Below are 57,671 nucleotides of genomic sequence, written 5' to 3'. Positions count from 1 at the left end.
CGGGCCAAGGACCGGAAAAAGGTCCACCATGGCCGGCACACCCCCAAGGCCGTCCGCGAGGCAACTGCCAGCCTGGAACCGGCCAGCACCACCGAGCCCCTGTACGTGGAGGCAAGCAACCACCAGGAGTCCCAGGCCGCACCGGCCCAAAAGTCGCCGTACGACGTTGACAACGATATCCCCGCAGGCGACTCGCCGGTCCTGATCCGCCGGAAGGTGTTCCCGGCGGCTTCCCTCACGCTCGACGACGCCGTCGACAACATGGAACTGGTGGGGCACGACTTCTACCTGTTCGTGGATAAGGAAACCAAAGCGCCGTCCGTGGTGTACCGCCGCGACGGATGGACGTACGGAGTCATCAGCCTGGACCAGACCTGCGAACCGGGCGAAGCGTCAGTGGAAGTGGAAGAGAAGATCCTGGCCTACCGCTCGGAGGATGAACCTGCACGCGCCTGAGCGGCGCGTTCGCCTAAGCTGGTGCTGACCAGCCAAGGGAAGGACTGACATGAGCGCATCGCTGAGCCTCAACCAGGCACGGCGGATCGCTTTGGCAGCCCAGGGATTGGACAAAGGACGGCCCGCCGGACCCGTGACTGCACGGGCGGTGGGCCGCACCTTTGACCGGCTGCACCTCGTCCAGATTGATTCAGTCAACGTCCTGGCCCGCAGCCACTACCTGCCCTTCTTTTCCCGGCTCGGCAATTACGACCGTGGCATCCTGCACAGGATGGCCAACTCGCATCCTCGCCGGATGACGGAGTACTGGGCCCACGAAGCAAGCTTCATCCGGCCGGACCACTTCCCTGACCTGCTGCTGTGGCAGAACCGGAAATGGGTCGGGGCTTCGGGGATGGATCCGGAACTGCGCACGGGTGTGGCCGCCAAAGTCCTTGAGGAACTGGCCAGGGGCAAGCCCCTGACCGCCGGTGAACTCACCGTGCGAATCGGGCACGTGGAGGACCGGCGCACAGACAACTGGGGCTGGAACTGGAACGCGGTCAAGCGCGTCCTGGAGCACCTTTTCGAGGAAGGGCTCGTAACCGCTTCCTCGCGGACCGAACAGTTCGAACGCCGCTACACGCTTACCGCGAAGGTCTACTCCGCGTTCGACGGCGCGGCAGGCCCCGGCGCTGACCCCGCTGCGGCAATGGTCCGGCTCATCGACGCCGCTGCACGGGCCCACGGCATCGGCACCGTGCGCTGCTTCGCCGACTACTTCCGCACGCCCATGCGGGCCGCCGCCGTCGCCGCGCAGCATCTCGTGGACGCCGGCACCCTTCAGCCCGTCTCAGTCCGTGGCTGGGACCGCCAGGTCTACCGGCACGCCGACTCCAGGCTTCCCCGCGCCGCCACGGGTCGGGCACTTTTGAGCCCCTTTGATTCCCTGGTATTTGAGCGCCGGCGGTTGGAGGAGCTCTTCGGCTTCCACTACAGGATTGAGATCTATACGCCTGAAGCCAAGAGGCGCTTTGGGTACTACGTCCTTCCGTTCCTGCTGCGCGACGGCATTGTCGCGCGCGTCGACCTCAAGGCAGACAGGCCGGCGGGTGTGCTGCTGGCACGGGCAGCACACGCTGAGCCCGGCGCGCCGGCGGACACCGCCGTCGAACTCGCTGCCGAACTCCGCCTGATGGCCCAATGGCTGGAGCTCGACGAAGTGCTGGTTTCCCCGGCGGGGGACCTCGCTGCCGCGCTCGCCGAGGCCGTCTCCGACGGGGGAGCGGGTGTATCCGCTCTCAGGGAACAGGCGTAACGTGCCGTGCCTGTCTCCCGTAGACTGAACACGCCAGAATTCGGCAGCTTGAGACTGGGAGCAACTTCACGTGGCATCACTTATCGAAAAACTTCTCCGTACGGGTGACAAAAAAACCCTAAGGCAATTGAGGAACTATGCCGATTCCATCAATGCCCTGGAGAGCTCCCTCAAGACCTTCACGGACGCCGAACTGCGTGAAGAAACCGACCGGCTCCGGGAACGGCACCAGGACGGCGAGAAACTGGAAGACCTTCTGCCGGAGGCTTTCGCCGCCGTCCGGGAAGCATCTTCCCGGACTCTGGGAATGCGCCACTTCGACGTCCAGCTGATGGGTGGCGCCGCGCTTCACCTGGGCAACATTGCCGAAATGAAGACCGGTGAAGGCAAGACCCTGGTGGCCACTGCTCCGGCCTACCTCAATGCCCTCGCCGGCAAGGGCGTCCATGTCGTCACCGTGAACGACTACCTCGCCGAATACCAGTCGGACCTGATGGGCCGCGTCTATCGTTTCCTCGGCCTAAGCAGCGGCTGCATCCTGTCCAACCAGGACCCCGCCGTGCGCCGCGAGCAGTACGCCGCGGACATCACCTACGGCACCAACAACGAATTCGGCTTCGACTACCTGCGCGACAACATGGCCTGGGACCAATCGGAACTTGTCCAGCGCGGCCACCACTTCGCGATTGTTGACGAAGTGGACTCCATCCTCATTGACGAGGCCCGTACCCCGCTCATCATTTCCGGTCCGGCCCAGGGCGACACCAACCGCTGGTACAGCGAGTTCGCGAAAGTGGTCCTGCGCCTTCAGCCCGACACCGACTACGAGGTGGACGAGAAAAAGCGCACCGTCGGCGTGCTCGAAGCTGGCATCGAGAAGGTCGAGGACTACCTCGGCATCCACAATCTCTACGAATCCGCCAACACGCCGCTGATCGGCTTCCTCAACAACGCCATCAAGGCCAAGGAGCTCTTCAAGCGGGACAAGGACTACGTCATCCTCGACGGCGAAGTGCTGATCGTTGATGAACACACGGGCCGCATCCTGGCGGGCCGGCGCTACAACGAGGGGATGCACCAGGCAATCGAGGCCAAGGAAGGCGTCGAGATCAAGGCGGAGAACCAGACCCTGGCCACCGTCACGCTGCAGAACTACTTCCGCATGTACAACAAGCTTTCCGGCATGACCGGCACCGCCGAGACCGAAGCTGCCGAGTTCATGAGCACCTACAAGCTCGGCGTGGTGGCCATCCCCACCAACCGGGACATGCAGCGCACCGACCAGTCGGACCTTGTTTACAAGAACGAGACGGTCAAGTTCGACGCCGTCGTCAAGGACATCGCCGAGCGGCACGAAAAAGGCCAGCCGGTGCTGGTGGGCACCACCAGCGTGGAAAAAAGCGAATACCTCTCCCGGTTGCTGGCGAAGGAAGGCATCCGGCACGAGGTCCTGAACGCCAAGAACCACGCCCGTGAAGCCGCCATCGTGGCCCAGGCCGGCCGGAAGGGCGCCGTGACCGTCGCCACGAACATGGCCGGCCGCGGCACGGACATCATGTTGGGCGGTAACGCCGAATTCACTGCGGTCGCGGAACTGGCTGCAAAAGGTCTCGATCCGGAAGAAAACTCGGAAGAATACGAGGCCGCGTGGCCTGGGGCGCTCGAAGCAGCCAAGCAGGCCGTCAAGGACGAGCATGAGGAAGTGCTGGACCTGGGCGGACTCTACGTTCTCGGAACCGAACGCCACGAGTCCCGCCGCATCGACAACCAGCTGCGCGGACGCTCCGGACGCCAGGGCGACCCGGGAGAATCGCGCTTCTACCTTTCCCTGACCGATGACCTCATGCGCTTGTTCAATTCGGGCGCGGCCGAGCGGCTCATGAACAGCTCCGTGCCGGACGACGTCGCACTTGAATCGAAGCTGGTGTCGCGCGCCATTGCCTCCGCCCAGGGCCAGGTGGAAGGCCGCAACGCGGAACAGCGCAAGAACGTCCTCAAGTATGACGACGTCCTCAACCGCCAGCGTGAAGCCATCTACGGTGACCGCCGCCGCATCCTTGAGGGTGACGACCTGCACGAGAAAGTGCAGTTCTTCCTCGAAGACACCATCACGGCCCTGATCGACGAGGCCACGGCAGAAGGCACGGGCGACGACTGGGACTTCAACCAGCTCTGGACGAACCTCAAGACGCTCTACCCGGTCAGCATCACCTCGCACGACATCATCGACGAAGCGGGCGGCAAGTCCCGTATCACCGTGGACTTCCTGAAGGAAGAGATTCTTTCCGACGCCCGTCTCGTCTACCAGGCCCGGGAAGAAGCCATCGGCTCCGAGAGCATGCGCGAGCTTGAACGCCGCGTGGTGCTGTCCGTGATCGGCCGGAAGTGGCAGGAACATCTCTACGAGATGGACTACCTGAAGGAAGGCATCGGCCTCCGGGCGATGGCACAGCGCGATCCGCTGGTTGAATACCAGCGCGAAGGCTTCATCATGTTCCAGGCCATGATGGAGGCCATTAGGGAAGAAAGCGTCGGTTTCCTCTTCAACCTTGAGGTCGAGGTGACTCCCGCAGAGGACGTCCTGGTTGCCGACAGCACCGGGGAGCACACGGAGCACCATGAGCCGCAGGTCCGTGCGGCCGGGCTCGAAGCTCCGGAGAAACCCGCCCAGCTGCAGTACACGGCGCCGGGCGAAGACGGGGCCAGCCAGACGCGCGTGGAGGGAAGGTCTTCCGGGCGTTCGGGAAATCCGGCGAAGGCTGCCGCCCAGGACGGCGCCCGTAAGTCCAGCCCCAAAAAGAAGAAGCGCTAGGAATCGCCGGCTGCTAGGAGCGGCAGCAGGCTGAACATGGTGAGGACCGGAAGACTTCTTCCGGTCCTCACTCACATCCGTGCACGGCCCACGCTCCCCTGGGGCGACGCTTTCATACAGCCTGGCGATGCTCTGAATCGTTTGTTTAGCCGATCTCAAGAGCCGTGATCCGCCACACCTGGTTGCTGCGCTCGAGTCTTACGGCCACCGCACGCACCCTCAGTTCGTCCACGACGACGGCGCTGGCTTCATAGATCCCGGACGCAACTTCGCACGCGCGGACCGACCGGACCGTGGGGTTACGGTGCAGACGGCCGGCAGTCGGTGCTGAGCCTGCGGCAAGCCGGCGGGTCAGGGCGGCCCGGTGCTGCAGGGAGGCAAGGCAACGCGGGTCAAGGCGCCGGGAGAGTTGCTGGAGGGGGCGCGTTCCGGCCAGCACCTCGATCGCGGCCTGCACCGTGCCCCGGGTAATCGCGCAGATTTCCCTGGTCTCACCCACGGCCCTTAGGGACGGCTGGGACTGGACGGATTCGCCCGGGGTGGCCCGGCCCGGCGTTTGCCGAACGTCGGCCGGCAGGGCATGAGGGGGACTGCTGACCGTTGCCGGGACGGCTGTCAGGCGGCGTGCCGGCGGAACACCGGGGACGGGGGGTTCCGAGGCCGGCGTTGTGGGAACCAGGTGCAATGCGCTCATGACGTTTCCTCTGATTGGTGACTGATATCTGAAACTGCGGATAGGGACGGTCTACGACCGGGACGGAGGTTTGAGGACCTGTCCCGGAAGAAGAACATCCGGGTTATCTCCCACAACGGTGCGGTTGGCCTGATACCAGCGCGGCCACTCCAAGGCGATGTCGAGATCGGATGCGGACGAGCCGCCCAGCGCCCTGGCGGCAATGCTCCAAAGGGAATCCCCGGCCACCACCGTGACGTGCCCTTCGTCGTCAACCGGCTGTTGACGGCCGGACCTCACAGGTTGTGCGGCCAGGGGTCCCGGATCTACCACAGGGCTATCGGGTTTCCACCGCGGATCCGTACCGCCGCCGGAATTTGGGGCCGCCGTCAAGGCGGAAATGGGTACGGTATTGCCGTGCCCGCTGCTGCCGTTCCCGAGGCTGCCGGACCCGCCGGGGGTTGGGCCGGAGTTGACCCCAGCAGCCTCCTGTGGAGTGGGTGTCCACACTGCTGCTATTGCTGCCGGGTTGGAAGTTTCATTCCAGCGGGGGTTCGAGGGATCCGTAGCGGCCTGGGCAAGCGGCGCGCCGATCAGCTGCAGTCCGACTGCGGCGAGCGCGATCCGGCGCATAAACACAGGGCTGAACTTTCCCGTGATTTCGGCGGCCCGGCCTTTTCCAGTGCGCTGGAGGGCGGCGGACGCTACTGCAATGAGCATTGACAGGAACCACCAGGCAACGATGATGAGGCCTAGTGTGTTCACGATAAATCCCAGCAAGTCTTCAAACGCCACGGACTGGGACCTCGCAGATGAGCGCTGCCATCGCTCCGTCAACGAGGAACCTGTGGCGGCCAAAAAGAAGCCAAGAAGCAGAATTGCCAGCGCCAGCGCTGCGTCAGAGCCTAGTAGTTTGCCTCGGGAAATCTCCATGCCCCACCCCCGGAGTTTTTGGTGTCATTTGATGCTGTTTGATGAATCTCACCTCAGTTTGAACTCACTACCCGAGTTTTGTCCAGTGATTTGTTTTTGGTTTCCCTCCCGACTGGGCATTGACCCCGGGGCGGGCCAGGCCTAGATTTGCGGCATGCGTTGGGATGCCCTGTTCGGGGACATGGAGGCAGAGCTGGCGTCCGGTGACCGCCTGGCACGTGAGTCGGAAATTGCCGAGCGGTCCCGGACGGACATTGCCGGCGTGGAATTGGCAGACAGGCTCCGTGGCTCCCTGGGCCTCAGGGTGGGTGTTCACCTGGGATCAGACGCAGTATTCGAAGGCACGTTGAGTCATGTCGGGGGCGAAAGCCTCGTACTCGACGAGCATCATCACCAGGTGTTGATTCCGTACGCGGCTGTTTCCAGGTACCAGGGCCTGGGGAGGCTGGCGTTGACGGAGCAGTCGTCAGTCCGGCGAAAACTGGGGCTTGCCAGTTCACTGCGCGGCTTCGCCCGTGACAGGGCGGAGCTGGCGGTGTTCCTTATGGGAGGCACGCAAGGAGGGGCCGGTCTGAGCGGCGTCATCGACCGCGTAGGCCGCGACTATTTTGACCTGGCCATAACCAGGTCAGGAGAGGCCCGCCGCGCCGCCAATGTCAGCCAGGTGGCATCGGTGCCTTTTGCCTCGCTCCGAGCACTGCGGTCCATACGCAGCGCGGCTCTGTGAAAGAGGCTCGAGCCGGGTCAGACGGACTTGGACTTCGTTTGCTGAATCATCCGGTCTGCCTCCGCGTAACGCTCTTCGATGTACTGTTCCAACATCTTTTCTTCGACGCGCCATTGACCGCGGCCACCCACCTGGATGGCTTTGAGTTCGCCGCTTCGGACGAGTGCGTAGGCGGCAGGGGAATTGATCTGCAGCTGTTCCGCTACGTCTGCGAGAGTTAGAAATCGGGGCATGTTCCTATTTTGCCACCAGTGTGGCCAGGTGATGCGGTTATCCACAGTTTGGCGTAGTTTGTCCCTTTGACTTTCGATCCGGCTGTTTTGCCGTAACAATGAGGGGGTCCGGCGCATGTACCAGTCCGGTCAGCGCCGATTGGGGGGAGCTAACGGATGAGTTCAAGTACGTCACCCGCAGGGGCCAGGCTGAAAAAGCCGTCTTGGAAGGATCCCCGGCTCCTACTGGGCTTTTTGCTGGTCCTGGCCTCGGTAGCAGGTGTTGTGTCGCTGGTCGGTGCTGCGGACCGGACCACCGAGGTGTACGCAGCCAAGGGGCCGATTGCCGTTGGCGAGATGCTGACCGCTGAAAGCGTCCATCGGGTCAAAGTCAGGCTTGGCGACGTGGAACCGCACTATGTCACCGCCGAAGCCGGACTTCCGGAAGGCATGGTCGCCGTGCAGCGGATCGGTGCTGACGAGCTCGTCCCGCGGGGAAGCCTTGGCAAACCTGACGCCCTGAACCGCAAGCCGGTAGCCATCACCATAGATGAAGCCCTTCCCGAACAGGCGGCAGCCGGGTCGCGCGTGGACGTCTGGGTCGCACTGCCTGATTCCCGCAACGGATTCAGTGAGCCGAAGCTGCTACTTCCGGGTGCCGAGATTGCTGAAGTCACTCCCGGATCAACCATACTCGGATCTTCCCGTTCCACTGTGGTCCTGGTACTTGTCACGGACGAGCAGATGCCCAAACTGCTTGGTGCGCAAGCGAACAAGGCCAAGATCTCTGTCGTCTGGAACCCTGGCGGCGGAACCCGATGAGTATTCCGGTAGTCACGGTCGGGCAATCCCGGGAAGACCTGGTCGGGGGCTTGGAGCGCCTGCATGGTCCGGTCACCGTCGTGCGGAGATGCTCGGAGCTGACTGAGCTTTTGGCCGCCTGCCAGAGCGGGCTTGCGCGGGCCGCCGTCGTTGCCGAAGGCAGTGACGAATTGACTGCGTCGCTGGTAGACCGGCTCACCGCGGTGGGAGTCGTGATCGTTGCCTTAACGGACAGTGCTGCAGAAACCGCAAGGCTGACTGCTATCGGTGTCACCACGGCACCGGCGGGAGTGGATTCAGCGGCGCTCGCCGGCAGGATCTCGGGGGCCGTCGGCCGGCGCGTCCTCCCCGGGCCGTTTCAGCCGGAGGGCAGCGGACTTGCGGACACAGGCGCAGCCATCCGTACCGTGGCAGGTGCCGATGATGACGGGCCGGCCGAGCCGGCCGGTGCCGGAAAGGTCCTTGCTGTCTGGGGTCCGGCCGGCTCTCCCGGACGAACGCTTGTGGCGGCCAACATTGCCGGAGAATTGGCGGCAGCAGGCAATTCGGTGCTCCTCGTCGACGCTGACACCTACGGGGCGAGCGTAGCGGGATTGCTGGGCCTGCTGGACGAGTCAGCCGGGCTGGCGCAGGCCTGCAGGCTGGCTGACCTGGGGCAACTGGATGCCGACGCACTACTGAAGATTGCCGCTCCCATAGTCCTCAAGGCCGGTAGGCTCCGCGTCCTGACCGGGATCACCCGCGCCGACCGATGGACCGAGCTGCGGGCATCCGCCCTCGGCGTGGTGCTTGAGAAAGCGCGGGAGATGGCGGACTACATCGTGGTGGACACCGGATTCTGCCTTGAGGCGGACGAGGAACTGAGTTTTGACACCATGGCTCCGCGCAGGAACGCGGCCACGCTCCGGAGCCTCGAACTCGCCGATACCGTATATGCCGTAGGATCGGCAGACTCAATTGGGGTGCCGCGGCTGGTCCGGGGCCTGTCCGAGCTTGAGGCCGCCGTGCCGCAGGCGTCACCGCGGGTCATCCTGAATAAAGTTCGCGCATCAGCGGCCGGACGCTTCCCCGAACGACAGCTCAGGGAAGCCTGGGAAAGGTACGGGCCTGCCGAGGGCATTGCAGCCTTCCTGCCCTCGGACGGCGCAGCCACCGACTCGGCCTTGTTGTCCGGCAGCCTTCTGCTCGAGGCAGCACCCGAATCCGCGCTCCGCCTTGCACTCTCCAATGTGGTTTGTGCACCTGCCCAGCAAAAACGGCGATCCTCTGTTTTTTCTTCCACAGCGAAGCGTCGCCTAAAGGGCTAGGCTCGCCATAAGGGCTGCAAAGAGGCAGCTATGAACTTCTGATGGAGGCGTTTGTCGATGTCGTCTGGGTCCAGCGTGGAGGATCAGTCCGTTGTGTCAGGAGCCCGTGAAGGGTTCCTCCGGGACTATTACGAGCACCTCGCGGAGGAGGATTTCCGGGCGTATTCGCCGGATGTCCTGGCCTCCCGCGCCGAAACCCACCGAGAAGTGGCGGCTCTCCGTGTTCCGGGCACGGCCAACATCAAAATCGTTGACGAACCCGACCAAAGCGTCGTTTACATTGTCACGGACGACATGCCGTTCCTGGTGGATTCGGTCAACGCCGAACTCGTTCGGCAGAACTCGGCAATCCACCTTGTCCTTCACCCGCTGTTCGTTGTCACCCGCAACCGGGAAACAGCGCGGCTGGTCAAGGTGGACAGGGTCCCCTCAAGCATCGGCATTTCCAGCGGTGACACCGCGGCCATGCCGAGCCTGTCCCATCTGATTGCCCAGGGAGATAACGCCTCGCACATGGAGTCTTGGATCGCGGTGGAAATCGACCCGGCCGGCGAGGAAGCACACCAGCGGCTGATCGAAGGCCTCCAACGCGTGCTCGGGGACGTTCGTGCGGCTGTCGAGGACTGGCCGAAGATGCGCAACAAGGCCCTGCAGATAGCCCAGGACCTGGACAAGGTGGCCAACGCCTCGCAGATCGAGGAGCTGCGCCAGGCCCAGGACCTTCTCCGATGGCTCGACGAAGGCAACTTCACCTTCCTCGGTTACCGCGAATATGACCTCGTCAACGAGGCCGGCGAAGACGTCCTCGAACTCCGGGAGGACAGTGGCCTGGGACTGCTGCGTAGCGGGGCGGACGGACACCACGTTCAACACCTCACCGTCGCCGGCCGAAAGAAGGCGCGTGAAAAGCGCGCCCTGGTCATCACCAAAGCGAATTCCCGCTCCACCGTGCACCGCCCGGCGTACCTCGACTACATTGGCGTCAAGAGTTTCGATGCCGCCGGAAATGTCAACGGTGAACAGCGTTTCATTGGCCTCTTCGCCACCAGTGCCTACGCCGGCTCCGTCAGGAACATTCCGATCGTCCGCGAGAAGGTCGAAGCTGTGCTGCGCGAAGCGGGGTTCCCGCCGCACTCCCACTCCGGCAAAGACCTGCTGGGAATTCTCGAAACGTACCCCCGGGATGAGTTGTTCCAGATCGAAGTCTCCGACCTCGCAGCCACGGCAACCGGCATCCAGCGGCTGCAGGAACGGCGACGCACGCGGCTCTTCCTCAGGCCCGACATTTACGGCCGGTTCATGTCCGCGCTCGTGTACCTTCCCAGGGACCGGTACACGACAAACGTCCGCCTCCGCATCGAGCAGGAACTGCACGAGATCTTCCACGCCGTCTCCATCGACTACGAAGCCAGGATGACGGAATCCGCGCTGGCAAGGCTGTTCTTCCGAATCCGGCTGCCGAAGGATGCCGACGTCAGTGACGTCAACACCGAAGAGCTGGAGAAGCGGCTTGTCCGGGCGGCGCGTTCGTGGAGCGAAGGCATCACGGAAGTGCTTCGCGCCAGCGCCGGGAATGGCGACAACAAGGGGCTTGCTTCTGTCTGGGCGGAAGCCTTTCCGGCGAGCTACCGGGTGGACTATGAGGTGGAGGATGCCCTGACGGACATTGCCCGCTTTGAGCAGTACGGCGCGGCCGCTGAGCGGGCTGGCAAGGGCCCGCAAGAGCGCCCCGGGGTCCACGTGTATCTGCCGGACGGGGCAGGGGCCACCCTTGAAGAGGATGCGCGCGTCAAGCTGTACATGCTGGAACCGAAAAGCCTGAGCCAGATTCTCCCGTACTTCCACAACCTTGGCCTCGAAGTGCTAGATGAACGGCCCTTTGAAATCGAGACCGCGGACAAGCGCGACTACTTCCTCTACGACCTGGGCCTGAAATACCCCGCCGGTGTAGATCCGCTCGCAACGGGCCAGCTGCTTGCGGAAGCCTTCGGGGCCGCCGTGTCCGGTGACGTCGAGTCGGACAGCTTTGACCGGCTGGTCCTGCGCGAGGGCATGCATTGGCGCCAAATTGTGGTCCTCCGCGCATACGCCAAGTACATGCGCCAGATGGGCAACACCAATTCCTTCGGCTTCATCGCCGACACCCTTCTGGCCAATGCGGATGTGACGCGGACGCTTAGCGCCCTGTTCGCGGCGCGCTTCGACCCTGCCCTCGAGGATGATGCACGCACGCAGCGACTGGCAACAGTCCGGGCACAGCTGGCGGCTGCCATCGAGCAGGTTGCCACGCTGGACGCAGACCGTGTGCTGCGTACTTTTGCAAACCTCATGGAGGCCACGCTTCGCACCAACTTCTACCAGCAGAAGCCGTACCTGAGCTTCAAACTGAATCCGGCAGCAATCAACGGGCTTGCCTTTCCGCGTCCGATGTTTGAAATCTGGGTGTACTCGCCACGGGTGGAGGGCGTGCACCTCCGCTTCGGCAAGGTGGCCCGCGGCGGGCTGCGCTGGTCCGACCGGCGTGAGGACTTCCGGACCGAAATCCTCGGCCTTGTGAAGGCGCAGACGGTGAAGAATGCTGTCATCGTCCCAACCGGTGCCAAAGGCGGATTCTTCGCCAAGAAGCTCCCGGACCCGGCCACCGACCGGACGGCCTGGATGGCGGAGGGCGTCGAAAGCTACAAGACGTTCATCCGCGGGCTGCTGGACCTCACCGACAACCTGATCACGACTGCCGACGGGGAAGAAGTGGTTCCGCCGGCCGACGTCGTCCGCCACGATGACAACGACTCCTACCTTGTCGTCGCTGCCGACAAGGGGACCGCAACCTTCTCGGATATCGCGAACGGCCTCTCGGACGAGTACGGTTTCTGGCTGGGGGACGCCTTCGCTTCCGGCGGCTCGGTGGGCTACGACCACAAAGCCATGGGGATCACCGCACGGGGCGCCTGGGAATCGGTCAAACGGCACTTCAGCGAACTGGACCTCGATACCCAGACGGAGCCGTTCACTGTGGTGGGCGTCGGCGACATGTCCGGGGACGTCTTTGGCAATGGCATGCTGCTCTCCCGGCACATCCGGCTGATCGCGGCGTTCGACCACCGTCACATCTTCCTGGATCCGACTCCAGACGAGGCCGCATCATACGCTGAGCGGCAGCGTCTCTTCGCCCTGCCCCGGTCCTCCTGGGACGATTACGACAAGTCCCTCATCAGCGAAGGCGGCGGCGTCTTCGGACGGCAGGCGAAATCCATCCCCGTCTCGGATCAGGTGCGGGCCGCCCTCGGGCTTCCGGACGGCACCACGGAGCTGAGCCCGCCGGAACTCCTTCGTGCCATTCTTCTCGCGCCCGCCGACCTGCTGTACAACGGCGGCATCGGCACGTACGTGAAGGCAAGCACAGAAACTCATGCGGAGGTGGGGGACAAGGCCAACGACGCAATCCGCGTTGACGGCCGCGATCTTCGCGTCAAGGTGGTCGGAGAAGGCGGAAACCTGGGCCTGACCCAGCGCGGACGGATCGAAGCAGCCTTGCAGGGAGTCATCCTGAACACGGACGCCATCGACAACTCGGCCGGCGTCGACTGCTCGGACCACGAAGTCAACATCAAGATCTTCATTGACCGTATGGTCGCCGCTGGCAAGCTCGATGCCGCCGAGCGGTCGGACTTCCTGGCGTCCATGACGGATGAAGTCGGCCGGCTCGTGCTGGAAGACAACATCGACCAGAACATCCTGCTCCTCAACGACCGCATGCGTGTTGCGGAGTGGAGCCCCAGCTATGAGCGGCTGATGGACTGGCTGGAAAAATCGGCCGACCTCAAACGCGAACTCGAAGCCCTGCCCACAACCGCAACCCTCCGGGAACGCCTGGAACAGGGGCAGGGGCTGACCTCGCCGGAGCTCTCCGTGCTGGCCGCCTACGCGAAGATTGAACTCGCAACGGCACTGCGGGAGAGCGATCTTGCCGACGATCCGTGGTTCAGGCAAACCCTCCGTTCCTATTTCCCCAAGCAGCTTCGGGAAAGGTTCGACGCCGAGCTCGACACCCATCCGCTGCGGCGCGAGATCATCGCCACGGTGGTTGCCAACGACATGATCAACCTGGGTGGCATCACGTTTGCCTTCCGCACCATTGAAGAGACGTCGGCCAACGAAGCCGCTGTAGCCAAGGCCTTCGTCGCCCTCCGCGAGATCTACGAGCTGGATATCATGGTGGGCGAGCTCAACGACCTGCCGGCGTCCTTCCCCACGGAGCACTGGAGCACCGTGCACCTGGACATCCGCCGACTCCTGGACCGTGCCGTCCGTTGGCTCCTCGGCCAGGGTGGTACGTCCCGGCCGATTTCCGAAATCGTGGGCGAATTCAAGCCGCTCATGGATCCGATGCGTGCCCGACTTCTCGACTACCTGCGGGGAGAGGACCGTGAACGCGTGGCGTCATGGCTCGAAAAGGCCCGCAGCTGGGAGCTGCCGGAGGACCTCGCGCATCGCTGGGCCGAACTGTTCGAAAGCTTTGTGCTGCTGGATATCGCCAAGATCGCCCACAACAAGGTGGAGCCGGTGGAAAGCATCGCGCAGGTGTACTACACCGTTTTCGCACGGTTCCACGTGGACTCCCTCCTCGAACGGATCACAAAGCTTCCACGCCGGGACCGGTGGCAGGCCCTGGCACGCGCTGCCCTTCGCGATGACCTCTACTCCACGATTTCGGACATCACTACGTCAGTCCTCGAATCGACCTCCCCGGGAACCCCGGCGGAGGGCCGGTTGCGCGATTGGGAGCGCCTGAACGCCGAACAGCTGGGCCGCGCCAAGAGCATGTTTGACGAGGTCAACTCGCTCGAAGCGGACGATATGGCGTCACTGTCGGTAGCATTGAGGCTCTTGAGGTCAATCGTCCGACGCTAGGGATCCGTTCCAAGCGTCGAATCTGGAGGTGTAGTGGCAATCTTTACGGACCCCATCAGGGAACATGCTGATTTCGGGCCGGGGGATGCTGAATGGCTGCACCTCCTGGTGGGCGACTGGCAGATGGTCGCCGACCTTGCCTTCGCGGACCTTGCATTGTGGTTTCCGCATCCTGAGTTCGGGTATGTGGCACTGGCCCATGTCCGCCCCTCCACCACGCATACGGTGTTCCACGCCGACTTCGTGGGGGAGGGGATCAGGTCGGACCTGCGTCCCCTCGTGGACAAGGCCTGGAACAGCCGCACCATAGAGCGGTCCAGTGAAACCAACTGGAGCAGCGACATGGCGCTCCGGGTGGAAGCCGTTCCCATGGTCAGGAACGGCCGGACGCTGGCGGTCGTGACCACCCACATGGACTTGTCCAGTTCCCGGATGCCGTCCAGGCTCGAGCTGACCTACAGGCAATGCGCCTACGATTTGCTCCGGATGGGAACCCTCGGTCTGTGGCCCGATTTTGCGTCGCCCACGGGCTCCCGGCGCGGCGCACCCCGCGTGGGAGACGGCCTCATCAGGCTCGACGCTGACGGTATCGTGCAATACGCCAGTCCCAATGGCGTCTCCGCGTTCCGGAGGCTGGGCGACGGCGAGTCCCTGGAAGGCAGGTCGCTGGCAGAAGTCACGGCGGGCTTGCTGCGGGACCGCCGCATGGTGGACGAAACCCTGCCGCTCGTGGTCACCGGCCGGATGCCGTGGCGCAGTGAAATCGAATCCCGCGGAGTAAGCCTGTCCCTTCGGGCCATCCCGTTGCGGGACGAGCAGCAGAGATTCGGGGCGCTGGTGCTTTGCCGGGACGTCTCGGAGCTGCGGCGCCGGGAAATGGAACTCGTAACCAAGGACGCCACGATCCGGGAAATCCATCACCGGGTGAAGAACAACCTGCAGACCGTTGCTGCTCTCTTGCGGATGCAGTCGCGCCGGATGGTCAGCGACGAGGCCAAGCAGGGCCTCGAACAGGCCATGCGGCGGGTTGCAACCATCGCCCTTGTCCACGAAACCCTGTCCCAGGGACTCACCCAAAGTGTGGACTTCGACGAGCTGATCGGCCGCCAGTTCCGTTTGTCAGCGGAAGTCGCCTCGCCGTCCCAGCAGGTCAAGACAGCCCGCTCCGGGCTGTTCGGTGAGCTGCCCAGCGATTTCGCCACCCCGCTCGCGCTCGTGATCAACGAACTGGTGACAAACGCCGTCGAACACGGCCTGGAGGGAAGAACCGGAACTGTCTGGCTTCTGGCCGACCGTTCCGAAGGCGAGGACGGTGACGAGTTCCTGACCGTGACCGTCGCCGATGATGGAGTGGGGCTGCCCGACACGCCCCACATGGAAGGCCTCGGCCTGCAGATCGTGCGGACGCTCGTCACCAGCGAACTCGGCGGGAGCATCCACTGGAAACCCCGCGACGGAGGCGGCACTGCGGTGCAGATCGTCCTGAACCTGCAAAAGCGGTAGGCGAGGGCCGCTGGAGAAGAACCCGTAAAGTGGGGACCTTTGTAGAAGCAGGCCCTTAAATAGGAAGCGGCCGCGGACTCTGTAGTCCGCGGCCGCTTTCTATTTGCTCAGTAAGGCCGATGCCGCTGGGTCAGGAGGCGCGACGAGCGCGTGCAGCGCGGCGCTTGAGGGCACGGCGCTCGTCCTCGCTCATGCCGCCCCAGACGCCGGCATCCTGTCCGGATTCGAGGGCCCACTGGAGACACGTGTCCACCACGGGGCAGCGGCGGCACACACTCTTGGCTTCCTCGATCTGCAGGAGAGCGGGTCCGGTGTTTCCTACGGGGAAGAACAGCTCCGGGTCCTTTTCGAGGCACGCTGCGCGGTTACGCCAATCCATGCTGATCAGTCACTCCATTCCTGGGAACTCGTTGAGAGCCCCTTGTGAAAATATTCACTAGAGGCTACATAAGAAAGGGACCCTGTTGGGTCCCCTTGGTCATCTGAATTAAGCGTGTCATGTTAACGCTGTGTAAACAAGGGGTAGTCGTCTAAGAAGTGCCTCTTAGGCGTGAGCGATACGTCACATAGAGCGCCAGCGCCCTCCCCGCTAGTCGACTATGTCCGGTAGGGTGCCAGTGTGTCAAGACCCCCTGAGAACCACTCCGATGCCAGCCCTGAGCCGCGCAAACCCGGCCCAAACGATGGTTCCGGGGCATCACCCGGCCCTTTTCCGGCGGAGGCCGGGACGGCGCGGCCGCGGGCGATCATGGTCCTGTCGCTGATTGTCGCCGCTGAAGCGACGGCTCTCCTGGTTGCAGCCGGCTGGTACGCCGTCCAGCTGACCACGGGAGCTCCGGTGCTTTCGTTTTGGGGTGCGGTCTTTACGCTGGCCCTCCTGCTTTCTTTTGCAGCATGGCTTTTTGCCGTTACCTATTTTCTGTTCCGCGGTTTCCGCTGGCCGAGGGCGGGAGCCCTGGTGGCCCAGTTGTTCGTGCTGACCATCGGATTTCCGACCTTGACCGGCGGTTACGTTGCCGCAGGAATAGCCATGCTGGTACCGGCCTCCGTTGCATTGGTCCTGCTGTTCACCAAGAGGGTCATCAGCTTTGCTTCCCGTGCAGCCGGGGCGCCCCCGGCCCTTTAGTCCAACCCGATGCGGCTGCCAGCTGGACGGGCGCTGGACGGCCGTCAGCAATGAGGACGGCTCTTCCGGGGGGAGGGTTCCCCTCCAGCTCAAAACGAATGCCGAAAAAATCTCCGTCCGTGATGTTTCGCGGGGCGATGAGGAGTCCGTTGCCGCTTCCGCGTGCATGCGCGGCCAGCGGCACCCGTTGGCCCAGCGCCGGGCTGAAAGCGGCGGTCAGTATCACCGCAAACCCGAGGCCCTGGAGGTCTGCGAGATGCCGGTTGGCTTCCGGCGTCAGGGTGTCGGGGTCGTCCACCAGCAGCACGGCGTCCTTGTTGACCGTGCCGGCGGCAGCGCTCGCGCGGACGCCCGCCCAGTAGCTGTCGGCAGAATTTTCCGGACCAGGCACCAGCCATTCGGAAATATGGGGGTTCAGCTGCGGAAGTGCAGCAAGGAACGAACTCCTGCCCGAAGACGGTCCGCCCAGGACCGGCAGGATGGCTCCCGGCGGGAGCCGGACGACGGCGGGCACAAGTTCGTCACCGCCGAGGCCGACGGTTATCCTGCGGTCCTTGTTGCCGCTGCCGGCAGCCCCTGCCATTGGCGGGGCTGGGGTATGTGCAGCACGTGCCAGGACATCGGACACGGCCAGGTAGGCGGGAAGGGCCTCGACCCTGAAGGGTTTGACGGCTGGTTCCTTCACCTCGACTCCGCTTCCAGTTGCCTCCTCGCAGGGCAGGTAGAACTGGGCCGCTGATCCCGGGGTGTCCGTGAACGGGCCGAACACCACCGCACGTCCCCGAATGCGGGGGACATCCGGGAGTCGCGGCCATGCCAGGCGGCTTTCTTCGGTTGAGCCTTTCGGGAAGTAGGCCCGGTTGGGGATACCTGCGAACTGCCGGCCGGTTACCACCTCCCGGTCTCCGGACATGAGCACTGTGATGCCGGCTCCGGCGCCATCACGGACGATGTCCTGGACCAGGTCTTCCGCCCAGGCCAGCGGCCCCGCCCGGAACGCAGAAACCCAGGAACCCCAACCTGAGAGCAAGAGGACAATCGGCGGGGGTAGTTCGTCCGTCGGGCGCCTGAGCCGAAGAGAAAGTTCGAGGGCAACTCGTTCGAGGATCCGAACGGCACGGCGGAGTTCGTCCGGGCCGGCCACCGCGCCGACCCTTGGATGGCCGCGGCCGGAGCTGAACGACGTGCCGGCATCGAGAATATAGAGGTGCGACTCCGCGTCCTGTCCCATGAGCTGCTGCACTGCCAGGGACAGGGCATCGTCCACCCCGCTGCCTGTTCCCCCGACGAGGGCCAGATGACCGTGGTCGCCTGGCCGCCAGCTCAGACGGGAAACCCGTTGCCGGTCCGGCTCGTCCACTAATCCGAGCTGGACACACCAGGCGGCGGGATCAGCGCCACCGCGCGGGCCGGCTCCCCCCGGGTCCTGCTCCTGGTGGAACACCGTCAGGCCGTCAGCAGGCGGTGCGGTGGAAGACTGGATGATCATCGGCGGCAACGGCGCTGCCACAGGGCGGCGGGGCGCTGCCCCTCCCATGCCGGCCCAGAGCTTTACCAGGGATTCAACAATGGGCCCGGCAGCCTGGGCCGGAGAAGGCAGTAACGGGGCGTCCGTGTTCCCGTCCCGGGCTGCCAACACAGTCCGCAGAGCTTCTGTAGCGAGGCAGATCGTGACGCCGGAAGCGGTCAGCGCCGCTGCCGCGCCGGCCAGGGAGGCGGTCTGGAACTCGACCGGCTCTTCCGTCCCGCGCGCGAGATAGGCGCGGCCGGGGCTTCCCAACGGGATGCCCGCGGCGATCCGTGAATTGATGATGTCCGCGGATTCCATCTCCGACTGGACCCGCAGCGCAATGCTGGTAGTGACGTTCGCGCGGATGTCTGCTGTCAGCGCGCCCTGCGGCCGCTGGGTTGCCATGACGAGGTGTATGCCCAGCGACCTGCCAATTGCCGCGATCCGCATCAACTCCCGCAGGGCTTCGGGAGCGTCTTCGACGAGCATGCGGAACTCGTCGATGATAAGTACGAGATGGGGGAGTGGCCCGGCGAGGGAGCCGGCCGCCCTGTAGCCCGCAAGGTCCGGGGCCTGGACGGCTGAAAGCAACTCCTCCCGGTACCGGATTTCGGCCCGCAGGGAAGTCAGCGTGCGCTCCAGTTCATTCCGGGTGAGGTCCGTGAGCATGCCTACGCAATGGGGCAGTCCGGTCAGCGGTCCCAGACCGGAGCCGCCCTTAAAATCGAAAAAGAGAAAGTTGATCTTGTCCGGCGGGTAGCTGAGGGCCAGCGCGGCCGTCAGGCCCCGGAGGAGTTCGGATTTTCCGGAACCGGTGGTTCCGGCAACGAGAAGATGTGGTCCGTCCGAGTCAAGGTCAAGCATCCTGGGTCCGTGGGCGGCCATCCCGATGGGCACGGCCAGACCGTGCCGCCGGTGCCCTGCATGCCAACGGGCTGGTGTCTGTGTTGCGGAGCCGGGAAGGAGATCCGCCAGGGAGCAAGTCTGAGGCACGAGCGGCTTGGCAGTCGGACTGCCGTCAAGCCGCGAAGCCATGTTCCGGCAATATCGGTCGAAGGCCCGCTCCGGCACAAGGTCGGGGAAGAAGCCCTTTATGGCGTCTGCGGATAGCCGGCCGACAGTTCCGCGCAGTTCGATGACAGCGCCGGAGTCAGCGGCGCCATCCCTGGTGCAGTCAAGAACGTGCCAGCCGCGGCTGATTGCGCTGGCGGTCACGTCCGGGATTCCGGCTTGTCCGGGCCCGCCATCCATGAGGATCAGCACGCCGCGTTCGCGTGTCCGGTCAACGTCCCGCTCCAGCAGGTCCAATGTTGTCCGGGGGTTGGAAGAAAGCACAACGGGCGGGAGATAACGGGCGGCCAAGGGCAGGAGCCGGGCCGCCCCATGCACCAGGATCCGCGTCCGTTCCGCAGGCCGGAAACTGGTGAGCTGCATGATGATGAACCGGACCAGGCCGGCGACATCCTGCTGCGGTCCCCGGACGGAGGCAAGGTCCGACAATTGGAGTGTCATAGGCATGAGACCTACCGTGGGCGCCTCGAAATCGGGTTCTGCAGGATCCAGGCTGATGTTGGCCTGTTGTTCGGCAAGCCCGAGGCGCAGCACGATCTGGTCGTCGGGAGATGGCACACCTCCAGGGCCGGCGTGTTCCGGTTGCCCCCGGAGGACGAGCTCGGCGGCAGACGGCGCGGAACGCCGTCGTCGTTCCTTGTCTTCTTCGACCGCGGCAGCGACTGATGCCCTCAGCCGGCGACGCTGGCGGCGGCCGGCCAGCAAGGGAACGAGCACGGAGACCGCGGAAACCGCAGTGAAGGCCAGAAACATCCACATCCCCGTGATGACGGCGAGGCCCACGCCGATAAGGAGGGGCAGGGCCGCAGTGACGAGGAGAAGGCCCCTGTTGCCGCCCTCGGCCCGGTGCGGGATCTTGATGGGCTCGGCCACGCTGGAGCCGGCGGCAGCCCACTCGGGGAGCCGTTCTGCCGGATTGGGGCCGGACACCACGGAGAGGGTCGAATTGCCGCAGCTGATCAGGGAACGTGTCGACACCGCGGATTGCCCAACCCTTTTCCCGTCAACGAGGGTTCCGTTGATGCTGCCCAGATCGGTGATGATGATGGCTGTGTCGGTGACATCCAGCCTGGCATGCTCGCGGGAAAGGGCAGCATCAGGAAGGGCGATTTCGGTGCCGCTCCGGCCGATCCGGTACGTGCCGCGCCGCAGGGGCAGCACAGTTCCGGCAGCGGGTCCGCTGTGCACGGCGATAAGCAAGGCTGCGCCCTTGGTGTCCCCGGTATCCGTGGCGAGCTCTCCTGCCCCGTCCACTAAGACAGCCCCGCTGATGAGTGGCGGCGTTCCAAACACGAGGCGGGACAACGGAAGGCCGCCTACCGTTAGCTCGCCCACACTGTACTCCCGTTCCATGGCCTGCTGCACGTCGAGCCCGCTGCTGCCGTGCGGTGCCTCGACGGTGAGTTCGAGCGGGGGACACGGGCTGGTGGCATGGGGTCCCCGGACGAGCGTGCAGTGGAGCGTCATCACGTGCTTTCCGTTGGGAAGGGGGTTCTGCCCAAGCTACCGCCGGGCACGGCCCGCGAGCACCGCCCTCAACGCACTATGTGGATAATCCCGGCCCGGACCGCGGATTCGCAAGGGGCCGCAGAGCCTCGGGTAGGCTAGAGCAGCAGCCAATGCTCAACATTGGGCTGCCCGCATTCGAATCAGGAGATTTTGTGACCGCTGACCTCGTCATCGTAGGGTCGGGCTTTTTCGGCCTGACAATCGCAGAACAGGCCGCCACCGAGCTGGGCTTGAAGGTCGTTGTCCTCGACCGCCGCCACCACATTGGCGGCAATGCCTACAGCGAAAAGGAAGAGCAGACCGGCATCGAGGTGCACCGCTACGGGGCCCACCTGTTCCACACATCCAACGAACGGGTCTGGGAATACGTCAACCGCTTCACGACCTTCACCAAATACGTGCACAAGGTCTACGGCGTCCACAACGGCGAGGTGTACTCGCTGCCGATCAACCTGGCCACGATCAACCAGTTCTTCCGCACCAACCTGACTCCCGGGCAGGCGCAGGACCTCATCAAGGAGCAGGCAGGCGAGCTCGCCGGCACTGATCCCCAGAACCTGAACGACAAGGGCATCCAGTTGATCGGACGTCCGCTCTATGAGGCGTTCATCAAGCATTACACCGGCAAGCAGTGGCAGACGGATCCGAAGGACCTGCCCGCTGGGATCATCTCCCGCCTGCCCGTGCGCTACAACTACGATAACCGCTACTTCAACGACACGTACGAGGGCCTGCCGACCAACGGCTACACCGCGTGGATCGAAAAGATGGCGGAGCACCCGAACATCGAGGTCCGGCTCAACACCGACTTTTTCGATGAGTCGCACGAATACAGCAAGAACAAGGTTGTCGGCAGCATCCCGGTGATCTACACCGGTCCGGTGGACCGGTACTTCGACTTCGCTGAAGGCGATCTGTCCTGGCGGACCATCGACTTCGAAGAGGAAGTCCTCGACGTCGGCGACTTCCAGGGAACGTCGGTAGTGAACTACAACGACGACGATGTCCCCTTCACGCGCATCATCGAACCCCGCCACTTCCACCCGGAACGCGACTACCAGACCGAGAAGACCGTCATCATGCGGGAGTTCTCGCGGGCGGCCGAGAAGGGCGACGAGCCCTACTACCCGATCAACACCGCGGCCGACCGTGAACGCCTGCTCAAGTACCGCGATCTCGCGGCAGCGGAGAAGGACGTCCTGTTCGGCGGCAGGCTCGGAACGTACAAGTACCTGGACATGCACATGGCCATCGGGTCGGCCCTGACCATGTTTGAGAACCAGATCCGTCCGCATTTCGAGGCTGGAACAAAGCTTGAAAGCGGAGGGGTAGAGGCATGAGCGCTGAGCTGTTGGCTGCTCCCGACAAGGGCGGCGGCCTCCTCGACGTGCTCCGGCGCCGTGAACTGCTCCGGCTCATTGTGCGGAAGGAGCTCAAGGTCCGCTACCGAAGTTCGGTGCTGGGCCTGCTCTGGAGCTACGTCAAGCCCGGCGTGCAGTTCATCGTCTTCTACTTCGCCCTCGGCGTTTTCCTGGGCCTGAACAAGCAGCCCAACTTCGTGATCTACATGTTCTCGGGCATTATCCTCGTGAACTTCTTTTCCGAAGCCTTCAGCAACGCAACCCGGTCAGTCGTTGCGAACGGGGCCCTGGTCAAAAAGATCTTCCTCCCGCGCGAGCTCTTTCCGGTGGCATCCGTCTGGGTGGCGGTGGTGCACTTCCTGCCCCAGTTCCTGATCCTGCTCACGGCCTGTTTCTTCTTTGGCTGGTCCCCGAGCATTGTGCAAATAATCGGTGCCGTCGGTGCCTTCGTCATTGTCGCGTTGCTCTCCCTTGGACTTGGCCTGCTGTTTGCCGCCGCCAACGTGATGTTCCGGGACTCTGAAAATATCGTTGACCTGATGCTCATGATGGCCACCTGGCTCTCGCCTGTCCTTTACGCCTGGTACCTGGTCCGGGACACGCTGGGGGAGACGTTCTACTTCTTCTATCAGCTCAACCCGATGACCATTGCCGTTGAACTGTTCCACTTCGCCTTCTGGGCGCCGACGGCGGCAGTACGGACTGCCGCGGAAGGCGCCAGGATGCCGGACAACCTCATTTCCCTCTGGCTGCCGGTCGGGTTGTTGATCTCCGCGGTGATCCTCGCAATCGGCCAGACCGTATTCCGTCGCCTTGAGGGCAGATTCGCGCAGGAGTTGTGATGGCTGCAGAAGCAATCGTTGTTGACCAAGTATCCAAACGCTTTAATCTCCGGCACACGCGGTCCCTCAAGGAAACCGTGGTCTGGCTCTTCAAGGGACGCCGCGGAGACCTTTCGTCGACGTTCATGGCGCTGGACGGGGTGGACGTTACGGTTGACGTCGGGGAATCGGTGGCGCTGCTGGGCTATAACGGCTCGGGCAAGTCGACCCTCCTCAAGCTCATCTCCGGCGTGATGAGCACCGATACGGGAAGCGTCAAGACCCGCGGCAAGGTTGCGGGGCTTATTGAAGTGGGCGCAGGTTTCCACCCGGACCTGACCGGGCGCGAAAACGTGTTCCTGAACGGCGTACTCCTTGGCATGACCGAGAAGGAAACCGAAGCGCGTTTTGACGAGATCGTCGAATTCTCCGAAATCGGAAAGTTCATCGATACCGAGGTGAAGTTCTATTCGTCCGGCATGTTCCTGCGGCTCGCGTTTTCAGTCGCCGTCCACACGAAACCCGACGTTTTCCTGATTGATGAAATCCTTTCGGTAGGCGACGAACCTTTCCAGAAGAAGTGCCTGGCGCGCATCCAGGAGCTCCGGGAGTCGGGCTGCACGCTTGTTGTGGTCAGCCATGACCTCGACATGGTGAGCAAGGTCTGTGACAGGGGCGTTGTGCTGCGGCAGGGCAAGAAGGTCGCAGACGGGCCTATCAGCGAGGCAGTCCGTCTTCTCCGCGAAGGCTGACGCGAAGCTGACACACATGAACACGATTGCAGTAGGGAGTGCAGATGAGTAGGGCCCGAAAACTCTTCGAAGTTGTAGACGACGGCGGTTCAGGGCTGGCAGGCGGAGAGTCACGACTTTCCGACCGGGAAACCGGGTTGCTTGTCGGCGCACTGAACTACCATTCACTGATCCAGCCTGGACGCGAGTTCAAGGCCATTGTGCTCCGCGGGCCCGGCGGCGAATTTCCGCGGCTGACTGGCTACGCCTGCCACCGCCATGAGTGGGAGCCGAACCGGACGGTTGTGTGCACGGTGCAGGTCAAGAGCACCGTTCCCGTGACGGCCGAGGTGGATTCGGCGCTCGTTCCCTTGGTCCTGGACCTGGGCGGGGACCGCGCAGAAGGGGGCGCGATGTTCTATGACCGCCCCGGCCGAAAAGCCAAAGTGCTGCGCAAGGCCAGATTCGGTGCACCCATCGCTTTCGATGCCTTGCGCCAGGGACTGACCGATTACTACGAAAAGCGCGTCACGCCGAACCGCCGGCCGCCGCGGATTGCCCCGATTGAATCCGCTGTTCCGCTGCAGAACCCGTCGGAAAACGGCGAACCGGCAATTATTTTCGGGCTGCACTGGCTTGAAATGGGCGGGGCGGAACGGTGGGCGATTGAAACCATCGCGCTGGCCCGCGAGGCGGGGTTCCTGCCGATCGTGCTGACCGACCGCGAGTCGGCCCACCCCTGGATTGTGCGCCCGGAACTGGACGGCGCGCTGGTCCTGCCCATGAACCTCCCCATGTCGGATGAAGAAGAATCCGAACTCCTGCTGGCGCTGCTGACGAAGTTCTCGGTACGCGGCATCCACGTCCACCACAACGGGTGGCTTTACCACCGCCTCCCGTGGTTCAAGGCCATGGATCCCCGGATCCGGACGGTCGACTCCCTGCACGTCATTGAATGGCGGACCGGCGGTTTCGTGGAACTGGGCGTCAAGCTGTCCAACGCCATCGACATGCACCACGTCATCTCGCCCCAGCTAAGGGACTACATGGTCCTGCAGCGCGATGTGCCGAAGGAGCGGGTTTCCCTCGCACCCCTCTACGGGCTGAATGAAGTGGAACCGGCCCCTAAGGCCGAAAAGCATCCCGGGCGGCCTTTTACAGTGTCCTTCGTCGGACGCCTCAGCCAGCAGAAACGGCCCTACCTGTTTCTCCGCTACGCAGCACAGCTCAAGCGCTCCACCGATCAGGAAGTGCGCTTTATCCTGCACGGATCAGGAGCCCTGGCTGAAGAGACCTCGCGGCTTGTCGGGAAGTATGGCCTGACGGACTGTCTTGAGCTTCGCCAGCCCCCGCACTCCGTGGACGACACACTGGCTGACTCGGACCTGCTGGTGATTTCCTCGGACAACGAGGGACTTACACTCACGACTTTTGAGGCGACCGCACTGGATGTCGCTGTCCTGTCGACCGACGTCGGCTCCCAGGCTTCGCTGGTGTCCGGTAAGGCGCTGGTGCCGAGGCAACCCCTGGCCTTCATCAAGGAAGCTGTGGAGCGTACCAAGGCGATCATGGCCTCTGAAGAGTTGCGCGAGCAGATTGTCGAAGAACAAAGGCAGAAAATCGCTGCTCTGAAGGAACTCCCTGAAGCGCGGGAATGGACTGCAAAACTTTATGAAGGATGGAAAGCATGACCGACCAGGTCGCAGCCGTAGTCGTTACCTACAACCGCGTTGACAAGCTCGGACGGGTTCTCGACTCGATCCTCGCCCAGACACGGCCGGTTGACCGGCTGATCGTCATCGACAACGCGAGTACGGATGCAACCCCGCAGCTGCTATCCGTCTACGACGACGACCCCCGGGTGGAGATCGTCCGTTTGGATTCCAACACCGGCGGTGCCGGCGGTTTTTCTGCCGGCATGGAGCGTGCCTATGAGCGCGGTGCTGATTGGGTATGGATCATGGACGACGATTGCTACACCGAGGAAAGCGCCTTGGAGAAGCTCCTTGCCGGCCATGCGGAAGCCGAGGCCGGACTCGGCCGCAAGGTCCCGTACAGCTGCTCCCTGGTCCGCTACACGGACGGTTCCATCTGCGAAATGAACAACGCCGGAGCCACCTGGGACTGGGGACGCCTGATCGCCCAGGGACAGCGGAACGTTCTCATCACCAACTGCTCGTTCGTCTCCGTCCTCATCCCGCGCCGCTCCATTGCAAAGTACGGCCTGCCGCTGGTTGACTACTTCATCTGGTTTGACGACATGGAGTACACCCTGAGGATCAGCGCCGAAGGACCCGGAGTCCAGGTCCTCGACAGCGTGGTGACCCATGACATGCCCGAGAACCGCGGTGTGAACTTTGGCGACCTGAAGCCCGGCAATGCCTGGAAATTCCTGTACGGGGCCCGCAACGAATCGTCCTACCGCTGGCACCACGATGACAAGCTTGCCTGGCTGCAGTTTGTCGTCACCACGTATGCCTGGATGGTTAAGGGCGGAGTGGGCCGCCGCCTGCAGCTTCGGGTTGCAAAACAGATCCTGGCCGGCCTCAAGTTCGATCCGAAACCGAAAATGGCCCGCAGCGTCCGCTGAGTACTACACCGTCACAAGAAGGTGGGGTCCGCTCGATGAACTGCTCCCCGGAAGTAGGACTGAGAAAATCAGTTCCGACTCCCGGGGAGCAGTTTTATGCATCCACATAGTTCGTTGTCTGTGGCACAGTGCGAGGCAGCTGTGGCGTGGTTTGACTCATGTCTTGGAGCGGGTGGTAACGAGCAGGTCCCCGACCCGGCAGTCCAGGACGTCGCAGATCGCCGTCAAAGTGGAGAACCGAATGGCCTTGGCCCGGCCATCAGCGCCGCGAAATTGAAGTCGCCAACGAAGGTGACGCCTTCCTCCGCGCTCCGCTTGTTGGCCCCTATCGCTTCAGCCAGGCGGCCACGGGCGACCTGGTCCAGTACCTGCCCAAAGATCGCAGCGACGGCCAGGACAGCCCCGCAGGATCCGATGATCGAAACTGAACCCGCAGTGAACAGGATCGAACTCCTCAACCGGTAACCCAGCAGGAACACCAGGGCCAGTACGGCCAGGATGCCGATCTGGTTCAGGCTGGCGGCCCAGGACAGCATCGCCGCTTCCCAGGGCGGAAGAACCGGGATGGTGGCCTGCAACGCCGTGTAGTGACCGGTAGCTTCCAGCCCGAGCCCGCCGTGGTCAGGCTCTTGGTGGCGATGGGGAGCCCCAGTGTTACCAGCCCGGTGAAACATCCGGCGATCCCGGCCACGGACGCCACCGTAGTGGCCATGGAAGCAGCAACTGAGGTAACCATGAGGAAGAGCGCGTCCACCCTGGAAACGATTGACTTGCCGCCTTGGTGCCGGTCAACGGCAGGAGTGAGCAGGCATGAAGTTCTATTTTGGCCCCCACTTTTTTCGTGGAAGGCCGGCCCTACGAGACGGGGTAGAGGGACAGGGCTTCGGTGCGCTTCAGGCTCGCAAGCCGCAGGGCAGTGTCCTCGAAGTCCGGCGAACCGGACGGCTCCGGAAGTGCGGCGTCATCCTTGGTGGAGGCGTAGGCCCAGCCGCTGCCGAGGTTTAGGAGCGAACGGTGCTTGATGTCGTAGTAGTCATCAAGGATTCCAATGGCTACGCCCTTGGCCCCGGCTGCCGCGGCGACCATGTGCGGGTGGAACCGGGACGTGTACCAGTGCTGACCGCGGCGGACGGGCAGGCCGTCATTCCAGACGTGGGTGAAGGGGACGAAGTTCTCTTCGGGGATCAGCCCTTCCAGCGCATCGAACATGCGCCGGTCGGAGCCGGGGATCGCCTCAACGTAACCGACACTCAGACCATTGGCGAGTGACCTTTCAACCACAGCCCGCAACTTGTCCCTGAGCCGGGCAAACGTGGGTTCATCGGTCATGTCGCTTTGGATGCACAGCATCACGTCCTTCGCGCGGGACTGCACGACCTGCGAGTTCCTGCCGCGGCCGAGCTCGCGGGGGAGGCCGAGGAAGACGTCATCCAGGCCCGCGTCGAGCTCCAGGAAATCCGCGCTGGCGTCGTCGCGGACGCTGACCGCCGAAAAGTCGGAGAAGGCCTTGCGCAGTTGTTCGGCGTTCTCCGGCAGCGGCATCAGGCCGAGTCCGGAGGCGACCAGTCGGGAGCCGCTCAGCTTTTCGGCGGCCGACATGCCCGCGACAAGTCCCACATGGTCCGGCCAGACACCGTTGACGTAGCCGCCGCCGAGCAGGTGGATCGAGTCCGCTTTGCCCAGGGCCAGGAGGCCGACGTCGTACATGGGCGTGCCTCCATGGGCCACGATGTGGCCCACATGGTCCCAAACCCCCTGGGCCGACTGGTCCGGTGCCTCAGCGCAGGTGCGCCACAGCGTGTTTGTGGCGTGGAAGCCGGGGTGGATCCCGGCGAACAGGGCGCTTGCCGTACCGGGCTGAGGGCAGTCCAGCCATACGGATGCGTCAGGCCTGACGCTTGCCAGAAACCGCAGCCATGACGCCACGATCAGCTCATCGCCGTAGTTGGGATTTCCGCCGGAGGCAATGAGATAGAGGTTGTTTCCCATCCCTCGAAAGTATCACGGCGGGGCCTTTTCTCCGGTCGCCCGGGGCCTCGACGTCGCCGGCCGTCCGCCGTTATCCGGTAGTCTAGAAAGAGTGCCTTCGGGAAGCACGCCCGAAAAAGTGCCAAGGGAATCCCGCCTGACGACGCAGAGGAACTGCATGCCAGAAAATGTGATGCTACAGACGCCGCCCCGGACGGCTGCCCGCGCAGTGCAGCAGGTCCACGCCCTGACCGGCGTGCGTATTGTCGCAGCCATGTGGGTGGTGCTGTTCCATGTCCGCGGCAACATTGCTTCTGAGTTTCCCTGGCTGGGAGACGTCATCGGGCCGGTGCTGGCACACGGTGAACTCGGCGTCGATCTCTTCTTCGCCCTGAGCGGCTACGTTCTGGCCCTGAATTACGGTGAGCGGATGGGATTGCGGCTGGACCGCAACGCCACCGTCAAGTTCTGGTGGGCGCGCCTGGCCCGGGTGTGGCCTGCATATGCGTTCATGCTGGTGTTCGCCGCTGTGTGGCACGGGCTCCTGCTGGCCCGGCAAAGTGATGACCCCGTGGATGTCCGCGACTACAGCGTCAGCAGCTTCCTGCGCCAGATCACGCTCGTGGTGCAGTGGACGGAGCCGGGCTTTGACCGGCTGACCTGGAACGGCGCCGCGTGGTCGGTTTCAGCCGAGGCGTTCGCCTACCTCCTGTTTCCGGTGATGGTCCTTCTCGTCTTCCGCCTTAACAGGTCACTGAGCACCCGCTCGCTGGTGATCATGGTCGGGGTCCTGCTCTTCCCCGTGGTCTTCTTTTCGTACGTGCTGGGGCTCTACGGAGCCTGGATGTGGCTGCTCCGGATCCTGTGTGCGTTCATGGCCGGCGCCCTCATGTTCTACATTGTCCGCAGGGTCCCGGATACCGCGCGGAACCGGCTGAGGGCAAGCCACATCATTGTCCTCGCGACCGTCCTGATTATCGCCGGCTGCTACTGGATGGACCTCGCCGAGCGGCCCCGCTACATCGGGCTTCTGATCCCGGTGCTCGTCGTGATCGTAGGGGCACTGGGAATGGCCGACCGCCATGTGGCAAAGCTCCTTGGCACCAAGGCACTGGTGGTCGGCGGAATGGCTTCGTACAGCATCTACCTGGTGCACATGCCGCTGATCGAGATTTTCTGGAAGCTGCAGATGACCTTTCCCGCAGCCCTCGGGGCCGGAACCGTGGGCGCAAAGATCGGCTTCATCCTGATGCCGGCGGTGGTGTCGGTGCTGGGTTACTGCCTCTGGCGCTTCTTTGAAGAACCCGCCCGCCGCAAGATGCGTGTCATGTCGACGCAGCACATCCCTGAACGGGCGGTGGATGATCCCGCGGTCGGCCACGGCCACAATAACGGCGCGGCCGACCGGGAGTCGTCTTAGACGGTACTTTCCACCGCGTGCTCGTGGCCCATGCGCTTGCGCAGGCGCATATAGGCGAGCCGGCGGGCATAGGACATGGCCACAGCCTTGAGGTTTCCGACCATCAGGTCGATCTGGCTGAGAACGCCCGGGTGCGTCCGGGCCACTTCATTGTGGAACGCGATGGCCTGGTCTGACTGCTGCTTGGCCAGGCGGACGCTCCACTGGCTGGCGCTGATGCGGAACTTGGCAAGGCTGCGGCGGATCGCCACGACGTCACCGTGGAAGCAGATCCGGGCGTAGGTTGCCTCGTCGATAAGGTACGGGTGGGTGTTGTCCCAGCCGCCTTCCTTCTCCAGCAGGTCCCGCCTGAACATGACGCACGCCGGTTCCCCGAAAATGTTGGACCCCGCCACAACGGTGGCGCGGACGGCCTTGGCGCCGCTGACCAGTCCGGAAATGCCCTGGAGGCCCCGGCTCTTGATGAAAACACCACCGCTGGAATCCACCAGATCACGCTGGCTGGCGACCAGGACCGCCGTCGGATGCGCTTCGAAAGCTGTCACCTGCTCGGCAAGTGCCGTCGGGGCAATGATGTCGTCGCCGCAGACCAGCTTGACGTAGGTTCCCCTGGCTTCGGAGCTGACCCTGTTCCAGTTGGCCTGCGCGCCGCCGCCGACCGGCGTCGGGCTGAGGATGCGGAGCTTCGGGTGGCCGCTGTAGCTGTCGATGACGTCCTTGGTTCCGTCGACTGAAGAGTGGTCGGCGATCACCACCTCGTAGTCGTCATAGCTCTGGTTCAGGACTGAATCAAGCGTTTCACCGATGTACTGCACGTTGTTGTATGCAGGGATGACTATGGAGACTTTCGGGGTCATGCGGTCTCTTCCTCTTTTGTGCCGTTGATTGAAGCCGTCTTGGGGTGCTCCGGTGAATGCTTGCGCCGGAATGAAAAGTGGCGGTGACCGAAGTAGCTGATGACCACGGACAGGAAGGTGATGGCCAGCTGGGTGGGGATCCTCGGGAACTGCAGCAGGTCGGCAAACAGCGAAAGCAGGCTGATGTTCACCAGCAAGGACGTGAGGTTGACAAGCGCGAACCGGCCCAGGTCCAGCCAGACATGCCCTTTGACGCGGAACACGAGCTTCCGATACACGAAGAAGACAGCGATGAGCGAGACCGTCCACGAAGTCGAAAGCAGGATGAACGACGGTGCCTGGGGGAACGCCAGGGCCAAAACAATGAAGAGGCCGGTGCTGAAGGCCGTGTTGGCACCGCCAACGAGGAGGAACGCCACACGCTGATCCTTCACAACCTTCATCAAAGGGCCGGGCGGGCCGGAATGAATCCCGCGTACCGGCTCGTCCGCTGTCGGCGGATGGGAAGCCACTATTTGTCCTCTTTTCTCAGGGCGTATTCCCGCTCTGCTTCGCCGGAGCGGAGTGCCGAAGCGGGGGAGGGGGCGGACGCCGCAGGAGCGGCGCCAGAGCCGGAGCCGGCGGGGCGCCGGCGGCCGCGAAGTGCATGGACCAGCGACCAGGCCGCGCCCAGCAGCAGCGCAGCTGCAAGGGAAGCAATTTCGAGCGTCCAGCCGGGCGGTTGGAACGAGACCGTCACCGTCTTGCCCGCCATCTCCGGACCCACCTCCACCGTCAGCAGGTAACCTCGCAGCGGATCGGCGATGGTGGCGCCGTCAGCCGTGTAGCCGGGCCAGGCGATGCGTCCCAGCGTCACCTTCCCGCCCGAGGCGGGGACCTCGTTCACTTTGAACCTAACCTCCGTGCTGGAGTTGGATACCGGCTCGATGTCCGTTCCCTCTGACGCGTAGACGGGGGCGCCCACGGAGCCAAGGGGCACGTCCCGGGTCCACATGACCGTATTCGCGGTGCGGGACGCAACTGACCAGCCCGACGGCGGAACGGCCTTGTCGAGTTCGGCGCCGGCAGGGTCACCCGCGTCGCGCACAATCTGGACTGTGTCCACGCGCAGGAGGTCAGCGATCGGCTTCCCGGACGTCGGGTCGATTTCGAAGAGCTTTGTGCTGAGTTCCTTGCAGGTCTCGCCGCGGGACCCGATGCACAAATCCTTGGAGTAGGCGGCATTCTGGATGGGGCTGTACAGGTTGTGCACGGAACCTGGGTTGAGGTACCACATATTGCCCACGAGCGACTCCGCCCAAATGGAACTGTCCAGGGCGGACGGAGTGCCGACCACGACGGCCTGGCCCTTGGAACCCGAAAGCTGGGTGGAGTATTTCGACGTGTCAGCGGGAAGCTGGAAGTCCTGAACCGGCGGGTTGGGAAAGTAATGGTGCTGCGGGAATGCCAGCATCAGGGAGGTAGCCACGAGCACGGCGGCGACAACGCCGTCGGCCTTGGCCTTGGTGCGGATCCTTCGAAGTGCCACCGCTGTCAGGGCGAATCCGACAGCCATGATCAGAACCATGCGGGCGCTGACGGTCCACAGTTCAGGCTTCCCCGTCCATCCCAGGTAAACGCTCGCAGCGAAGACAGCAGCGGTGCTGAGCCAGCGTGTCCGGGAGATCGGGGTGACCCTTGCCAGCGAGAGGGCCACGCACAGCAGCACGATGACTGCGAGGCAGACGTACGGCATGAGCCGCACGGGCGTGCGGAGCGGTCCAAGGTCGCTGGGGGCGAGTGTCAGCATCAGCGACAGGATCAGGAACACGGGAATGCTGGCAATGCCCGGGACGAGGCGCCGCAGCTGCCGGAAGTTGACCAGCGCAAAGAGCGGCAGGAACCACGCTATGTAGGTCAGGGGTGCGGGCGCGAACGGACCCCACCACCAGGAAGCAACCTGCGGCAGGTTGCTCGGAAGTGCCGAACCGGCCAGGCCCGTGAGGTCGACTGTCAGGAAGTTGGTGTTGGCGACGACCTGGGTGCGGGCGGTGGTCCGCAGGGTCAGGACTCCGGGAAGGTAGACCGCCAAGGCCACCAGGCCCAGCAGGGCGCCGGAAGAAACGGTCTTCACAAGGGACTTCCAGTCCCGGCGCACCAGTAATTCGACCAGGACGGCGACGAACAGAAGGACCATCATGATGGTTCCGTGAACGTAGCCGACAGTAACCAGGAGATAGCCCGAGATGAGGACGGGAAGAGGTGACTTCTGCTGGTAGCACATCCGCCGGAGCGACCACCAGACAAACGGCAGGAAGGCCCACACCATCAGCCCGGTGACCCAGGAGGGGGAATCAAGATACACGGTGAATCCGGCAAGGGTGGAGGCAACCCCGGCGACGAAGGCCCAGGGCCGGCGGGCGCCAAGGCTGCGGCTGACCAGGTAAATGCCGATGCTGGCCGTGGCCAGGAGTGCCACTTTGGCCAGGGTGGAGAAAATCAGGGCGTTACTGAAATAGGTGGAGGCCAGGCCGATCCCCAGTGTCACCGGGCTGAAAATGCCCCATTGACCCTCGGCGGCGTAGTTTCCGGCCTGCCAGCCCTCGGCGCTGAACAGGGGCCACTGGCCTGAGCGGAGCATTTCTCCGATTTCGCGCCAGATCGGGTATGCGCCGATCTGGGTGTCGTCATAGAAGTAGAACCGGTGGTTGAAAATGACCGGCACCAGCGCAGCCAGGACGGTGGCCACCGGCGTGGCCAGGGCCCACAACAAACCAGGATTTCCGATCCTGGCCGCTGCGGGTCGTTCATGAATATTCAACTCGGCACGGTCTCTTTCTGTTGCTAACGCTCCATCTAGGGTACCGAATGGGGCGGTCCTCCCATTTTCGCAGCGTCCGCGCCCGCCGGTTTCGCTGCGCTACAGGGAGCCTGAGGCGCTTCTCAGGGTCTGCATGTCCCGGACTGTTGCGTCGATTCCGACAGGAAGGGGGGTGAACTGGCGGTTGTCGAGTTCCGTCCAGACCACGGACCTCAGCCGAAGGTCGTGCGCCTGGGCCTTGGCGTAGGGCGAGGCGCCGAGCACGATTCGGGGGCGCCGCTTGAAGACCGTCCGGCAGGCGCCAATCAGCGCGCCGATCGTGTCTGCCCGCTGGGTGGCGATGATCTTGGTCACGGTCTGGCCGGAGACCACGTCGGATCCGCAAAGACGGTCAAGGCAATCGGCTATTAGAGCGGCGGCGTCGTCGATGAAGATGTAGTCCCGGAGGGTGTCCAGGGAAACGTAAACGGACACCGGCTGTCCGGTCAGGTGGGCTTTCGCGAACACCGAGATGAGCCCCTGCGGTTTGGCGAGGTTCTGCCCGGGACCGTAGAGGTTGGCAACCCGGCCGATCACCACCCGGGTGCCTGATGCCGCCGCAAACCCGGTGACGGCGCGTTCCGCGGCGAGCTTCGCAAATCCGTAAGGAGCAAGAGGCTGTGGCGTGCTGTCTTCCGAATACGGAGGGTTGGGTGCGCCGGCGTAGACGCCGCCCGCCGACGAAGCGAGGAAGAACCGGCCGGGTGCCGAGCCCGGTGCGCACAGGATTTCGGCCATCGAATCAAGGGCGGCCTTGAAGACGTCGAGTTCGGAATCAAGCTCGGCCTGGGATGTCCCCGTGACTCCTGCGCCGGCGCACCAGGCCACAACCCAGGGTTTGCCGGCCGAGACGGTCTTCAGTTGCTCGGCCCCTGCCGCCAGGGCAGCTTTGGCGGCAGCAGGATCCTGCCAGGGAATCGAGGTGGTCAGTACTTCGTGACCCCTTGCCTTGAGCGCGGAGACGAGGCCCCGCCCAAGCAGTCCGCCTGCGCCGACGACCCATACCGGATCAGGCATTGGGCGTGTTTCCCCCGGATGCTGCGGCTGTTCCCTGGCCGGCGGGGGCTTCCACCGTGCTGGCTTTCCCCAACGGACCCACTGCGGGGTCGCTCACGATCAGGTAGGCGGGCTTGCCCATGGCCATGTTGACGTTGACCCCAACGTATTCGGCAATGACGCCAAGGGAAAACAGAATGGCGCCCGTGCTGATGAGGATCACAATCATGGTGGACGTCCAGCCCTGCTGCCCGGCACCATGTCCCGTGAGGTACGCGATGAGAAGGTAGATGGCCAGGCAGACACCGAGGAACGCGAACAATGCCCCGATCAGGCTCACGAGCCGAAGCCCGCGCGTGCCGCTGGAGATCACCATCCGCCAGAAGTGGGACAGCAGGGTCCGGAGCCGGTAGCCGGAGGCCCGGTCGCCTTCTTCACGCAAGGCGACGGGGCATGTGGCGACATTTGAAGCGATCCAGCCGAGCGCGACGTCGAGATAGACGGCGTTGCCTGCGTAGGCGGCTACGGAACGGGCGACTTCGCCGGTCACAAGCCGGAAGCTTTGATAGTTGGGGGCGTCATTGCTGGAAAGCAGCGCCGCCACGACCTTCTTCGCACTTTTTGAGGCCGCGTTGCGAAGGAAGCCGTGAGGGGGTTTGTTGCTGGGCAGGGCGTATACGAGCGTGGACTGCCTTGCCATGGCGGTGTCCAGCATGTCGCCGATGGCGGCGGGATCGTGCTGGCCGTCCTCGTCCATGGTGACAACCCAGTCGCCGCCGGCGGAAGCCATGCCCGCAAGAGTTGCCGGGTGCTGTCCGAAGTTCCGGCTCAGCCACACTCCGCGGACGATGTCGTAGCGGGCGGCGAGGTCACGGATGACCTGGGCGGAGCGGTCCGGGCCATGGTCGAATACGAGAAGAACTTCTGCAATGACAAAACGGTGGCCGGCGGGCGAAATTTGCGGTTCCGCCAGTCCCATAAGTTCGGCAACGACCTCCGGCAGCGTCTTTTCGCCTTGGTAAACAGGAACGACGACGGAAATACGATGGGTGCTGGCCGAAGAGCCTGTCACTGCATTGGTCATGTGCACAGAGTCTACCGGTTTGGCGACAATGCAGTGTGACGCGGGCGCGGGACCGGAGGCCTGCCGCTGCTGCCGCAGGCCTTAGAATCTTTACTTGTAACCGAGCAGCCATCGGGACGCTGCGCAGCAATTCGACGGAAAATATCGGGGTATCCAGGGGAATGTCACAGCAAATAGCTGCCAAGAAGTCTCGGAAAAACTGGCAGCACCTGGTCTCAGCCGCCGCCATTGCATTGTCCGGACTGATGTACTGGGTACTCCAGGTCCGTCCGCTGACTACGAGCACGGGGTTCAGTTGGCAGAACTTCCGCCAGTATTTCCCCTACGACCAGTACTCGTACCTAGCGATCGCAGTCAACGTTAAAAACGGCAACATGGCCGCCGTTGAACCTTTTACCGAAACCGGCACGAACCACTATCCGCGCCTGTATTACGTATTTCTCGGGCTGCTGTCGCGCCTTTTCGACACTGACATCATTGCCACCTGGCAGGTTGCGGGCCTGGCGTTTCAGTTCGTAATGGTGGCAGCGATCAGCTGGCTGCTGATCCGCCTGACCGGCCTTCCGGTTTTGGGCGTCCTCGGTTTTGTCCCCAGCATCATCGGCACGTTCGCCGTGGCGGCCACGGGCAACTGGCACCACTCGCTGGACAATCACGGTGTTCTGTGGGGTGCCTTCGGTGTGCTGTTCACCCTCAACGGGGAATCTGCGGCGCTGTCCATTGCCGTCACTGCCATCTGCCTCCTCATCGGTGTGACGTTCCCCCTGCTGGACGGCCGGGCGCCGGCCGGCGCGAAGGTTCGTACCGCCGTCGTGATTGTTGCGGCTGCCGCGGTGGGGGCGTTGGCCAATGTCCAGACGTATTCCTTCCTGACGGCCGTTTACCTTCTCGTCTACGCCACGGGCGCCTACGGGCTGTTGAACTACGGACGCAAGTGGCACACCGCCCTGAGCCTTGGACTGCTTGCCGCGGTGCTTCTCGGCGGCACTACGGTGGCTGAAACCGCCGGCCCGCTGGTGACGCTCATGGCGGGCCTCCTTGCCGCCGGACCTGGCTTCGTCCTGGTCCTGTTGAAGTACAAGGCTCCCGTCATCGCCGCCTGCGTGTCACTGGCCCTTGCGGCTTCCCCCACGATCCTCGGCACCCTGCTTGGCCTGGCTGACAAGGATGACTTCCTGACCTACCGGGAACTGTCGTCCAACGCGCTGGGCGTGCCGCTGTGGACCGGCGTCCTCGGTGCCCTGGTTCCCTTGCTCATGCTCGGGTTGATCTTCTGGGCGGGCATCGTTCAAAAGAACAAAGCCTGGCTGGCGTTTGCCGTGGGCTCCGCCTTTGCCTGGACCTTGGTTGCCAGCAACGATCTTTGGGGTGCGAACCAGGAGCCATATCGCTTCTGGATCGACAGCTTCACCATGGTCACTGCCGCGGCCGTCCCGGTGTTCTGCCAGGTTGCCGTGCGGAGCTGGCGTCTCTGGCGGGCGGGCCGCGAACCGCAGCCCGCTGTGGCCGAATCACCCGCCGGGTCCGCGGCACCGGCATCTACAGGCGCCGGCTTCGGCCGCAGGCCGGCGATCATTGTGGCGAGTGCATCCGTGGCGGTGGTTGTTGCCCTTGCCGTCAGCCTCGCCGACTACTCGAAGTTTTCCGAGTACGTCCACGACTACGGCACGGCGAGCTTCAGCGACCCGCAGGCACTTGCGATAAAGTCAGCAGCGTTGCCGCTGACCGAACCCGGCTCGGACATGCGGGTAACGGTCGACGGCAAGGGCCAGGCCTCCGAACTGGTGATGTTCGATCCTTGCATCAGCCCGTTCCGCGTGAAGGCCCTGACCGGTCTGCCCACCGCGTTCTACAATCTCGGCCTGGCCTGGCCCAAGAATGAAAAGGACATCCGCGAGATCCTGGTGCAGCGCTCAAAGGGCTCGTTCGCCCAGCTTGCCGCGGAAAAAGTGGACATCCGCTACGTGCTGACTGACACAGGTTGCCCCACCGGCTGGCAGGGGCAGGTCACCGGCGCGAAAATTTCGGAGGCCACCTACAGCAACGGCGGCCAGCCGGCCACCATCACCCTCTGGAAAGTGGCCGACTGAGGACGTTGGCTTGGCCGGATCCTGATGCCGCACCTTTGGTCAGGGCGGGGCCTGCCGGAACCTACAGACAGGGAGTTAATGCAAGACAGTGAAGATGCACCGGCGCGTCCGCTACTTTGGGTCCTATTAACCGCGGTTAGCGTCCTGCTCCTCAGCTTGATTCCACTGATCTGGACCCCGCGGTTCTATTTTTGGGATGACACCGAAAACGGCGCCTACGGCGTCTGGTATCACTTGGGCGAGTCGTTGCTTTCCGGGACTGTCCCGATCCTGAACCCCCAGGTATGGTCGAGCGGCAACTATGCTGCCGAAGGGCAGTGGGGAACGTGGAACCCCCTCATCATGGCCATTGGCGTCATTGTTTACCTCGCACCTGATGCCGTTATCGTCACGACCAGCCTGAAAATTGCATTCCTGGTGGTGGGCGGTGTGGGCTGCTACCTGCTGAGCCGGTCATTCAAGGTCCCGCCGGCGCTGGCCCTGGTGGCAGGGGTTGCTTCCCCATTGAACGGCTTCACCACGTTCTTTGACGCGCCATCCTGGGTCACCGGGCAACTGGCGTGGGCACTCCTCCCTTACTTCTGGATGCTGCTGAAGCTGGCCGCGGAAGGCCGGCGGAGTCCGTTCTGGGCCTTCCTGGCCGGATACCTCGTGGTCACCATCGGATATGTGGCCGGCACCGTGGCGGTGGGTTTCGTCCTGCTGGCCGTGGGCGTGGACGCCCTCCTGAAGCGCCGCTGGGCGACCGCCTGGCGCACCGCGGCGATCGGAGTCGCGCTGGTGATGGTCGCCGTGGTGGTCTACCTGCCCGGCGTCCTGACAGCCGCAGTAACAACGCGCAGCACTACGGCTATCGCCAATGACGACTTCATGGGCGTGGACCTGAGCGGTCTGTTGAGCTCGACCATCGCCACAGCCTTCCCCATGATGCCCTCGTGGTGGTGGGGCGGCTTCTCCGCTCCCGCACCGGCCCTCTACATTGCCTGGTTCCTGCCACTGGTCGCTTTCCTGAGCTGGCGCAGGATCCGGGGGTATGCCCCAGAGATCAGGGACATTCTGTTCTTCGCAGCCCTGTCCCTGATGTTTGTGCTGCTGCCCTCGACCGTGGGCCCCCTTCGCTACCCGGCCCGCTTCATGCCCTACCTTGCGCTGGTCTGTGTGCTTCTGTGCGTTGTGCTGCTCTCCCATGCGCTGGCCAGCCATCCTTCCAAGCTGTCCCTGCTGGGGGCCACGGGCGCGATCGCGTTCGGTGTCTACGGTGCCTGGGCGCAATACCCGGACCGTTACATGACAGTCTTCGTGGCGGGCCTGCTCGCGGTAACGGCGATCTGCGCTGTGTGGTGGCGGATGCGGGGCAATCCCCTCCCGCTGGGCAAGTTGCCCCTCGCTTCCTCCGTGGCCATTGTCTGCCTAGGCGTGACCTTCGGGACAACCTTCCTGCAGCACCGGACAACCGGCGGAAGCCCGCTGTCCAATTCGCACGTGCCGGCGGCCACCGCCGTTCCCAAAGGCGTCCTGGCAGATGTCCGGGGAGAGGTTCTGGTCGTTGGAGACCCCCTCGACTACCCGCAGGACGAGTCGACCTGGTCCAGGACGCTCATGGCCAACACCTGGTACCTCAGCCCCGCTTCTGTCCTCAACCGGTACCAGCTGATCGGCCACACGCAATACAACAATGCACTGTGCCTGCGCTACCTCGGCGGCACGTGTCCGGAGCTGTTGGGCAGGCTGTTCGAGCGGCGGGCCGACACCGGCATGATGCTGGTGGACGAGCTTGGGATCGACAACATCCAGATCCTGAAAAAGTCCTTCGAAGGTAACCAGCGGCCCGCTGCCAACAACAACTATGTTGGAAGGCAGGATGCCCTGCCCATCAGGTCGGTGCCCGCCGGCTGGCGGCAAATCAGTGACGACGGCGACATGGCGCTTTGGAGCCGTGAGGTTCCGACGGATTCCTCCGGCGGGCTCGTCTGGACGTCGGCCGGCACCACCGTCACAGAGACAGGCCGTACGGCTACCGAGGTGACACTTCGCGTGGATCAGGTTCCTTCCGGCGGTGGCCGCGCCGCGCTGGGCCGCCTGCCGTGGCCGGGCTACGAAGCCCGGGGCGCACGCATCGGTTCTCCCGTTGACGGGTTCCTGCTGACCGTTGACGTGCCTGAGGACGCCGCGGGGCGCACCGTGTCTGTCGCTTTTACTCCGCCGGGCTGGACGGCAGGTGTGGCGTTGTGGTCCGTTGGCGTGGGTGGCATTATCGTGTGGGCGGCCGTGGACCTGATCGCGGGGCGCCGCCGCCGAGCCCAGGCAGAAGCAGGGGGAGCCGGGCCGGCGTTGGCGGTCGAGCCGTTGACCGACCACAGCGTCCCTTAGCCATTAAAAGATGGAAGCCGGGTGCCGTCCTTTTGGACGGCACCCGGCTTTTGTCTGTCGTAGCGCCGGTGTCCCGCGCGCGGCGCTAAACCGTTGCCTGGCTGGTGCTCAGGTACTCGGCCAGGGCCGTTTTGGAGTTCCGGGGCGTGAAGCCGGTGGCCTTGATTTTCGCCAGGTCCAGGACGCTGTTGAGCGGGCGCGGGGCTGCGGCCTTGTCCTTGAAGTACTCGGCCGTGGTGACGCCGGAAACAACCGATCGTTCGGCGCCGCTGAGTTCAAAAACGTCCGCTGCGATCTCGGCCCAGGACTGGGGCGTGCCGTCGTTGCTCAGGTTATACGTGCCGAACGGTGCCTTCGTCGCGAGCAGGTGCTTGATGCCCTCGGCGATGTCCTCGGCAAACGTCAGCCGTCCGATTTGGTCGTCGACGACGGAGGGCTGGACGCCGCGGCCGGCCAGGTCCGCCATGGTGCGGACGAAATTGTTGCCGTCACCGATGACCCAGCTGGTCCGGACGATGTAGTGCCGGGGGACTGTGCCGGCGATGGCGTCGCCGGCCGCCTTGCTCTGGCCGTACACGCCCAGGGGAGTGAACGGTTCGTCTTCGGTGTGTTCAGGACGTTCGCCGTCGAAGACATAGTCGCTGGAGACGTGCACCAGCGTCAGGGAATGTTCGGCTGCTACCCGCGCGAGCCGGCTGACTGCGGTGGCGTTGATGGCCCATGCGGCCTCCCGTCCCGGCCCGGTTTCAGCGGCATCCACCGCAGTGTAGGCCGCGGCGTTGATGATGGTGCTGTAGCTGCCCCAGTGGCGGGCAGTGTACGAGGCAGGGTCCAAGAGGTCGAAGTCCTGGCGGCCTGCGAACTCAACGGAAGTGTCGCCGTCGTACGCTTTGCGCAGCGAACGGCCCAGCTGTCCGTCCGCCCCGAGGACTAGCGTCTTGCGCGGGCCCATGGGCCTGACGTCGGCCAGCCGCGGGTGGCCGAGGTCCTTTTCGGAAACCTCGGCTTCCGAGAGGGGGATTGGCCACGGAATGTTCGCGGTCTCGTCGGCCAGGTTCAGGAACGTGTATTCGGCGTCGGGTGACCAGTGATCGTTGACGAGGTAGACGTAGGAGGTGTTGTCCTCCAGCGTCTGGTAGGAGTTGGCCACGCCGCGGGGAATGAAGATGGCCTTGCTGGCATCGAGCTCCGTGGTGAAGACCGCGCCGAAGGACGGGCCTTCACGCAGGTCAACCCAGGCGCCGAAGATCCGGCCGGTGGCCACCGACACGAACTTGTCCCACGGCTCCGCGTGGATCCCCCTGGTGGTGCCGGCCTTGTCGTTGAAGGAGATGTTGTTCTGCACGGGCCCGAAGTCGGGCAGTCCGGCGGCGATCATCTTCTCCCGCTGCCAGTTTTCCTTGAACCAGCCGCGGTTGTCCCCGTACACCGGAAGGTCGTAGACCACGACGCCGGGAATCGGCGTTTCCGCGCCTGCGAGCTTCTTCTGAAACTCCATGCTTACTGGCCCTGCTCCTTGTACTTGGCTTCGGTGGCGGCCTTTTGCGGGCGCCACCAGTCCTCGTTGGTGCGGTACCAGGCGATGGTGTCTTCGATGCCGGCGTCGAAGTTGGAGAATTCCGGCTTCCAGCCCAGTTCGTCGCGGAGCTTGGCGGAGTCGATGGCGTAGCGCAGGTCGTGGCCGGGGCGGTCGATGACATGGTCGTAGGCGTCGCGGGGCTGGCCCATGTGCTCGAGGATGAGTTCGACGACTTCCTTGTTGTTCTTTTCGCCGTCCGCGCCGATCAGGTAGGTCTCCCCGATGATGCCCTTTTCGATGATGGTGAGCACGGCGGAGGAGTGGTCGTTGGCGTGGATCCAGTCGCGGACGTTCTCGCCCTTGCCGTAGAGCTTGGGGCGGATGCCGTCGATGACGTTGGTGATCTGGCGTGGGATGAACTTTTCCACGTGCTGGTAGGGGCCGTAGTTGTTCGAGCAGTTGCTGATGGTGGCCTGCAGCCCGAAGGAGCGGACCCAGGCGCGGACCAGGAGATCGGAGCCGGCCTTGGTGGAGGAGTACGGGCTGGAGGGGTTGTACGGGGTGTTTTCGGTGAACCGTTCCGGGTCATCGAGTTCCAGGTCGCCGTAGACCTCGTCGGTGGAGATGTGGTGGAAGCGCTTGTTGTGCTTGCGGGCGGCTTCGATCAGCGTGTACGTGCCGATGATGTTCGTGTCCAGGAACGGGCGGGGGTCGTGCAGGGAGTTGTCGTTGTGTGACTCGGCCGCGTAGTGCACTACGACGTCGTGGTCGGCCACGAGCTGGTCGACGACGGCGGGATCGGCGATGTCGCCCTTAACAAAGGCGAATCGGTCCTCGGGCAGATGCCGCAATGACTCGGGGTTCCCGGCGTAGGTGAGCTTGTCCAATACGGTGACATAGTTGTCCGTGTTGGCCATTACATAATGGACAAAATTCGAGCCGATGAATCCGGCGCCGCCGGTTACGAGAAGTCGCTGCATAGTTTCATAGGTTACCGGATTTGGCTGGACTTCGAATCAGAGGGAAAGATAGGTTGCATGCGCGGAATTATCCTTGCCGGCGGTACCGGCTCCAGACTCCATCCCATTACCATGGGCATCAGCAAGCAACTGGTGCCGGTCTATGACAAGCCGATGATCTACTACCCGCTGTCGACGCTCATTCTGGCCGGCATCCGCGACATCCTCATCATCACCACACCCCACGACGCTGACCAGTTCCAGCGCCTGCTCGGCGACGGTTCGCAATTCGGCGTGAATATTACGTATACCCAGCAGCCCTCTCCCGACGGACTGGCCCAAGCCTTCATCCTCGGCGCGGAGCACATCGGCGACGGACCCGTTGCCCTGGTCCTGGGCGACAACATCTTCTACGGCCGCGGCATGGGCACCCAGCTCCGCCGCTTCTCTGACATCGACGGCGGTGCGGTGTTCGGTTACTGGGTGGCCGATCCCTCCGCTTACGGCGTGGTGGAATTCGACGGCGACGGGAAAGCCATTTCGCTTGAGGAAAAGCCGGCGAAGCCGAAGAGCCACTACGCAGTTCCCGGCCTGTACTTCTACGACAACGACGTCGTGCAGATCGCCAAGGACCTGAAGCCTTCTCCCCGCGGAGAGCTGGAAATCACGGACGTAAACCGTGTGTACCTGGAACGCGGCAAGCTCCAGGTGGAGATCCTCCCGCGGGGAACCGCCTGGCTGGACACCGGAACCTTTGATTCACTGAACGAAGCGTCCGAATTCATCCACACCGTGCAGAAGCGCCAGGGCCTGTCCATCGGCTGCCCGGAGGAAATCTCCTGGCGGCTCGGCTTCCTCAGCGACGCCGAACTGCAGGAACGGGCGGAACCGCTGGTGAAGAGCGGTTACGGAAAATACCTGCTTGAATTGCTGGACCAAAACGCAAACTGATCAAACCAACAAAAGGCGGGTGGCCGGGAATTTCCCGGCCACCCGCCTTTTTGCTTAATTCGCAAATAGCGCTTGGCGTTACGCCGGGCTTCCCGTTGGAACCGGGTCCAGCGCGCTGCGGGTGTATTCAGCAATGACGGGTGAACTGCTCCCGTTGTTCAATTCCACCAGGCGCGTCCAGGAAGCCACCGGGCGCTTGGTCCCGTCGACCATCAGGTAGACGACGGGGGAGTCCAGTGCCTTGACGAAGATCGTCGAGTCCAGGTTGCCCCTGGTTGCGGGAAGCGCCGTGCAGGTGGAGGGTTCAAGGGTGCGTGCCGGGAGCTGCGCCGTGGCCGTCGTGGCCGGTAGCTTCCAGATGCCGCCGCCGTAACCGAGGTACGTATCCAGTCCGCAACGTACAACGGGCTGCACCGTTCCAGCCGAGGCGTAGGGTGCCAGTGCTGACTGGGCAATCCGTGAGTACCCCCCGATCCCCAGGCTGTTGGTGATCCTGAAATCCTCCAGCTGCAGCATTTTGTCCGGCCCGTCGATCAGATAAACCACCGGGCTGGTGTTGCCCACAACCAGTTTCGCCAGGGGCAGCAGGGCGGGGCCCTTAGGCAGGGTGCGGAGAGTCGTCGCCGACAAGGAATAGATGACGGGAACCTTGCCGAGTCCGAGTTGGGTGAGCGTGGAAATATCCGGAACTTCGCGGGCGACTGACTTATCCCTCCGGTAGACCACCGGGGAGGACGGGGACTTCACGAAGGCCGGGCTGGAAATTGCGGGGCCCGTACCGATCGCATTCAGCAGGACGTCCGAAAACTTAACCGCTGTCTCGGGCCACTGCGTTGTGTCGGTCATCAGGAATTTGTTGCTCGATCCAATCACGTAGCGGGCGCTGCCAGCTTCATTCGAGGCGAAACCGGTGAAGGCCGGGCCCTGCGTGAGTTTCGCGATGGACTGGGGGTCCAGTGCCGCGGCGGTGAGTGACGGCGCCCAGGCGTTCTCCGCGTTGACAGATGTGGGAACCGGCAGGAGTTTTCCTGCAGTGTTGATGAAGGGCTGGCGGCTGACCCGGTCTACGACGATGACGTCCGGACGGACGATGGGTGCAGCCGCTGCATACGGCAGCGGATCTGTAACAGCATCGCTCAGGCGCGCAACGGTGGTGGGGAGGCCGGCACGGCTGAGGGAGGCGACGTCGAAGAATTCCCGCTTTGTCCTGGCGGATACGTAGAACAGCTTGCCGGACGCGGAAACAGTGGCGTTGGCCAACAGTCCGGCGTCCGCATACCCCGCAAGCTGACTGTCAGCCAGCGGAATCCAGCCTGTGCAGCTGCCGCCGCCGAAGTCGTCCATGATGGAGCAGCTGGGGACGTGGAACTTCCGGCCGGAGTCAATGAGGTAGATGGAGCCGTCAGGGCTGCGCGCGAACCGGCCCACGGCGTTTCCCGTCGACAGCGAGTCAAGGAACTGCTGGCTCACCTGGTCGAGGGAACTTACATTCATGTAGAGCTGATATGTGGCCCAGTCCGGTACGGGGTATTTGGTTTTGCCGCTGACCAGGTACACGGTGCTGCTGTTGGGCCCTTTGACAAAGATGGACCCGAAGCCGTCGGAGTACGTGGCGAAGCGCTGCAGCATCTGGTACGTGCCGTTCCACACATTGGAGTCGCCGGCGAAGGGACCCGTGCTGCTGTACTGCCACATGCTGTAGGAGCTCCAGCTCGAGGGCACGGGACCGGCGTCGTTGGTGGCTGAGCTGGGGTAGGCCGCCACCCAGAGGGGATAGCTTCCGAAGCCGGCGGCGTCGCCGGTGCACTGCTTCCACCAGGAGGTGTTCGTGTAGATGACCGGCAGCCGTCCGGTGAGTGCCTGCATGGTGTTGCCGAAGTCGCGAACCCACGACGTGAGCTGGGCCGGGGACATGCCGTAGCAGGTGTTCCCGAAGTAGAACCCGTCGATGGTCCGGCCTTCATACGGGTTGAACTCAAAGTCCAGGACCGGCGGCAGCGTGTAGCCGTCAGCGGTCCAGCCGCCTCCGTTCTGGACGAAGTAACGCGCCTGGTCCGCTCCGGATGACCAGTTCGGGATGGCGAAGTGGTACGCACCCCGGATCATTCCGACGTTCCGGGCGCCTTGGTACTGCGAGCCGTACAGCTCATTGGTGTAGTAGTTGCCTTCGCTGGCTTTGACGTAGGCAAAGCGCGCACCCATGTTCCATTGCTGCTGCCAGTTGACGGAGGTCTGGTGTCCGCTGACATCGAGGCCCTGGACGCCGAAAGTGGGCATCCACGTTCCCTGTGTTTCCAGGGACTGACGGGTCAACAGCTGCGAAGCGTCCTGGTCCGTCCCGGCGGGTCCTGCCACCCGGGCCGAGCGCTGGCCCATTTCGGCGCCGCCCGGTCCGGCGGCTTTCGCCATCGCGGCACGTCCGGCCGCGGAGCCGGGGTCCAGGGGAACCGCAGGCGCAGGAAGCGGTGTTGCCGGTGCAGGCTGGGGGGACACTGTGGCTGAGGGGGAAGGCGAGGACGAGGAGGTCGACGGCGCCGTTGAAGGCGTGCCGGGCAATGCGGTTTCGGGGGTGGCCGGTGCGGGACCGGAGGATTCACCCGCCGTCGGCGTGGGGGTCGGCGGGGGTTCCGTCGCGGCCGCCGGTCCCGCCAGCGGTCCCGCCATCAGTGACAGCGCCAGAATGAGCGGCCCAGCGCTTCTCACTAAGCGACGCTTGGATTGAATTGGGGTCCGCTTCATTTTTCGCTCCGGAATAATGACGTGCCCCGGGGAGCAGGCCACTAGCTCGCATCCACAGCTGAATCCCGGGGGAATAACCGAACTGTGAGATATGCCTGACTTAACGCGCCTACCATAACACCAGTGTGCAGGGAGCGACTAGTGATTCTGCTGTTACCAAAGTGATTCGTGGTGCCGCTGGCTCCTGGTTTATCCACAGCTTGCAGATGTGACTTGGCCTACATGTCCCTGCTCCCTTAGCTTTAACGCAGTTGTACTGCCTCTGTCGGGGGGGCGGCAGTCGTATTGGGGAACTCATGGATGCAGTTCGAATCGTGGAGGACGAGGTCCGCGAGCTGATTCGGCGCCGCGGCCTGGACCCGCTGCGGCAGGCCGGCGAGGTCAGGCGCCTCGTTGAAGCGGCGGTCAGCGACTACGACGAGCGGGCGCTCATGGGGCCTCTTCCGCCGATTGGCCCGCTGGAAACGGCACGCCGGTATGTCTACGACGCCGTTGCCGGTTTTGGCCCTTTGCAGCCGCTGTTGGATGACCCCGCCATCGAGGAAATCTGGCTGAACGCACCCAACGAAATCTATGTCGCACGGAACGGCGAGTCCGAGCTCACGTCCCTGAGCCTCTCGGACCAGCAGGTTCGGGACCTCGTGGAGCGCATGCTGAAAAGCTCCGGTCGGCGCCTCGACATGTCCTCGCCGTTCGTGGATGCGGCACTGCCGGACGGATCCCGGCTGCACGTTGTGATTCCCGATGTGACACGGCGCCACTGGGCCGTGAACATCCGCAAGTTTGTGGTCAAGGCAAGCAGGCTCGAACATCTGGTTGAGCTTGGCACCCTGACTCCAGAGGCGGCACGGTTTCTCGGGGCGGCGGTAGCGAGCGGACTGAACATCCTGGTCTCCGGGGCGACGCAGGCAGGGAAAACCACCATGCTGAACTGCCTGGCTGCCAGCATTGGCGCACGGGAACGCGTCATCACTGTGGAGGAAATCTTCGAACTGCAGTTTCCCCTGCGTGACGTTGTCGGACTGCAGTGCCGGCAGCCAAACCTGGAGGGCGAGGGCGAGATCCCGCTGCGGAGGCTCGTTAAGGAAGCCCTCAGGATGCGGCCGGACCGGCTCGTGGTCGGCGAAGTGCGTGAAGCCGAAAGCCTGGACATGCTGATCGCGCTGAACTCCGGGCTCCCCGGGATGTGTACCGTCCATGCGAATTCCGCGCACGACGCCGTGACCAAGCTGTGCACGCTTCCGCTCCTGGCCGGTGACAACATCTCAAGTGCGTTTGTCGTTCCTACCGTTGCCTCCTGCATTGACCTCGTGGTCCATTGCAGCCGGCAGTCCAGCGGGCGGCGTCAGGTGACGGAGATACTTTCCCTCGGCCGGAGGGTCGAAAATGGCATCATCGAATCCTCCATGGTCTTTGCCATGTCGGATGGCCAACTGCATGCAAAGGCGAACTCCATGCCGGCCGCCGAGAAGTTCGCCGCGGCGGGGTTCGATGTTGCAGGCCTTCTGGAAGTGCACTGATGGCACCGCTGCTGGGCGTGCTATTCGGCGCAGGCCTCTTCCTCATCTGGTGGTCAGCATGGGAACAGCCGGAGCCCACCAAACGCGGTCCGCGGCACAGCCGGCTCGAAGACTTGCTGCGGTCCGCCGGAATTGAGAAGGTCTCGGCGTTTGGGCTGGTGTCCACCTGCCTGGGCCTGGCAGCATTCGTGAGCCTCATTTTCTTCGCCGTGACCAGGTCCTGGCCCATCTCGGCCTGCTTCGGCCTGTTTGGCGGGTGGCTCCCGATGGCCGTTGTCAGATGGCGGGCCCGCAAACGCACCGCCACGCTCCGTCAGTTATGGCCCGACGTTGTTGACCATCTTCGATCCGCGATCAGGGCGGGACTGTCCCTGCCAGAGGCGCTGATCCAACTCGGCGACAAGGGCCCCGAGGAGCTGCGGCACGTGTTTCGGGAGTTCGGTGCCGACTATCGCGCCGGCGGGCAGTTTGATCCAGCCCTCAACAGGCTTAAGGAACGGCTTGCAGATCCGGTCGCAGACCGGATTGTGGAGGCCCTGAGGCTCACCCGCGAGGTGGGCGGCTCGGACCTGGGCAGGTTGCTGGGAACATTGGCTGAATTCCTGCGGGAAAGTGCTCGGACCCGAAGTGAGCTTGAGGCCCGGCAGTCCTGGACGGTGAATGCTGCCAGGCTTGCTGTCGCTGCTCCGTGGATCGTCATGGTTCTGCTGGCCACCCGCCCCGAAGCTGTTGCCGCCTACAACACGGCGATGGGTGCGGCCGTGCTCCTTGGCGGACTCGTTGTTTCGGCCTTCTGCTACTCCGTCATGCTGCGCATCGGGGCCCTTCCCGAGGATGAGCGGGTGCTCCGGTGACGTCTGCTGCCGCTGGTGCCGTGATCTCCGGACTTCTTCTCGGAGCAGGACTTTGGCTCTTGGTTGTGCGGCTTCCCTTCATGCGGCCCATAAGCTTCACCGAACGCATCGAACCGCAGCTGAAGTCGCAAAACCTGGAGTCCAAGCTGCTGCTTGCCTCTGCAGACAGCCTCACGCCGTTCGGACCATTGGAGCGCATTCTGCGTCCGGTGCTGCAGGACGGTCTTTCCTTCCTTTCACGCTTCAACTTCGGGTCCTCGGCGTTAGGCCGCCGCCTGGCCCGGGCGGGGATCCGGAAATCGGCCGTCGATTTCAGGGCGGAGCAAGTGCTCTGGGCGGTGATCGGTTTCATTGTCTCCACGGGCCTTGTGCTGATCGGAGCGGCGGCAGGACAGTTCAATCCATTCCTTGCCGTCGTTGCGATCCTGGGCAGCGCAGTTGGCGGATTCCTCTTCAGGGACTACTGGCTGGGCGTGCAGATCAAGACGCGGGAAAAACGCATGATGGCGGAATTCCCGAGCCTGGCCGAGCTGATGGCGCTCGCCGTCAGCGCCGGCGAAAGCGCCATCGGTGCACTTGACCGGGTCTGCCGCAGCTCACATGGCGAACTGGCCGGGGAATTCACACTGGTTCTTGGTGAAACCCGGTCCGGAAAACCCCTCGTGGAAGCATTGCAGCGGTTCTCCTCACGAACGGACCTGAGCGCCTTGGTGCGGTTCGTTGACGGGATCATCGTGGCAGTGGAACGGGGAACACCACTTGCAGACGTCCTCAGGGCCCAGGCACAGGACGTCCGCGACACCGCGAAGCGCGACTTGATGGAATCAGCCGGAAAGAAAGAGATCGCCATGATGGTGCCGCTGGTTTTCGGTGTCCTGCCGTTGACCGTCGTCTTTGCAGTGTTTCCCGGCCTCGCAGCCATCAGCCTCGGACTATGACCAGTCAGGACCGCCCGTACCTAACAACAACGTTCAGCCGGAACCACAGAATGGAAGTTCAATGAAACACCTCGGAATCCGCGCTTTTGCCCTGATTCACGCATGCGCCCTGCTGCGCCGGCCATTAGACGCTTCAGTTTCAGCAGCGCGCGGGAGGGTTTCCCGGGCCTCCGACCATCCAGAACGAGGGGACGTGCCTGGCTGGGTGATGATCACACTTATGTCGGCAGTGCTGGTCGCAGCCCTGCTGGCGTTGGCCGGACCTGCCCTGGAGGGGCTGTTCAACCAGGCCATGGACAAGGTCGGAAACTAGTACATGCCTACAGCGGTCGCGGAGGCGGGCGAGGCAGTTAGCCGGAGCATTGAAGAACCGGCTAAAGGCGACTGCACGTCACCGCGCGAGCGGGGCTCCGCCGTCGTGGACTTTGTCCTCGTCGGCACCCTCCTGACCATGTTCTTCCTGGCGGTTATCCAGCTGACGTTGGTCCTGCATGTCCGCAATACACTGATCGACGCTGCAGCCTCAGGCGCAAGGTATGGCACACTCGCTGACCGGAACGCCGCCGATGCGCGGGAGCGTTCCGTCGAGCTGATCGGATTGGCGCTGAACGCCGAATTCGCCCGGGACGTCACCACTTCGGAAGTGACCTATCAAGGAATCCGCGCGTTGGAGGTGACTGTCAGGGCGCCGTTGCCGGTGATCGGCCTGATCGGTCCCCGGGAGTCCCTGGAGGTAAAAGGCCATGCCGCCATCCAGCCGTAGACGCGCGGCCGGGCCGGCAAGCGGACTCTGCAGTGCCGGGAGCGGGGAAGCAACGAGCGGCGAGCAGGGGAGCGCCGTCGTCGAATTCACCTTCCTGGCCCTTCTCCTCATGGTTCCCCTGGTGTACTTCATCATCACCGTGGGACAGATCCAGGGCGGGGCATTCGCCGTGGTGGGAGCTGCAGACCAGGCCGCCAAGGTATATGTTGCCCAGCCCGACGCGGAAAGCGGCCGCGCGGCCGCCGAGCAGGCAGTCATGCTCGCCCTCGCCGACTACGGGCACCCGGCGGGCAACGTCCGGATGGACGCAAGCTGCCAGCCTGCGGACTGCCTCGCCCCAGGGTCGGCCGTGACCATCACCGTCCACCTCAGCGTCCCCTTGCCCTTTGTGCCGTTCAGCGATTCGTTCCAGCTCAACGCAAGCGAGCTCGATGCTTCAGCGACCCAGATTGTGGGACGGTTCCGGTGAGGTCGCAAGATCGGGACACTGAACAAGATCGGGACACTGAACACAAAGCGGAGACCGGGCAGATCATGGTCCTGATCATCGGCTTCGTTCTCCTGGCTCTTCTGGTGACCTCGGCAGTCATGGCCGCGTCCACTCTGTACCTGGAACACAAAAAGCTGCTGTCCGCGGCAGACGGAGCGTCCGTGGCGGCAGCGGACAGCTACACGCTGGGCCAGGTTGAAACCGGCGGCGGCAGCCCTTCCGCAGTGCTCAACGCCGGCAGGGTGCGCAGCGTGGCGGCGGACTACCTGAGCCGGAACGGCGCCTATGGCAGGTTCGACGGGCTCGCCGTCGCGCCGGAGACCGGCAGCCCCGACGGCTCCACCGCCGTCGTCGTGCTGACCGCGGAAGTACATCCTCCGATCGTGAACTTCCTGATCCCGGACGGAATCCCGATCCAAGCGGCTTCCACCGCGCGTTCCCGGCTCGTCCGGTAGCCGGTGCAGGCGGCTGGGAAGGATAGCGTAGGCTTTAACAACCATGGCTCAAATTGATTTTTCCGCAGAAATCCGCGCTCTGCGCGCCACGTACTCCTCCATCGAAAACGTCTCGAATGTTGAGGAGCTGAAGGAAGACATCGCCGAACTGAGCGAACGCGCGGGTGAGCCCAACCTCTGGGACGATCCGGCGGCCGCACAGAAGATCACCTCCAGGCTTTCCCACCGCCAGAGCGAATTGGAACGCCTCAATAGGCTGGTTGCCAGGATTGACGACCTCGAAGTCCTGGTGGAGCTCGGCCAGGACGAGGACGACGCCGACTCCATGGGCGAGGCCGCCGCAGAGCTTGAGTCCATCCGGAAGTCGCTGAAGGACCTCGAAGTGGTGACGCTTCTGTCCGGTGAGTTCGACGAGCGTGAAGCGGTGGTTAGCATCCGTGCAGGCGCCGGCGGCGTTGATGCCGCGGACTTCGCCGAGATGCTACTCCGGATGTACCTGCGCTGGGCGGAACGCCACGGTTACCCGACCACCATCATGGACACCTCATACGCCGAAGAGGCCGGGCTCAAATCCGCCACCTTCGAGGTCAATGCTCCTTACGCCTTCGGCACGCTGAGTGTCGAAGCGGGCACGCACCGCCTGGTCCGCATCAGCCCCTTCGACAACCAGGGCCGCCGCCAGACGTCCTTCGCGGCGGTGGAAGTGATCCCGCTGATTGAGCAGACGGACTCCATTGATATCCCGGACAACGAAATCCGCGTGGATGTCTTCCGGTCCTCGGGGCCGGGCGGCCAGTCGGTGAACACCACCGACTCGGCAGTGCGCCTGACGCACATTCCCACCGGGACGGTTGTGTCCATGCAGAACGAAAAATCCCAGCTCCAGAACCGGGCAGCGGCGATGCGCGTCCTCCAGTCCCGGCTGCTGCTGCTCAAGAAGGAGCAGGAAGACGCGGAAAAGAAGGCCTTTGCCGGGGATGTTAAGGCATCGTGGGGCGACCAGATGCGCTCGTACGTGCTGAACCCTTACCAGATGGTCAAAGACCTCCGCACAGATCACGAAGTCGGCAACACCTCCGCAGTGTTCGACGGCGAGATCGACGATTTCATTGACGCCGGAATCCGCTGGCGCACCGACAACCGCAACGCCGCCGACTAGGATGGACCGCGCCGGGGTGAACCGCCTTAGGATGAATCGCAGGCGGGTAGTACATTCGCTGGCTGAATCATGCGACACGCCCCTGAACTCCCGCTTTTCCACAGGTACGCGTGCGTATAGTCGAGGAGCCGGAGCTCTACTTCCCCCAAAAGAAAGCCCGTGCACCGGCTGCAGTACGGGGTTCATTCAGCCATGTCTGCAGGGTTCTTAGGGCAATGATCCGTTTCGAAAATGTCACCAAGGTCTATGACCAGACGACCCGGCCCGCGCTGGACTCTGTCAACCTTGAAATCGACCGTGGTGAGTTCGCATTCCTCGTGGGCGCCTCGGGTTCCGGCAAATCCACGTTCCTCCGCCTCGTGCTCAAGGAAGACCGGGCCACCTCCGGCGCTGTGTACGTCGCGGGCCAAAACGTGGCGAACATTTCCAGCTGGCGCGTCCCGCGGCTGCGGCGCGGAATCGGCGTCGTGTTCCAGGACTTCAGGCTTCTCCCGCAAAAAAATGTCTTCGCGAACGTTGCCTTCGCCATGCAGGTCATCGGCAAGAGCCGCAGCATCATCCGGGACACGGTCCCGGAAGTCCTCAAGACGGTGGGTCTTGAAGGCAAGGAGCACCGCATGCCGCACGAGCTCTCCGGCGGTGAACAGCAGCGCGTGGCGATCGCCCGGGCAGTGGTCAACCGTCCGGGGATCCTCCTGGCGGACGAGCCCACCGGAAACCTGGACCCCACAACGTCGATGGGCATCATGGGCGTCCTGGACAAGATCAACCAGAACGGCACCACCGTTGTAATGGCGACCCACGACGACGACATTGTCAACGAGATGCGCAAACGCGTGGTGGAACTCCGGAACGGTGTTGTCATCCGTGACGAGGCGCGGGCCCTGTACACCTCAATGATTCCGGTTGTCGGGCAGTCGCGGCGTCTCAAGGACGCCAGCGGGCGCCCCGACAATCCCGAGGAGGATCCCGGCGACGGATCCTTCCCTTCCCAGACGGGGGAGGCGCTGTGAGGCTGGCTTTCATCCTCAGCGAGATCGGCAGCGGGCTCCGGCGCAACCTGTCGATGGTGGTATCGGTGATTCTGGTGACTTTCGTGTCGCTGACATTCGTCGGTGCCGCCGGCATGCTCCAGCTGCAGATCAACCAGATGAAGGGGTACTGGTACGACAAGGTCCAGGTGGCGATCTTCCTCTGCGGTGAAGGCTCGACGGCGGCCGGTTGCGCTACCGGTTCGGCCACCCCCGAACAGCAGGAGAACCTGCGCACGCTGCTGGAATCGCCCGCTGTTGCGCAGTACATCAACGACTTTCAGTTCGAGTCCAAGGACGACGCCTACAAGCACTTCAAGGAGCAGTTCTCCAACTCGCCGATCGTGGACTCGGTGACGCCGGACCAGCTGCCGGCCTCCTTCCGGATCAACATGAAGGATCCGGAAAAATACCAGATCATCAGTGAGACCTTTTCCTCGCAGCCCGGCGTGGAGACGGTGATCGACCAGCGCCAGGTGCTGGAGCGGCTCTTCTCGGTGATGAACGCAGCATCACTCGTCGCCGTCATCATCGCCGGCGTGATGATCGTCTGCGCCATCCTGCTCATCGCCACCACCATCCGGCTCTCCGCCTTCAGCAGGCGCCGCGAGACCGGAATCATGCGATTGGTCGGCGCCTCCAAGATCGTTATTCAGCTGCCGTTCGTTCTTGAAGGCGTCATCGCCGCGGTAATCGGCGCGGCGCTGGCTTCCGGCACGCTCTGGGCAGTGGCCCATTTCTTCCTCGGTGAGTATATGTCCAAGCAGTATCCGGACACACCGTTTATCTCTCCGGCGCAGACCTTGATATTGATTCCGGCCTTGATCGGACTTGGCGCAACCTTGGCTGGAATTTCGTCTCTCTTGACCTTACGTAGATATTTGCGGGTTTAGGCTGTGCAAAACAACGAAGGAATGACCATGACACAATCGGACCGCAAGGCCCGCCGGCTCCGGTCAGCGGGGCGTGGCAGCCGCGTAGTCAGCGCAGCCTTGGCACTGATGCTTGCCGCGAGCCTAGGCGCCTCCACGCCTGTGGCTTTCGCAGACGAGCTGGAAGACAAGCAGGCAGCCCTCGAAGCCGAAGCCGCCCGTGTGCAGCAGTCGCTTGAGTTCGTGGATGCGAAGATCGCCAAGGCCGCAGGTGACCTGGTGGTCTACCAGGGACAGCTCCCGGCAGCCCAGCAGGCGTTGCTCGAGGCCCAGGGCCGGGTCGCGAGTGCAGTCAAGGAGGTCGAAGCATTGGCCGCGCGTGTGGATCTGGCGCAGCAGAACAAAGCGAAGATCACGCAGCAGCTTGAATCCGACAAGCAGAAGATCGCGGACACCAAGAAGCTTATCGGCCAGATTGCCACCCAGGCCTACAAATCCGGCGGCGTCCCGTCAAACCTCACTCTTTTCTTTGGATCCAAAAGCGGCGGAAGCCTGACGGACACCATGGACCTCGCGGACCAGGCCATGCGCAGCCAGAATTCCGCCATGGACAAGCTGTCCCAGCAGAACGCAACGAACGTCAATTCCCAGGCCCGCCTGCAGGCAGTTGAAGCGGAGATCCAGGATCTCAAGGCCAAGGCCGACGCCGCCCTGGCACGGGAGAAGGCTGCCCGTGACGAGGCAGCCGCCAAGAAGGAACAGGTGGACAAGTTGATCGCTGACACCACCCGCCTCAACAACGAACTCCAGGCGGCGAAGCCCGGAATCCAGAACCAGCTCGCCAAGGTGCAGGCCGCCCAGGATTCGGTCGCGGCGGAAATCGTCGAACGCGACCGTAAACTGCGCGAAGCGTGGGAGGCTGAACAGCGGCGCATCGCCGAGGCCGCCGCCGCCGCGGCACGGGCAGCCGGACAGGCAGCCCAACCCTACGTTCCGCAGGTGGGGCCGCCGTCGGCCTTCGGGCTGCGGCACCCGTTCTCGGCCGACGTCCCCATCACCTCAGGATTCGGATGGCGGGCGACGCCGCCCGGCACTGTCGACTTCTATGGCACCGGCGGATACATGCACACGGGCATTGATTTCGGGGCCAGCTGCGGCACCCCGGTCTACGCTCCGGCGGCCGGCACCGTCGTGTCAGCGGGATGGAGCAACGACGGCGGCGGCAACAACGTCAAAATTTCGCACGGCGTTGTCCAGGGCAACTCGTTGACCACCATCTACTACCACAACAGCAGCGTTGTGGTCTCGCTAGGCCAGCAGGTGAGCCAGGGCCAGCTGATCGCCTATTCAGGAACAACCGGTAACTCAACGGGCTGCCACTCGCACTTCGAGACCTGGCTCAACGGCCAGGCTGTCGACCCAATGATCCTGCTCTGACGTTCGGGTGCGGCTGCGGCGGTGACCGGTTCCAACGGGACGCCCCGCGGCTGCCGTAGAATTAAATAGCGCCTGGCCACACCGGCCGGGGCAACCATCCAGACCAGAAGCTGAGGAGTTCTACCGTGCCGAAAGAAAGTGGCCGTAAGGTAGTGGCCACCAACCGGAAGGCCCGGCATGACTACCATGTCCTCGACACCTACGAGGCCGGCATTGCCCTGATGGGGACGGAAGTGAAATCCCTCCGTGAGGGCCACGCCTCGATGGTTGACGGCTTCTGCACGTTCTACAACGACGAACTGTGGATGGAGGGCATCCATATTCCTGAATACAACCAGGGGAGCTGGACGAACCACTCCGCACGGCGGCGGCGCAAACTGCTGCTGCACCGTGAGGAACTGACCAAAATCTCGCACAAGATCCGGGAATCCGGATTCACCATCGTTCCGCTGCAGCTCTACTTTCTGGACGGCAGGGCGAAAGTGGAGATCGGCGTCGCCCGCGGTAAAAAGGAATACGACAAGCGGCAAACGCTCCGCGAGCAGCAGGACAAGCGCGAGGCGCTGCGGGTCATGCGGGAGCGGAACCGGGGCTGACACGCCCGTCACCGGTGCGGGAATGATTCCGGTCAGCAGTGCGTTATGATTGGTAGTCCGGGAAGGAAGGGAGCGAAACCGTTGGCGGTAGAGCTCCAGTCCTGACCGGTTTGGTAACAAAATACGGGGATGATCGGTTTCGACGATGTTAGTCGCGACAGGTGAAGCGGGCCGAGGATGCAGAATTATCTCGTAAACGCTGTCTGCAAAACAATAAGTGCCAAACAAACGCGCACTGACTTCGCTCTCGCTGCCTAAGCAGTAAGACAGTCCGTCAGCCCGGGATTGCTATCGTCCCGGATCCTGGCGTCATTAAGATAGCCACTGCTGTTTACCTTCGTCATTGGGGTGAACGGGACTCTTAAATGACTGGGCCCGGATCAGCTACCTGTTTGCAGGATAGCTGGGGCCGAGAAAATCCGACGCAAACTGCGCCCGGAGAAGCCCTGACAACACGACATCGGACGGGGGTTCAATTCCCCCCATCTCCACTATTGGGACAGCGGCAACGGTGTCCCGCCCCGTACAAAAGGCCGGAAGCGCAAGCTTCCGGCCTTTTTTGTTTTCGACACCGTTCCGGTCTCCGTCAGCGGCCGCCGATGGCCCCCGCGTTCAGCGCTTCTTGATGTGCGCTACGGGGTCCACATGTGAGTCCAGCTCATGCTTGGACTTCTTGTCGGCCCTCTTTTGCTTGATGGTCTTGTCCGATTTCTTGGTGACCTGCCGGTGCGGCGATTTGTCAGGCATGTCGCCCTCCCTCACGTCGGGACCCTGAATAGGTCCCGTGCTTGTAAGGTACGCCTGTTTCGCCACGAATGTAACTGCCCCGGGCGCTCCACAGGGGCGTCCTGGCCATGTGGGCCGTCCCGCGGACCGGCTGGGCTTCGGCGGTCAGGAAGCGGGCACTTCAACGTCGACAATGCCGACGAAGCGGCTCCCGATTCCCTCGTATTCGCTGCGGACCAGGCCCGGCAGCACGGGCGGGAGGTCTGCGGGTGCGTGGTGGGCGCAGCAGACGTACGTGAACGGCGGCCACCATTTCTTTGGCCGGGCGGCTTCCGAGAACCCGCAGACGGCGCAGGTCAGCTGGACCCAGACGGGGCGCTTGCCGGTCCGGTTGGCCTTGGACTGGACGAGCCAGGCCGGGGGATTGTCCAGCAGCTCGGACAGCTCGGCCTCCGAGAGCCTGGCAGGGATACCGTGACGATGTGCCATCTCCAGCGGAATATCAAGGATCTGAGCTGCTTCACGTCGCGTAACCATCGTTTAACGATACGGGATGCGGCGCCCCTCCGGATTCACCGGCGGCCCTCAGCATTCACCGCCGGCGTCCCGGCCATCCCTGCCCCCATCAGCCGGCGAGGGCCACACCTAGGAGCCTGCTGAATTAAT

47 protein-coding genes, 1 other RNA gene and 1 pseudogene (1 of these 49 running past the window's edge) are annotated in these 57,671 nt (G+C 63.5%); 31 read left to right on the top strand and 18 right to left on the bottom strand.

Annotation, left to right across the window (positions count from 1 at the left end; translation table 11 throughout):
* The 3 genes from hpf to secA form a co-directional block, all read left to right on the top strand.
* Positions 1-456, top strand: partial view of a ribosome hibernation-promoting factor, HPF/YfiA family gene (gene hpf / locus J7I92_RS16380; RefSeq protein ID WP_214842222.1) — the 3' portion only. 276 nt of this gene lie to the left of the window's left edge; 456 of the gene's 732 nt are visible here — the last part of the coding sequence; the start codon falls outside the window, past its left edge; it ends in the stop codon at positions 454-456.
* Between the two features lie 49 nt (positions 457-505).
* Positions 506-1,753 carry a winged helix-turn-helix domain-containing protein gene (locus J7I92_RS16375; RefSeq protein WP_214842220.1) on the top strand — a complete coding sequence of 416 codons (1,248 nt, stop codon included), beginning with the start codon at positions 506-508 and terminating at the stop codon, positions 1,751-1,753.
* Positions 1,754-1,823: 70 nt separating this feature from the next.
* Entirely contained in the window at positions 1,824-4,565 is a 2,742-nt protein-coding gene (secA, locus tag J7I92_RS16370; protein WP_214842218.1) for a preprotein translocase subunit SecA, read from the top strand.
* 145 nt (positions 4,566-4,710) lie between these two features.
* Here the strand turns inward: secA and J7I92_RS23980 are convergent, their stop codons facing one another.
* Entirely contained in the window at positions 4,711-5,259 is a 549-nt protein-coding gene (locus tag J7I92_RS23980; RefSeq protein WP_251040033.1) for an Rv3235 family protein, read from the bottom strand.
* 51 nt (positions 5,260-5,310) lie between these two features.
* Positions 5,311-6,003, bottom strand: a complete 693-nt coding sequence (locus J7I92_RS16360) for a LysM peptidoglycan-binding domain-containing protein (RefSeq protein WP_214842216.1) — start codon at positions 6,001-6,003, stop codon at positions 5,311-5,313.
* A gap of 322 nt (positions 6,004-6,325) precedes the next feature.
* On the opposite strand from J7I92_RS16360, the gene J7I92_RS16355 reads away from it, so the two are divergent.
* On the top strand, positions 6,326-6,898 hold the full coding sequence (locus J7I92_RS16355) for a hypothetical protein (protein WP_214842215.1): 573 nt from the start codon (positions 6,326-6,328) through the stop codon (positions 6,896-6,898).
* 17 nt (positions 6,899-6,915) lie between these two features.
* Here the strand turns inward: J7I92_RS16355 and J7I92_RS16350 are convergent, their stop codons facing one another.
* Positions 6,916-7,131, bottom strand: coding sequence for a helix-turn-helix domain-containing protein (locus J7I92_RS16350; RefSeq protein WP_209743503.1), 216 nt, complete (start codon positions 7,129-7,131; stop codon positions 6,916-6,918).
* Between the two features lie 156 nt (positions 7,132-7,287).
* Here J7I92_RS16350 and J7I92_RS16345 point away from each other — a divergent pair, with 156 nt between their 5' ends.
* The 4 genes from J7I92_RS16345 to J7I92_RS16330 are packed head-to-tail and all read left to right on the top strand — an operon-like array spanning position 7,288 to position 15,653.
* A complete protein-coding gene (locus J7I92_RS16345; RefSeq protein WP_214842212.1) occupies positions 7,288-7,932 on the top strand; it encodes an SAF domain-containing protein in 645 nt (214 codons plus the stop codon).
* Complete coding sequence (locus tag J7I92_RS16340) at positions 7,929-9,239, top strand: chromosome partitioning protein (protein ID WP_214842210.1); 1,311 nt, start codon at positions 7,929-7,931, stop codon at positions 9,237-9,239. Before J7I92_RS16345 ends, J7I92_RS16340 begins: the two co-directional genes overlap by 4 nt.
* A 57-nt stretch (positions 9,240-9,296) precedes the next feature.
* Positions 9,297-14,150, top strand: a complete 4,854-nt coding sequence (locus tag J7I92_RS16335) for an NAD-glutamate dehydrogenase (RefSeq protein WP_214842208.1) — start codon at positions 9,297-9,299, stop codon at positions 14,148-14,150.
* A gap of 33 nt (positions 14,151-14,183) precedes the next feature.
* The gene (locus J7I92_RS16330; RefSeq protein ID WP_214842206.1) at positions 14,184-15,653 is read left to right on the top strand and encodes a sensor histidine kinase; all 1,470 of its coding nucleotides are present in this window, start codon (positions 14,184-14,186) and stop codon (positions 15,651-15,653) included.
* Positions 15,654-15,783: 130 nt separating this feature from the next.
* Here J7I92_RS16330 and J7I92_RS16325 read toward each other — a convergent pair whose 3' ends face one another.
* Entirely contained in the window at positions 15,784-16,032 is a 249-nt protein-coding gene (locus J7I92_RS16325; protein WP_015937605.1) for a WhiB family transcriptional regulator, read from the bottom strand.
* A 240-nt stretch (positions 16,033-16,272) separates the two neighbouring features.
* On the opposite strand from J7I92_RS16325, the gene J7I92_RS16320 reads away from it, so the two are divergent.
* Positions 16,273-16,779 carry a hypothetical protein gene (locus J7I92_RS16320; protein ID WP_396020404.1) on the top strand — a complete coding sequence of 169 codons (507 nt, stop codon included), beginning with the start codon at positions 16,273-16,275 and terminating at the stop codon, positions 16,777-16,779.
* On the opposite strand, the gene J7I92_RS16315 is transcribed toward J7I92_RS16320, so the two are convergent.
* The gene (locus J7I92_RS16315) at positions 16,736-20,827 is read right to left on the bottom strand and encodes an FtsK/SpoIIIE domain-containing protein (RefSeq protein ID WP_214842327.1); all 4,092 of its coding nucleotides are present in this window, start codon (positions 20,825-20,827) and stop codon (positions 16,736-16,738) included. The two genes, J7I92_RS16320 and J7I92_RS16315, sit on opposite strands and share 44 nt — an antisense overlap.
* A 194-nt stretch (positions 20,828-21,021) precedes the next feature.
* Here J7I92_RS16315 and glf point away from each other — a divergent pair, with 194 nt between their 5' ends.
* The 5 genes from glf to J7I92_RS16290 are packed head-to-tail and all read left to right on the top strand — an operon-like array spanning position 21,022 to position 26,372.
* Positions 21,022-22,209 (top strand): UDP-galactopyranose mutase, encoded by a 1,188-nt coding sequence (gene glf, locus J7I92_RS16310; protein WP_214842204.1) that lies wholly within the window; start codon positions 21,022-21,024, stop codon positions 22,207-22,209.
* The gene (locus J7I92_RS16305) at positions 22,206-23,072 is read left to right on the top strand and encodes an ABC transporter permease (RefSeq protein WP_214842202.1); all 867 of its coding nucleotides are present in this window, start codon (positions 22,206-22,208) and stop codon (positions 23,070-23,072) included. Before glf ends, J7I92_RS16305 begins: the two co-directional genes overlap by 4 nt.
* Positions 23,072-23,803 carry an ABC transporter ATP-binding protein gene (locus tag J7I92_RS16300; RefSeq protein ID WP_214842200.1) on the top strand — a complete coding sequence of 244 codons (732 nt, stop codon included), beginning with the start codon at positions 23,072-23,074 and terminating at the stop codon, positions 23,801-23,803. The genes J7I92_RS16305 and J7I92_RS16300 overlap by 1 nt, the downstream gene beginning before the upstream one ends.
* Positions 23,804-23,847: 44 nt before the next feature.
* Entirely contained in the window at positions 23,848-25,473 is a 1,626-nt protein-coding gene (locus tag J7I92_RS16295) for a glycosyltransferase (RefSeq protein ID WP_214842198.1), read from the top strand.
* The gene (locus J7I92_RS16290) at positions 25,470-26,372 is read left to right on the top strand and encodes a glycosyltransferase family 2 protein (protein ID WP_214842196.1); all 903 of its coding nucleotides are present in this window, start codon (positions 25,470-25,472) and stop codon (positions 26,370-26,372) included. The genes J7I92_RS16295 and J7I92_RS16290 overlap by 4 nt, the downstream gene beginning before the upstream one ends.
* Positions 26,373-26,528: 156 nt before the next feature.
* On the opposite strand, the pseudogene J7I92_RS16285 reads toward J7I92_RS16290, so the two are convergent.
* The 3 genes and pseudogenes from J7I92_RS16285 to J7I92_RS16275 form a co-directional block, all read right to left on the bottom strand.
* Positions 26,529-26,627, bottom strand: a pseudogene (locus J7I92_RS16285) (helix-turn-helix domain-containing protein); the annotation flags it as partial.
* On the bottom strand, positions 26,597-26,950 hold the full coding sequence (locus J7I92_RS16280; protein WP_214842194.1) for a hypothetical protein: 354 nt from the start codon (positions 26,948-26,950) through the stop codon (positions 26,597-26,599). The gene J7I92_RS16280 and the pseudogene J7I92_RS16285, both read right to left, overlap by 31 nt.
* A gap of 277 nt (positions 26,951-27,227) precedes the next feature.
* On the bottom strand, positions 27,228-28,361 hold the full coding sequence (locus J7I92_RS16275) for a polysaccharide pyruvyl transferase family protein (protein WP_214842192.1): 1,134 nt from the start codon (positions 28,359-28,361) through the stop codon (positions 27,228-27,230).
* Positions 28,362-28,518: 157 nt separating this feature from the next.
* Here J7I92_RS16275 and J7I92_RS16270 point away from each other — a divergent pair, with 157 nt between their 5' ends.
* Positions 28,519-29,760 carry an acyltransferase gene (locus J7I92_RS16270; RefSeq protein WP_214842190.1) on the top strand — a complete coding sequence of 414 codons (1,242 nt, stop codon included), beginning with the start codon at positions 28,519-28,521 and terminating at the stop codon, positions 29,758-29,760.
* Here J7I92_RS16270 and J7I92_RS16265 read toward each other — a convergent pair.
* The 5 genes from J7I92_RS16265 to J7I92_RS16245 form a co-directional block, all read right to left on the bottom strand.
* Complete coding sequence (locus J7I92_RS16265) at positions 29,757-30,617, bottom strand: glycosyltransferase family A protein (RefSeq protein WP_214842188.1); 861 nt, start codon at positions 30,615-30,617, stop codon at positions 29,757-29,759. The genes J7I92_RS16270 and J7I92_RS16265 overlap by 4 nt on opposite strands.
* Positions 30,614-31,036, bottom strand: a complete 423-nt coding sequence (locus J7I92_RS16260; protein WP_214842186.1) for a GtrA family protein — start codon at positions 31,034-31,036, stop codon at positions 30,614-30,616. The genes J7I92_RS16265 and J7I92_RS16260 overlap by 4 nt, the downstream gene beginning before the upstream one ends.
* Before the next feature lie 92 nt (positions 31,037-31,128).
* Positions 31,129-33,366 carry a YfhO family protein gene (locus J7I92_RS16255; protein ID WP_214842184.1) on the bottom strand — a complete coding sequence of 746 codons (2,238 nt, stop codon included), beginning with the start codon at positions 33,364-33,366 and terminating at the stop codon, positions 31,129-31,131.
* 150 nt (positions 33,367-33,516) lie between these two features.
* Entirely contained in the window at positions 33,517-34,473 is a 957-nt protein-coding gene (locus J7I92_RS16250; protein ID WP_214842182.1) for an NAD-dependent epimerase/dehydratase family protein, read from the bottom strand.
* Complete coding sequence (locus J7I92_RS16245; RefSeq protein WP_214842180.1) at positions 34,466-35,536, bottom strand: glycosyltransferase family 2 protein; 1,071 nt, start codon at positions 35,534-35,536, stop codon at positions 34,466-34,468. Before J7I92_RS16245 ends, J7I92_RS16250 begins: the two co-directional genes overlap by 8 nt.
* 161 nt (positions 35,537-35,697) lie before the next feature.
* On the opposite strand from J7I92_RS16245, the gene J7I92_RS16240 reads away from it, so the two are divergent.
* Both J7I92_RS16240 and J7I92_RS16235 read left to right on the top strand, forming a co-directional pair.
* The gene (locus tag J7I92_RS16240) at positions 35,698-37,626 is read left to right on the top strand and encodes a hypothetical protein (protein WP_214842178.1); all 1,929 of its coding nucleotides are present in this window, start codon (positions 35,698-35,700) and stop codon (positions 37,624-37,626) included.
* Between the two features lie 156 nt (positions 37,627-37,782).
* Positions 37,783-39,996, top strand: a complete 2,214-nt coding sequence (locus tag J7I92_RS16235; RefSeq protein ID WP_214842176.1) for a hypothetical protein — start codon at positions 37,783-37,785, stop codon at positions 39,994-39,996.
* A gap of 85 nt (positions 39,997-40,081) precedes the next feature.
* Here J7I92_RS16235 and J7I92_RS16230 read toward each other — a convergent pair whose 3' ends face one another.
* Both J7I92_RS16230 and rfbB read right to left on the bottom strand, forming a co-directional pair.
* Positions 40,082-41,494, bottom strand: coding sequence for a bifunctional dTDP-4-dehydrorhamnose 3,5-epimerase family protein/NAD(P)-dependent oxidoreductase (locus J7I92_RS16230; RefSeq protein ID WP_214842174.1), 1,413 nt, complete (start codon positions 41,492-41,494; stop codon positions 40,082-40,084).
* A 2-nt stretch (positions 41,495-41,496) separates the two neighbouring features.
* Positions 41,497-42,495 carry a dTDP-glucose 4,6-dehydratase gene (rfbB, locus tag J7I92_RS16225; RefSeq protein ID WP_214842172.1) on the bottom strand — a complete coding sequence of 333 codons (999 nt, stop codon included), beginning with the start codon at positions 42,493-42,495 and terminating at the stop codon, positions 41,497-41,499.
* A 57-nt stretch (positions 42,496-42,552) separates the two neighbouring features.
* On the opposite strand from rfbB, the gene rfbA reads away from it, so the two are divergent.
* The gene (gene rfbA / locus J7I92_RS16220; protein ID WP_214842170.1) at positions 42,553-43,425 is read left to right on the top strand and encodes a glucose-1-phosphate thymidylyltransferase RfbA; all 873 of its coding nucleotides are present in this window, start codon (positions 42,553-42,555) and stop codon (positions 43,423-43,425) included.
* Positions 43,426-43,503: 78 nt separating this feature from the next.
* On the opposite strand, the gene J7I92_RS23975 is transcribed toward rfbA, so the two are convergent.
* The gene (locus tag J7I92_RS23975; protein WP_311380397.1) at positions 43,504-46,128 is read right to left on the bottom strand and encodes a lysozyme; all 2,625 of its coding nucleotides are present in this window, start codon (positions 46,126-46,128) and stop codon (positions 43,504-43,506) included.
* Positions 46,129-46,460: 332 nt separating this feature from the next.
* Here J7I92_RS23975 and J7I92_RS16210 point away from each other — a divergent pair, with 332 nt between their 5' ends.
* From J7I92_RS16210 to ssrA, 13 genes are all read left to right on the top strand, one after another.
* On the top strand, positions 46,461-47,684 hold the full coding sequence (locus tag J7I92_RS16210; RefSeq protein WP_214842168.1) for a CpaF family protein: 1,224 nt from the start codon (positions 46,461-46,463) through the stop codon (positions 47,682-47,684).
* Positions 47,684-48,538 carry a type II secretion system F family protein gene (locus tag J7I92_RS16205; RefSeq protein ID WP_214842166.1) on the top strand — a complete coding sequence of 285 codons (855 nt, stop codon included), beginning with the start codon at positions 47,684-47,686 and terminating at the stop codon, positions 48,536-48,538. The genes J7I92_RS16210 and J7I92_RS16205 overlap by 1 nt, the downstream gene beginning before the upstream one ends.
* A complete protein-coding gene (locus J7I92_RS16200) occupies positions 48,535-49,476 on the top strand; it encodes a type II secretion system F family protein (protein WP_214842165.1) in 942 nt (313 codons plus the stop codon). The genes J7I92_RS16205 and J7I92_RS16200 overlap by 4 nt, the downstream gene beginning before the upstream one ends.
* Positions 49,477-49,537: 61 nt before the next feature.
* Complete coding sequence (locus tag J7I92_RS16195) at positions 49,538-49,789, top strand: hypothetical protein (RefSeq protein WP_214842164.1); 252 nt, start codon at positions 49,538-49,540, stop codon at positions 49,787-49,789.
* 3 nt (positions 49,790-49,792) lie between these two features.
* The gene (locus tag J7I92_RS16190; protein WP_285290122.1) at positions 49,793-50,239 is read left to right on the top strand and encodes a TadE family protein; all 447 of its coding nucleotides are present in this window, start codon (positions 49,793-49,795) and stop codon (positions 50,237-50,239) included.
* On the top strand, positions 50,220-50,708 hold the full coding sequence (locus tag J7I92_RS16185) for a hypothetical protein (RefSeq protein ID WP_251040031.1): 489 nt from the start codon (positions 50,220-50,222) through the stop codon (positions 50,706-50,708). The genes J7I92_RS16190 and J7I92_RS16185 overlap by 20 nt, the downstream gene beginning before the upstream one ends.
* Entirely contained in the window at positions 50,705-51,184 is a 480-nt protein-coding gene (locus J7I92_RS16180) for a pilus assembly protein TadG-related protein (protein WP_311380396.1), read from the top strand. Before J7I92_RS16185 ends, J7I92_RS16180 begins: the two co-directional genes overlap by 4 nt.
* A gap of 43 nt (positions 51,185-51,227) precedes the next feature.
* A complete protein-coding gene (gene prfB, locus J7I92_RS16175; RefSeq protein WP_214842163.1) occupies positions 51,228-52,343 on the top strand; it encodes a peptide chain release factor 2 in 1,116 nt (371 codons plus the stop codon).
* 215 nt (positions 52,344-52,558) lie between these two features.
* Entirely contained in the window at positions 52,559-53,356 is a 798-nt protein-coding gene (ftsE, locus tag J7I92_RS16170) for a cell division ATP-binding protein FtsE (protein WP_251040030.1), read from the top strand.
* Entirely contained in the window at positions 53,353-54,267 is a 915-nt protein-coding gene (gene ftsX / locus J7I92_RS16165) for a permease-like cell division protein FtsX (protein ID WP_214842162.1), read from the top strand. Before ftsE ends, ftsX begins: the two co-directional genes overlap by 4 nt.
* 27 nt (positions 54,268-54,294) lie before the next feature.
* Entirely contained in the window at positions 54,295-55,683 is a 1,389-nt protein-coding gene (locus J7I92_RS16160) for a peptidoglycan DD-metalloendopeptidase family protein (protein WP_396020403.1), read from the top strand.
* A gap of 125 nt (positions 55,684-55,808) precedes the next feature.
* The gene (gene smpB / locus J7I92_RS16155; RefSeq protein ID WP_214842159.1) at positions 55,809-56,279 is read left to right on the top strand and encodes an SsrA-binding protein SmpB; all 471 of its coding nucleotides are present in this window, start codon (positions 55,809-55,811) and stop codon (positions 56,277-56,279) included.
* 125 nt (positions 56,280-56,404) lie between these two features.
* Positions 56,405-56,773: a transfer-messenger RNA gene (ssrA, locus tag J7I92_RS16150) on the top strand.
* Positions 56,774-56,891: 118 nt separating this feature from the next.
* Here ssrA and J7I92_RS24240 read toward each other — a convergent pair.
* Positions 56,892-57,026 (bottom strand): hypothetical protein, encoded by a 135-nt coding sequence (locus J7I92_RS24240; RefSeq protein ID WP_285290121.1) that lies wholly within the window; start codon positions 57,024-57,026, stop codon positions 56,892-56,894.
* Between the two features lie 144 nt (positions 57,027-57,170).
* Positions 57,171-57,542 carry a hypothetical protein gene (locus J7I92_RS16145; RefSeq protein WP_214842157.1) on the bottom strand — a complete coding sequence of 124 codons (372 nt, stop codon included), beginning with the start codon at positions 57,540-57,542 and terminating at the stop codon, positions 57,171-57,173.
* Between the last annotated feature and the right edge of the window lie 129 nt (positions 57,543-57,671).

This window comes from Arthrobacter sp. ISL-72, from assembly GCF_018613755.1.
In the GTDB taxonomy this organism is placed as follows: Bacteria; Actinomycetota; Actinomycetes; order Actinomycetales; family Micrococcaceae; genus Arthrobacter.
The sequence above is the reverse complement of the archived record's forward strand: the minus strand, read 5'-3'. Positions and strand labels throughout refer to the sequence as shown.

Bases quoted from the DNA above. Each gene is read 5' to 3' on its own strand.
- J7I92_RS16375 (WP_214842220.1), top strand. From the start codon at position 506: ATGAGCGCATCGCTGAGCCTCAACCAGGCACGGCGGATCGCTTTGGCA.
- J7I92_RS23980 (WP_251040033.1), bottom strand. From the start codon at position 5,259: ATGAGCGCATTGCACCTGGTTCCCACAACGCCGGCCTCGGAACCCCCC.
- J7I92_RS16355 (WP_214842215.1), top strand. From the start codon at position 6,326: ATGCGTTGGGATGCCCTGTTCGGGGACATGGAGGCAGAGCTGGCGTCC.
- J7I92_RS16350 (WP_209743503.1), bottom strand. From the start codon at position 7,131: ATGCCCCGATTTCTAACTCTCGCAGACGTAGCGGAACAGCTGCAGATC.
- J7I92_RS16345 (WP_214842212.1), top strand. From the start codon at position 7,288: ATGAGTTCAAGTACGTCACCCGCAGGGGCCAGGCTGAAAAAGCCGTCT.
- J7I92_RS16340 (WP_214842210.1), top strand. From the start codon at position 7,929: ATGAGTATTCCGGTAGTCACGGTCGGGCAATCCCGGGAAGACCTGGTC.
- J7I92_RS16335 (WP_214842208.1), top strand. From the start codon at position 9,297: ATGTCGTCTGGGTCCAGCGTGGAGGATCAGTCCGTTGTGTCAGGAGCC.
- J7I92_RS16325 (WP_015937605.1), bottom strand. From the start codon at position 16,032: ATGGATTGGCGTAACCGCGCAGCGTGCCTCGAAAAGGACCCGGAGCTG.
- J7I92_RS16315 (WP_214842327.1), bottom strand. From the start codon at position 20,827: ATGACGCTCCACTGCACGCTCGTCCGGGGACCCCATGCCACCAGCCCG.
- J7I92_RS16305 (WP_214842202.1), top strand. From the start codon at position 22,206: ATGAGCGCTGAGCTGTTGGCTGCTCCCGACAAGGGCGGCGGCCTCCTC.
- J7I92_RS16300 (WP_214842200.1), top strand. From the start codon at position 23,072: ATGGCTGCAGAAGCAATCGTTGTTGACCAAGTATCCAAACGCTTTAAT.
- J7I92_RS16295 (WP_214842198.1), top strand. From the start codon at position 23,848: ATGAGTAGGGCCCGAAAACTCTTCGAAGTTGTAGACGACGGCGGTTCA.
- J7I92_RS16290 (WP_214842196.1), top strand. From the start codon at position 25,470: ATGACCGACCAGGTCGCAGCCGTAGTCGTTACCTACAACCGCGTTGAC.
- J7I92_RS16275 (WP_214842192.1), bottom strand. From the start codon at position 28,361: ATGGGAAACAACCTCTATCTCATTGCCTCCGGCGGAAATCCCAACTAC.
- J7I92_RS16270 (WP_214842190.1), top strand. From the start codon at position 28,519: ATGCCAGAAAATGTGATGCTACAGACGCCGCCCCGGACGGCTGCCCGC.
- J7I92_RS16265 (WP_214842188.1), bottom strand. From the start codon at position 30,617: ATGACCCCGAAAGTCTCCATAGTCATCCCTGCATACAACAACGTGCAG.
- J7I92_RS16250 (WP_214842182.1), bottom strand. From the start codon at position 34,473: ATGCCTGATCCGGTATGGGTCGTCGGCGCAGGCGGACTGCTTGGGCGG.
- J7I92_RS16245 (WP_214842180.1), bottom strand. From the start codon at position 35,536: ATGACCAATGCAGTGACAGGCTCTTCGGCCAGCACCCATCGTATTTCC.
- J7I92_RS16240 (WP_214842178.1), top strand. From the start codon at position 35,698: ATGTCACAGCAAATAGCTGCCAAGAAGTCTCGGAAAAACTGGCAGCAC.
- J7I92_RS16230 (WP_214842174.1), bottom strand. From the start codon at position 41,494: ATGGAGTTTCAGAAGAAGCTCGCAGGCGCGGAAACGCCGATTCCCGGC.
- rfbB (WP_214842172.1), bottom strand. From the start codon at position 42,495: ATGCAGCGACTTCTCGTAACCGGCGGCGCCGGATTCATCGGCTCGAAT.
- rfbA (WP_214842170.1), top strand. From the start codon at position 42,553: ATGCGCGGAATTATCCTTGCCGGCGGTACCGGCTCCAGACTCCATCCC.
- J7I92_RS16210 (WP_214842168.1), top strand. From the start codon at position 46,461: ATGGATGCAGTTCGAATCGTGGAGGACGAGGTCCGCGAGCTGATTCGG.
- J7I92_RS16205 (WP_214842166.1), top strand. From the start codon at position 47,684: ATGGCACCGCTGCTGGGCGTGCTATTCGGCGCAGGCCTCTTCCTCATC.
- J7I92_RS16195 (WP_214842164.1), top strand. From the start codon at position 49,538: ATGAAACACCTCGGAATCCGCGCTTTTGCCCTGATTCACGCATGCGCC.
- J7I92_RS16190 (WP_285290122.1), top strand. From the start codon at position 49,793: ATGCCTACAGCGGTCGCGGAGGCGGGCGAGGCAGTTAGCCGGAGCATT.
- J7I92_RS16185 (WP_251040031.1), top strand. From the start codon at position 50,220: ATGCCGCCATCCAGCCGTAGACGCGCGGCCGGGCCGGCAAGCGGACTC.
- prfB (WP_214842163.1), top strand. From the start codon at position 51,228: ATGGCTCAAATTGATTTTTCCGCAGAAATCCGCGCTCTGCGCGCCACG.
- ftsE (WP_251040030.1), top strand. From the start codon at position 52,559: ATGATCCGTTTCGAAAATGTCACCAAGGTCTATGACCAGACGACCCGG.
- J7I92_RS16160 (WP_396020403.1), top strand. From the start codon at position 54,295: ATGACACAATCGGACCGCAAGGCCCGCCGGCTCCGGTCAGCGGGGCGT.
- J7I92_RS24240 (WP_285290121.1), bottom strand. From the start codon at position 57,026: ATGCCTGACAAATCGCCGCACCGGCAGGTCACCAAGAAATCGGACAAG.
- J7I92_RS16145 (WP_214842157.1), bottom strand. From the start codon at position 57,542: ATGGTTACGCGACGTGAAGCAGCTCAGATCCTTGATATTCCGCTGGAG.